General features: G+C 73.1%; 50 protein-coding genes and 1 pseudogene (2 of these 51 running past the window's edge). 19 read left to right on the top strand and 32 right to left on the bottom strand.

Annotated features, from left to right (window positions below):
- Positions 1-605 carry the final stretch of a GH39 family glycosyl hydrolase gene (locus ACZ53K_RS14945; RefSeq protein WP_468835945.1) on the top strand. 697 nt of this gene lie to the left of the window's left edge, so the window shows 605 of its 1,302 coding nt (coding positions 698-1,302); its start codon lies beyond the left edge, outside the window; its stop codon occupies positions 603-605.
- A gap of 56 nt (positions 606-661) precedes the next feature.
- Here ACZ53K_RS14945 and ACZ53K_RS14940 read toward each other — a convergent pair whose 3' ends face one another.
- The 6 genes from ACZ53K_RS14940 to ACZ53K_RS14915 all read right to left on the bottom strand — a co-directional run bounded on the left by ACZ53K_RS14940 (position 662) and on the right by ACZ53K_RS14915 (position 9,355).
- Complete coding sequence (locus ACZ53K_RS14940) at positions 662-4,609, bottom strand: lipopolysaccharide biosynthesis protein (protein WP_468835755.1); 3,948 nt, start codon at positions 4,607-4,609, stop codon at positions 662-664.
- The gene (locus ACZ53K_RS14935; protein ID WP_468835753.1) at positions 4,602-5,414 is read right to left on the bottom strand and encodes a polysaccharide deacetylase family protein; all 813 of its coding nucleotides are present in this window, start codon (positions 5,412-5,414) and stop codon (positions 4,602-4,604) included. Before ACZ53K_RS14935 ends, ACZ53K_RS14940 begins: the two co-directional genes overlap by 8 nt.
- Positions 5,411-6,550 carry a glycosyltransferase family 2 protein gene (locus ACZ53K_RS14930; protein WP_468835750.1) on the bottom strand — a complete coding sequence of 380 codons (1,140 nt, stop codon included), beginning with the start codon at positions 6,548-6,550 and terminating at the stop codon, positions 5,411-5,413. The genes ACZ53K_RS14935 and ACZ53K_RS14930 overlap by 4 nt, the downstream gene beginning before the upstream one ends.
- Entirely contained in the window at positions 6,547-7,362 is an 816-nt protein-coding gene (locus ACZ53K_RS14925) for a glycosyltransferase family 2 protein (protein WP_468835748.1), read from the bottom strand. The genes ACZ53K_RS14930 and ACZ53K_RS14925 overlap by 4 nt, the downstream gene beginning before the upstream one ends.
- A 387-nt stretch (positions 7,363-7,749) precedes the next feature.
- On the bottom strand, positions 7,750-8,847 hold the full coding sequence (locus tag ACZ53K_RS14920) for a GNAT family N-acetyltransferase (RefSeq protein WP_468835745.1): 1,098 nt from the start codon (positions 8,845-8,847) through the stop codon (positions 7,750-7,752).
- A gap of 1 nt (position 8,848) precedes the next feature.
- Positions 8,849-9,355, bottom strand: coding sequence for a hypothetical protein (locus ACZ53K_RS14915; RefSeq protein ID WP_468835742.1), 507 nt, complete (start codon positions 9,353-9,355; stop codon positions 8,849-8,851).
- 316 nt (positions 9,356-9,671) lie between these two features.
- On the opposite strand from ACZ53K_RS14915, the gene ACZ53K_RS14910 reads away from it, so the two are divergent.
- Positions 9,672-10,478, top strand: coding sequence for an SGNH/GDSL hydrolase family protein (locus tag ACZ53K_RS14910; protein ID WP_468835740.1), 807 nt, complete (start codon positions 9,672-9,674; stop codon positions 10,476-10,478).
- 48 nt (positions 10,479-10,526) lie between these two features.
- On the opposite strand, the gene ACZ53K_RS14905 is transcribed toward ACZ53K_RS14910, so the two are convergent.
- The 4 genes from ACZ53K_RS14905 to ACZ53K_RS14890 are packed head-to-tail and all read right to left on the bottom strand — an operon-like array spanning position 10,527 to position 16,577.
- A complete protein-coding gene (locus ACZ53K_RS14905; protein ID WP_468835737.1) occupies positions 10,527-12,086 on the bottom strand; it encodes a serine/threonine-protein kinase in 1,560 nt (519 codons plus the stop codon).
- A gap of 44 nt (positions 12,087-12,130) precedes the next feature.
- Entirely contained in the window at positions 12,131-13,633 is a 1,503-nt protein-coding gene (locus ACZ53K_RS14900) for a nickel transporter (RefSeq protein ID WP_468835734.1), read from the bottom strand.
- Positions 13,630-14,985, bottom strand: coding sequence for a tetratricopeptide repeat protein (locus tag ACZ53K_RS14895; RefSeq protein ID WP_468835732.1), 1,356 nt, complete (start codon positions 14,983-14,985; stop codon positions 13,630-13,632). Before ACZ53K_RS14895 ends, ACZ53K_RS14900 begins: the two co-directional genes overlap by 4 nt.
- Positions 14,982-16,577, bottom strand: a complete 1,596-nt coding sequence (locus ACZ53K_RS14890) for a DUF4331 domain-containing protein (RefSeq protein WP_468835730.1) — start codon at positions 16,575-16,577, stop codon at positions 14,982-14,984. Before ACZ53K_RS14890 ends, ACZ53K_RS14895 begins: the two co-directional genes overlap by 4 nt.
- A gap of 230 nt (positions 16,578-16,807) precedes the next feature.
- Between ACZ53K_RS14890 and sigK the strand changes: the two genes are divergently transcribed.
- The 3 genes from sigK (at position 16,808) to ACZ53K_RS14875 (ending at position 18,622) form a co-directional block, all read left to right on the top strand.
- Complete coding sequence (sigK, locus tag ACZ53K_RS14885; RefSeq protein ID WP_468835727.1) at positions 16,808-17,383, top strand: ECF RNA polymerase sigma factor SigK; 576 nt, start codon at positions 16,808-16,810, stop codon at positions 17,381-17,383.
- On the top strand, positions 17,380-18,225 hold the full coding sequence (locus ACZ53K_RS14880; protein WP_468835724.1) for an anti-sigma factor: 846 nt from the start codon (positions 17,380-17,382) through the stop codon (positions 18,223-18,225). Before sigK ends, ACZ53K_RS14880 begins: the two co-directional genes overlap by 4 nt.
- A gap of 133 nt (positions 18,226-18,358) precedes the next feature.
- Complete coding sequence (locus ACZ53K_RS14875; protein ID WP_468835722.1) at positions 18,359-18,622, top strand: hypothetical protein; 264 nt, start codon at positions 18,359-18,361, stop codon at positions 18,620-18,622.
- A gap of 33 nt (positions 18,623-18,655) precedes the next feature.
- Here the strand turns inward: ACZ53K_RS14875 and ACZ53K_RS14870 are convergent, their stop codons facing one another.
- The gene (locus tag ACZ53K_RS14870; protein ID WP_468835719.1) at positions 18,656-19,861 is read right to left on the bottom strand and encodes a CaiB/BaiF CoA transferase family protein; all 1,206 of its coding nucleotides are present in this window, start codon (positions 19,859-19,861) and stop codon (positions 18,656-18,658) included.
- 266 nt (positions 19,862-20,127) lie between these two features.
- Positions 20,128-21,333: a type ISP restriction/modification enzyme gene (locus tag ACZ53K_RS14865; protein ID WP_468835943.1), complete on the bottom strand. Its 1,206-nt coding sequence runs from the start codon at positions 21,331-21,333 to the stop codon at positions 20,128-20,130.
- 217 nt (positions 21,334-21,550) lie between these two features.
- On the opposite strand from ACZ53K_RS14865, the gene ACZ53K_RS14860 reads away from it, so the two are divergent.
- A complete protein-coding gene (locus ACZ53K_RS14860) occupies positions 21,551-22,912 on the top strand; it encodes an MFS transporter (protein WP_468835716.1) in 1,362 nt (453 codons plus the stop codon).
- Positions 22,913-22,989: 77 nt separating this feature from the next.
- Here the strand turns inward: ACZ53K_RS14860 and ACZ53K_RS14855 are convergent, their stop codons facing one another.
- Together ACZ53K_RS14855 and hmgA are read right to left on the bottom strand one after the other, a co-directional pair.
- On the bottom strand, positions 22,990-23,739 hold the full coding sequence (locus ACZ53K_RS14855) for a GntR family transcriptional regulator (RefSeq protein ID WP_468835714.1): 750 nt from the start codon (positions 23,737-23,739) through the stop codon (positions 22,990-22,992).
- A 49-nt stretch (positions 23,740-23,788) separates the two neighbouring features.
- Positions 23,789-25,114 carry a homogentisate 1,2-dioxygenase gene (hmgA, locus tag ACZ53K_RS14850; protein WP_468835711.1) on the bottom strand — a complete coding sequence of 442 codons (1,326 nt, stop codon included), beginning with the start codon at positions 25,112-25,114 and terminating at the stop codon, positions 23,789-23,791.
- Between the two features lie 294 nt (positions 25,115-25,408).
- Between hmgA and ACZ53K_RS14845 the strand changes: the two genes are divergently transcribed.
- The 6 genes from ACZ53K_RS14845 (at position 25,409) to ACZ53K_RS14820 (ending at position 32,416) form a co-directional block, all read left to right on the top strand.
- Complete coding sequence (locus ACZ53K_RS14845; protein WP_468835708.1) at positions 25,409-26,917, top strand: CitMHS family transporter; 1,509 nt, start codon at positions 25,409-25,411, stop codon at positions 26,915-26,917.
- 3 nt (positions 26,918-26,920) lie between these two features.
- A complete protein-coding gene (locus tag ACZ53K_RS14840; RefSeq protein WP_468835706.1) occupies positions 26,921-28,252 on the top strand; it encodes an MFS transporter in 1,332 nt (443 codons plus the stop codon).
- Positions 28,253-28,283: 31 nt separating this feature from the next.
- The gene (locus tag ACZ53K_RS14835; RefSeq protein ID WP_468835703.1) at positions 28,284-29,054 is read left to right on the top strand and encodes a class I SAM-dependent methyltransferase; all 771 of its coding nucleotides are present in this window, start codon (positions 28,284-28,286) and stop codon (positions 29,052-29,054) included.
- Between the two features lie 159 nt (positions 29,055-29,213).
- A complete protein-coding gene (locus tag ACZ53K_RS14830) occupies positions 29,214-30,632 on the top strand; it encodes an aldehyde dehydrogenase family protein (RefSeq protein WP_468835701.1) in 1,419 nt (472 codons plus the stop codon).
- A gap of 59 nt (positions 30,633-30,691) precedes the next feature.
- Positions 30,692-31,774, top strand: coding sequence for a Zn-dependent alcohol dehydrogenase (locus ACZ53K_RS14825; protein WP_468835699.1), 1,083 nt, complete (start codon positions 30,692-30,694; stop codon positions 31,772-31,774).
- 192 nt (positions 31,775-31,966) lie between these two features.
- Positions 31,967-32,416, top strand: a complete 450-nt coding sequence (locus tag ACZ53K_RS14820) for a hypothetical protein (RefSeq protein WP_468835696.1) — start codon at positions 31,967-31,969, stop codon at positions 32,414-32,416.
- A 189-nt stretch (positions 32,417-32,605) separates the two neighbouring features.
- Here ACZ53K_RS14820 and ACZ53K_RS14815 read toward each other — a convergent pair whose 3' ends face one another.
- Complete coding sequence (locus tag ACZ53K_RS14815) at positions 32,606-33,622, bottom strand: urea transporter (protein ID WP_468835694.1); 1,017 nt, start codon at positions 33,620-33,622, stop codon at positions 32,606-32,608.
- A gap of 63 nt (positions 33,623-33,685) precedes the next feature.
- Positions 33,686-34,336: a TetR/AcrR family transcriptional regulator gene (locus ACZ53K_RS14810; protein ID WP_468835691.1), complete on the bottom strand. Its 651-nt coding sequence runs from the start codon at positions 34,334-34,336 to the stop codon at positions 33,686-33,688.
- A gap of 119 nt (positions 34,337-34,455) precedes the next feature.
- Here ACZ53K_RS14810 and ACZ53K_RS14805 point away from each other — a divergent pair, with 119 nt between their 5' ends.
- From ACZ53K_RS14805 to soxR, 4 genes are all read left to right on the top strand, one after another.
- Entirely contained in the window at positions 34,456-35,607 is a 1,152-nt protein-coding gene (locus tag ACZ53K_RS14805) for an acyl-CoA dehydrogenase family protein (RefSeq protein WP_468835688.1), read from the top strand.
- A 148-nt stretch (positions 35,608-35,755) separates the two neighbouring features.
- Positions 35,756-36,382: a TetR/AcrR family transcriptional regulator gene (locus ACZ53K_RS14800; protein ID WP_468835685.1), complete on the top strand. Its 627-nt coding sequence runs from the start codon at positions 35,756-35,758 to the stop codon at positions 36,380-36,382.
- A gap of 159 nt (positions 36,383-36,541) precedes the next feature.
- The gene (locus ACZ53K_RS14795) at positions 36,542-37,003 is read left to right on the top strand and encodes a MaoC family dehydratase (RefSeq protein ID WP_468835682.1); all 462 of its coding nucleotides are present in this window, start codon (positions 36,542-36,544) and stop codon (positions 37,001-37,003) included.
- 122 nt (positions 37,004-37,125) lie between these two features.
- On the top strand, positions 37,126-37,764 hold the full coding sequence (soxR, locus tag ACZ53K_RS14790; protein ID WP_468835680.1) for a redox-sensitive transcriptional activator SoxR: 639 nt from the start codon (positions 37,126-37,128) through the stop codon (positions 37,762-37,764).
- 3 nt (positions 37,765-37,767) lie between these two features.
- On the opposite strand, the gene ACZ53K_RS14785 is transcribed toward soxR, so the two are convergent.
- From ACZ53K_RS14785 to ACZ53K_RS14740, 10 genes are all read right to left on the bottom strand, one after another.
- Positions 37,768-39,210: an amidase gene (locus ACZ53K_RS14785; RefSeq protein ID WP_468835677.1), complete on the bottom strand. Its 1,443-nt coding sequence runs from the start codon at positions 39,208-39,210 to the stop codon at positions 37,768-37,770.
- Positions 39,211-39,279: 69 nt separating this feature from the next.
- A complete protein-coding gene (locus ACZ53K_RS14780) occupies positions 39,280-39,393 on the bottom strand; it encodes an MFS transporter small subunit (RefSeq protein WP_425274966.1) in 114 nt (37 codons plus the stop codon).
- Positions 39,390-40,769 (bottom strand): OFA family MFS transporter, encoded by a 1,380-nt coding sequence (locus ACZ53K_RS14775; RefSeq protein WP_468835674.1) that lies wholly within the window; start codon positions 40,767-40,769, stop codon positions 39,390-39,392. The genes ACZ53K_RS14780 and ACZ53K_RS14775 overlap by 4 nt, the downstream gene beginning before the upstream one ends.
- Positions 40,770-40,788: 19 nt before the next feature.
- Positions 40,789-41,634, bottom strand: coding sequence for a 3-keto-5-aminohexanoate cleavage protein (locus ACZ53K_RS14770; RefSeq protein ID WP_468835671.1), 846 nt, complete (start codon positions 41,632-41,634; stop codon positions 40,789-40,791).
- 65 nt (positions 41,635-41,699) lie between these two features.
- A complete protein-coding gene (locus ACZ53K_RS14765; RefSeq protein ID WP_468835668.1) occupies positions 41,700-42,317 on the bottom strand; it encodes a hypothetical protein in 618 nt (205 codons plus the stop codon).
- A 387-nt stretch (positions 42,318-42,704) separates the two neighbouring features.
- On the bottom strand, positions 42,705-44,021 hold the full coding sequence (locus ACZ53K_RS14760; protein ID WP_468835666.1) for a serine-threonine protein kinase: 1,317 nt from the start codon (positions 44,019-44,021) through the stop codon (positions 42,705-42,707).
- Positions 44,022-44,278: 257 nt separating this feature from the next.
- Positions 44,279-45,523, bottom strand: a complete 1,245-nt coding sequence (locus ACZ53K_RS14755) for an MFS transporter (RefSeq protein ID WP_468835940.1) — start codon at positions 45,521-45,523, stop codon at positions 44,279-44,281.
- A gap of 525 nt (positions 45,524-46,048) precedes the next feature.
- The gene (locus ACZ53K_RS14750) at positions 46,049-46,519 is read right to left on the bottom strand and encodes a hypothetical protein (RefSeq protein WP_468835663.1); all 471 of its coding nucleotides are present in this window, start codon (positions 46,517-46,519) and stop codon (positions 46,049-46,051) included.
- A 6-nt stretch (positions 46,520-46,525) separates the two neighbouring features.
- On the bottom strand, positions 46,526-46,864 hold the full coding sequence (locus tag ACZ53K_RS14745; RefSeq protein ID WP_468835938.1) for an SPASM domain-containing protein: 339 nt from the start codon (positions 46,862-46,864) through the stop codon (positions 46,526-46,528).
- A gap of 457 nt (positions 46,865-47,321) precedes the next feature.
- Complete coding sequence (locus ACZ53K_RS14740) at positions 47,322-48,644, bottom strand: exo-beta-N-acetylmuramidase NamZ family protein (protein WP_468835661.1); 1,323 nt, start codon at positions 48,642-48,644, stop codon at positions 47,322-47,324.
- Between the two features lie 228 nt (positions 48,645-48,872).
- Here ACZ53K_RS14740 and ACZ53K_RS14735 point away from each other — a divergent pair, with 228 nt between their 5' ends.
- From ACZ53K_RS14735 to ACZ53K_RS14725, 3 genes are all read left to right on the top strand, one after another.
- A complete protein-coding gene (locus ACZ53K_RS14735) occupies positions 48,873-49,667 on the top strand; it encodes an SDR family oxidoreductase (protein WP_468835658.1) in 795 nt (264 codons plus the stop codon).
- A gap of 23 nt (positions 49,668-49,690) precedes the next feature.
- Complete coding sequence (locus ACZ53K_RS14730; RefSeq protein WP_468835935.1) at positions 49,691-51,346, top strand: class I adenylate-forming enzyme family protein; 1,656 nt, start codon at positions 49,691-49,693, stop codon at positions 51,344-51,346.
- Between the two features lie 65 nt (positions 51,347-51,411).
- On the top strand, positions 51,412-52,008 hold the full coding sequence (locus ACZ53K_RS14725; RefSeq protein WP_468835655.1) for a TetR/AcrR family transcriptional regulator: 597 nt from the start codon (positions 51,412-51,414) through the stop codon (positions 52,006-52,008).
- Between the two features lie 24 nt (positions 52,009-52,032).
- Here the strand turns inward: ACZ53K_RS14725 and ACZ53K_RS14720 are convergent.
- The 6 genes and pseudogenes from ACZ53K_RS14720 to ACZ53K_RS14695 all read right to left on the bottom strand — a co-directional run.
- A pseudogene (locus ACZ53K_RS14720) lies at positions 52,033-52,753 on the bottom strand (bifunctional helix-turn-helix transcriptional regulator/GNAT family N-acetyltransferase).
- Positions 52,754-52,809: 56 nt separating this feature from the next.
- Complete coding sequence (locus ACZ53K_RS14715) at positions 52,810-54,024, bottom strand: acyl-CoA dehydrogenase family protein (protein ID WP_468835652.1); 1,215 nt, start codon at positions 54,022-54,024, stop codon at positions 52,810-52,812.
- Positions 54,025-54,033: 9 nt separating this feature from the next.
- Positions 54,034-55,092 (bottom strand): phosphotransferase family protein, encoded by a 1,059-nt coding sequence (locus tag ACZ53K_RS14710; RefSeq protein ID WP_468835649.1) that lies wholly within the window; start codon positions 55,090-55,092, stop codon positions 54,034-54,036.
- A 131-nt stretch (positions 55,093-55,223) separates the two neighbouring features.
- On the bottom strand, positions 55,224-55,574 hold the full coding sequence (locus ACZ53K_RS14705; protein WP_468835647.1) for a DUF202 domain-containing protein: 351 nt from the start codon (positions 55,572-55,574) through the stop codon (positions 55,224-55,226).
- Between the two features lie 3 nt (positions 55,575-55,577).
- On the bottom strand, positions 55,578-55,988 hold the full coding sequence (locus tag ACZ53K_RS14700) for a YidH family protein (protein ID WP_468835644.1): 411 nt from the start codon (positions 55,986-55,988) through the stop codon (positions 55,578-55,580).
- A gap of 85 nt (positions 55,989-56,073) precedes the next feature.
- Positions 56,074-56,386 carry the 3' portion of an NUDIX hydrolase gene (locus ACZ53K_RS14695; RefSeq protein ID WP_468835642.1) on the bottom strand. 224 nt of this gene lie beyond the right edge of the window, so only the last 313 of its 537 coding nucleotides appear in the window; its start codon lies off the right edge, out of view — the gene reads right to left on this strand; its stop codon occupies positions 56,074-56,076.

Genomic DNA, 56,386 nt, shown 5'->3' with positions numbered 1-56,386 from the left:
TCGACGCCGTCGAGTACTGGAACGAGCACAAGGCGGGCGCGGACTTCGTCGTGGTGGACGGCTCCAGCTACACCAGGGACGACAGATACGTGCCGGACGCGTTCGCCGCCACCCGCAAGTTCGCCGACGTCGGGCGCTGGCTGCGCGAGACCACCGGGCTGCCGCTGTGGTGGGCGGAGTGGTACGTCGAGGTCGCGGACGCGAACGACGACCGCAAGGGCTGGAGCGAGCCGCGCCGCACCGCCGTCCAGGCGAGCGCGCTGATCTCCATGGCCGAGGGCGGCGCCACCAGCGGCTTCTACTGGAACCCGCAGAACGAGAGCGCCGACTGCCCCGGCTGCCTGTGGCGCAGCACCGAACTGCGCGGCGGCGGCAGCCGGCTGCCCATGATGGACCTGCTGTCCCGCTTCTCCCGCGCGTTCCCGCCCGGTACGGCGTATGAGCGCGTCGACGTGGCGGCGTCCGGCCGGGCGGACGTCCGCGTCCTCGCCGACGACGAAGACATCCTCGTCGTCAACACTCGCGGCCGTCCCGTGCGGACGACGGTGGACGGACAGCGCGTCACTCTGGACGCGTACGGCATTCAGTGGCTGAAGCGCTCCTGAGAGCCCCGGGGCGGCCGGCGGCGGGCGGCTCCCCGCACCGCCGGCCGCCCGGCGGCTTACGACAGCGTCACCATCCGCTGGACCAGAGCCACCAGGAAGACCAGCAGCAGGGGCAGGGTGAACCAGAAGGAGCTCTGCATCCACCGGAGTTTGCGCACGCTCGGCGGCAGCGCCACTCGCACCACCTCCCGGGCCGCGAGCAGCAGCAACAGGGCGCCGGCCGCCAGCGCGCCGATGACCGACCACGACGTCCAGGTGATGCGCGGACCGACCGGGCCGGGGGCCGGTTCGGCCACCGGGCCCGCCGGCTGCTGGGCGAGTTCGTACAGTGCGGCGTGCTCGTTGCTCATGACGCGGCGCAGTTCGGGGCGCTGGTCCAGGGCGGTGCGCAGCCTCTTCTCCCAGGTGGCGGCGTAGCCCGCGCCGAGGCGCAGTGACTCCGCCTGGGCCCGGTTGACCACGAAGTAGGAGCGCGGCCCGGCGTCGCGCAGCGCGTCGACGACCGAGTCGGTCAGGACCGGGTCACGCGGTGCGAGCACGGGCACGTACTGCACCCGTTCCATGTCCTTCGCGCCCCACGGCAAGGCCGGGGTGACGTCGTTGACCGTGTCGTTGGTCGGCCAGAGCACCCGTGCCGTGGGCCGGTCGTGCGCGTAGACGTAGTCCATCGCGGCCACTTCGCCCGGCCGGACGCGTTCGAACGGCTCGTTGCCCCAGCGGACCACCAGGAAGCCGGTCACCAGCACCACGCCCGTGAGCAGGGCGGCCAGTGGGCCCAGGCCGCGGCGGGCGCCGGCGGCGCGCGGGAACAGCGCGAGCGCGCCGAGGATGCAGGCGCCGGGCAGCGCGAACATGAACACCCGCAGCGCCATCTCGCCGCCGTAGGACTGCATGCCGAAGGCGAGGAACGGGACGAAGGTCAGCACCAGCAGGGACCGTTCGGAGAACCCGGCGGCCCGCCGCTGCAGCACGCCCCAGCAGGCCAGCGCCATGACCCCGCCGGCCAGCGCCACCCGCGCGTACAGCACCAGCTTGTGGGTGCTGTCGCCGGTGCCGATCCGGCCGGTGACGGACGAGGAGACGTTTCCGCCGATGCCGCCCACCCCGCCGAACAGCTCGTCGAAGTGCCCGGACCAGTACGGCTCGGCGAGGAAGACCACCCAGACCACGACCACCACGCCGAACAGCAGCGGCAGCCCGTACAGGGACGTACGGCGCACCAGCACCAGGAAGGTGAGCACGCCCAGCATCACGAACGGCGTGAGCTGGTGGCCCGCCACGGACGCCGTGAACAGCAGCGCCAGCACGGCCAGCAGTGCCACCCGCTGCCCCCGCCCGGCCGGCGCGACCTCGGCCTCGCCGGGCCAGCGCTTGCCGCGCAGCACCCGCGGATCGCGGAACCACACCAGCAGGATCGCCGCGAAGACCAGATAGAGCAGGTACGTGAAGCCCTGCGGCGAGAAGTAGTCCTGGCCCACCCAGCCGCACAGCGCGAACAGCCACGCCGCGCTCCACTTCGCCCGCCAGCTCGCCCGTACGGACTTCAGCAGCAGGAACACCGGGGCCAGGTACAGCAGCTGGATGGTCAGCGGCCACCAGCGCAGCACCTCGGTGAAGTCCGTGACGCCGCACGCCTCGGCGATGAACTGGGCCGCCGCGAAGAACCCCGGCCAGCTCCAGCGCGCGTCCAGGTCCGGCACCGCGGAGCCGGTCCGGTCGATGTAGTCCAGGAAGCCCAGGTGCTGCCAGGCCGTCGCGAAGCGCGGTTCGGCCTCCAGCGCGGCGGGCAGCGCGTGCAGGGCCACCACGGTCAGGATCAGTACGGCTGCCAGCAGGACGCGCCGCGGCCGGGACAGCCACAGGGCCGACGCGAAGGCCAGGACGAGCAGGGCGGCGCCCAGCAGCGTCGCCGCGGGCAGCACGCTGATGAGGCCGAGCCCGCCCATCCGGTCCAGGTCGGCGTCGCCCATCCCGCGCAGGGGCAGCCAGAACAGCGCGAGGGCGGCGCCGAGCAGCGCCCAGATGCCGATGTCGGGGCGCCCGCTCAGCCGGTCCGTGAGCCGGGTGCCGAACGGGACGGACGCGGCGAGCCGGGATCCGAGCCGGGATCCGGGCCGGGGCCCGAGCGGGGTACCGGTCCGGGTCTTTGAGGGGGCGACGGGCGAAGTGGTGGGCGTGGCGGCAGTGGACGAGGCGGCCGGCGCCTCCGCCGCCGGGACGGAGCGGACCGGCGGCGCGCCGTCCGCCTCCGGTGCCGCGGCGGGCTCCGCCCGGAACATCTTCGTGGGCGCCGCGGGAACCGGGGGCTCCGCGGACACCGGGGGCTCGGGCCGGTCCGTACGGCCGTTCCCGTCGCCCTGCGCCCAGGACGGCGCCGGTGGCCGGACGTCCGGCCTGCGTTCCATGTGCTCGAAGTCGACGTGCAGCCCGAGCGGCACGGTGTCGACGTCCTTCAGCGCCCGCTGCGCCCAACCGGGCCGGTGCGGCGCCTCCCCGGGCGCGGCACCCGCCGCCTCCCGCGCGCGGTCCGTCTCCGGCGGTGCGGTGGTGTCCGCGCCGGGTGCCCGCGCGTCGCCCAGGTCACCGTTGACGGCCAGGTCCGCCAGGTCCCCGTCCGGCGCCAGGCCTTCCGCGGGCGCCCGTGTCAGCGGGGCGGACGGCCGGCCCTTGAGGATGCGGTACAGCTTCACGGACGCGATCGAGACGATCACCGACAGGCTGGAGATCTCCGCGACACCCGCGCCGGTGAGCCCCATCCGCGGCAGCAGCACCATCGTCAGTCCCAGGACCAGGACGCACAGCAGGCCCTGCATGTACGCCAGTCCCGAGGTGCGGCTCTGCGCGCGCAGCACCGCGAAGTAGACCTCCATCACGACGCGCAGCGCGGCGCCCACCGCGAACCAGCGCAGCAGCGGCGTGGCGGCGTCCGCGTACCCCTTGCCGAAGACGGCGAGGATGTACGGCGCGCAGACGAAGAGGAAGAGACAGACCGGGATCATGATCCGGGCCATCCGGCGCAGCGCCGCCCGGGTGTTCTCGGCCAGCCGCGCCGGGTCGTGCGAGCCCTCGACGGTCAGGGACGCGCCCATGTTGATGGCGAGCAGGTTGACCGTGCCGCCGATGGTGGTGGTGATGTAGAAGTACGCGTTGTCGGCGGAGCTGACCTGGGAGGCGACCAGCACCGGCACCAGGTAGACGACGGCCAGCGAGAACAGCGAGCCCGTGTAGTCCCCGGCCAGGAAGCGGCCCATCTCGCGCAGTGACGGCGGCCGGGCGGTCCGCTCGGTGGCCTTCACGTGCCGGGGCACCAGCCGCCGGAAGACCAGCCAGCCCAGCGGCAGTACGGACACCCCGATGGCGGCGACCCACGAGACGAAGACCCCCGCCAGCGGGATGGCGGCGGCGAACGCGATCAGCAGCGCCAGTTTGACCGCCGAGAAAACCAGATTGCCGACCGGTACCCACAGCGCGCTGCGCAGCCCGGTCAGCACCCCGTCCTGGAGGGTCAGCAGCGACCAGGCGACCACGGCGACGATGAACCCCAGCCCGTGGACCGGGCCGTGCAGGAACCGGTACGACGGCCCCCACGAGTCCAGGGTGAGCAGGAAGACCGTCGCGGCCAGCGCGACAGTCAGCGAACTGCCCAGGTAGGTACGGAGTACGAGCCGGCCGGTGGTGCGGCCCGCCACCGGGATGTAGCGCGCCAGCGCGCCGGTCAGCGTCAGCGAGGTCAGCCCCGCCAGCAGCTTCATCGCGGCGATGGCCGCCGAGCCCTGGCCGACCGCGGACTCGGTGTAGTACCGGGCCGCGACCAGCCAGTACCCCAGGCCGAGCAGCCCGGAGATGCCGGTGTTCAGCATCAGCGCATAGGCGTTGCGGAACAGCGGACTGCCGCCGCCACCGTCCTTCGCGCCGGGGAGCCGGCCGCCGAACAGGCGCTTGCGCACGCCCCCGGCCGGTTCCCGTTCCGTACGCTGCTCGGACCGGGTGGTCGTGTCAGACACGGCTTCCGTGCACCTTCCCCACTGCCTTGACCGCCTGACGGGTCCGGCGGACCACGGCGTATCCCTTGGTGAGCGTCCGCTCCCGGGCGAAGTACCGTCCGACGGCCCGGCCCTCCACCAGCCGCGCGAACTCCTCGGTACCGGTGCTGCGCCCCACGGTCAGCCGGGTCAGCGCGTACGGGCCCTGGCAGCGCCCCGCCAGGGCGTTGTTCACCGCCAGCGACTGCCGGAAGCCCGCACCGCGCACCGCCCGCCGCACCCGCCGGCTGGAATGGCCGTACGGATACGCGAAGGACACCGGAGGCGCGCCCAGTTCGTCGGCGACGATCTGCTTGCAGCGCGAGACCTCGAACCACAGGCGGTCGTCGGAGATCTGGTCCAGCTGCGGATGGGTGTGGCTGTGGCCGCCGATCTCCACGCCGGCGGCGGCCAGTTCGCGTGTCTGGTCCCAGTCCAGCATGGTGTCCAGAGCGCCCTCGGTGTCGTACGGGCCGCGCAGCCAGCCCGTGGAGACGAAGAGGGTGGCCGCGAAGCCGTGCTTGGACAGCGCGGGCAGGGCGTGCCGGTGCACGCCCTCGTACCCGTCGTCGAAGGTGATCAGCACCGGCCGCGCGGGCAGCGGCCGGCCGCCGCGCCACGCCGCCCCCAGCTGCGCCGTGGTCAGCGGGGTGAAACCGCGGTCGTCCAGCACTGCCATCTGCTCGGCGAACGCCTGCGGTGTCACGGACAGGTCCAACGCGGCCGGCGCGGGCGCGTGGGCGACCGCGTGATACATCAGGATCGGCACCGTGCACGGTGTGGTCATGCCACCGCCCCCTCACTCCCCGGGGACGAAGACCCGTCGCACGGGCGGGCAGTTGCGGGGACCGCCACCTTGGCCGGTTCGTGCGGGCCCGCGGGTTCCCGGGCCGTACCTCCCGTCCCGTCCGGCACGGGCACCACCACGAAGCCGCTGCTGCCCACCGTCCGCCGGTCGCGCCGCGCCCGCAGGCTCCCGAGCGCGTAGCCGAACGCGGTGACGGACATCCCGGCGACGATCGCGCCCGCCCGGCCGGCGCCGCCCGGCCGCCGCAGCAGCGCGTCGCGCACGCCGCGCGCGACGCCCGCCGGAAGCACGCGGGTCGCGTAGCGCCGCTCCGTGGACAGGCCCTCCCGTGTGCCCACGCTGCGCGTCACCAGTGCCTTGGACAGGCCCTCCGCGTAGGTACGGGAACGGAAGTACGCGAAGCGCTCCCGGCCCGCGGGCACCCGGTGGTGGATCACCGACCGGTCGTCGACCAGCAGTACCGCGTCCGGCACGGCGCGGGCCAGCCGGATGCACAGCTCGGTCTCCTCGCAGCCCAGCGGCCGCTTCCCGGCGTCCCGGCCGATGCCGGTGGCGAATCCGCCGACGGCCTCGAACGCCTCCCGCCGGAAGGAGGCGTTGCCGCCCAGGACGTTGCGTACGCGGACCGTGTGCGGGGCGGGGCCGGTGCCGCCGGGGAACAGTCCCCGGTACGCGCAGCCCACCACCCAGTCGAACTCCTCGGGGAACCAGGCGGGCCGGCACCCCGAGGCCCACACCGGCTCGGTCCGGCCGCCGACGGCCAGGACACGCGGGTCGGCGTAGCCCTCGGCGAAGTACAGCAGCCAGTCGCGTTCGGCCACCGCGTCGTCGTCCAGGAAGGCGATCACCTCGCCGGTGGACTCCGCGATGCCGGTGTTGCGCCCGGCGGACAGGCCGCGCGGTCCGGCGTTGGCCAGTACGCGTACCGGGCCGCCGTACGCGGGTGACGGGAAACGTTCCCTCAGCCGGTCCAGCAGGGCCGGATTGTGGTCGACCACGAGCAGCGTCTCGTGGGCCGGATGGGACTGGCCGCCCACCGAGGCCACCGCGGCGAGGATGTCGTCCCAGCGGTCCTCGGTGTACGCGCAGATCACCACGGAGACGCGGACGCTCAAGACGCCTCTCCCGTGATCATGGTGGGGTGGGCCGGACGCTTGTGGCGCGTGCTGCGCTCGCGCAGTATCACCTTCAGCACCCGGAACCCGTCCCGGACGGCACGCAGGTTGCTCACCCCGTGGATGCGGTTGTACTCGTGGCTGGGAATCTCCTGCACCTTCAGCCCGGCCTTGACCACGCGGATGTTCATCAGCGTCTCGACCTCGAACCCGGCGCAGTCCAGGGCGATCTCGTCCAGGCAGTGCCGCCAGAAGGCGTTGTAGCCGTAGCACAGATCCGTGTAGCGGGCGCCGAACTTGGCGTTGACCACGGTGGTCAGCACCCGGTTGCCCAGCTTGCGCACCGGCGTCATGTCGTCGGTGCCGCCGCCGTTGGCGAACCGCGACCCCTTGGCGAAGTCCGCGCCCCCCACCAGCGCGGAGACATAGCTGACGATCTCGGAGCCGTCCGCCGAGCCGTCCGCGTCGACCATCACGATGATGTCGCCCGAGCACGCCGCGAACCCGCTGATCAGGGCGTCTCCCTTGCCCTTGCCGCGCTGTTCGACGACCGTGACGTCCGGCCGCAGTTCGCGCGCGACCGCCACCGTGTCGTCGGTGGAATTCCCGTCCACCAGGACGACTTCGTGTATCCACTCCGGAAGTGTCTTGAAGACGTACGGAAGGTTCTCCGCCTCGTTCATCGCGGGTATCACGACACTGACCGGCGGAGCTATGGCCAGATGCGAGGAAACGGGACGGTATTGTCCCTCGGCACTCACCGGCGGCAACGGCTTCTGATCCGTTGCCGCGGAGTGGAGGAATGAACTCATGAGTCTGTTTCCCTCTCGTCCGGTGGGCCGCCCACCCCCGGGCGGCCCGGCTGGTTATCCGGTTCGAAAGGGGGGTTCACACCCCGTTCAGGGCGGCGTGGATCTCTTCGCCGGGCGAACAGGGTGAGCTGGCATGCGTGTTTCCGGCCGCGCGGCTCGTGTCCCGATGATCGACGCGGTTCTCGTCATGTGAAGATCGGTCACGGCACCCCCCTACCGCGCCCCGCCCCGGACCCCGTCGCGGCGCTTGAGCCCTCCCCTAGAGCCGCCTTGCATGACGTGCCGGTGCGGGTGGTGTACGACGGTATTGATGACTGGGACTCTATGGCAATACCTCGACCTCGTATCCCGTTCTGGGTCATTGGCGGATATGGAACGGTGCGCTGATCAATCACGCGACCGGATTCGGCCCATCCGTTTGAGGAGGCGATCGGCCGGGCCGAACAATTCCGGCCGGGACACCACCGTGTTGCGCAATGCCCGCACCGGGACCCGGTGTGCGCGATGGTACAGCGCGACCGGATGACGGTGCCGTGACACCCATCCTTCGTAAACCGTCAGTTCCCGCGTCTTGAGACAGTCCTTGTATTGCTTTTCACCGCGCCCCAGATCGATATAGGACATGCCGTGGGCAGCGGCCCCCTCGGCCATGTGCAGGTGCAGCACCAGGCCGGGGGAGAACTTGGCGTACGCCGGGTCGTAAGCGGGGAACCAGCAGGACAGCACCCGCTCGGACCGGATGCCGAAGTGCGCCGCGACCGGCACCTCACCCGCGTAGAGCACCGACAGCAGTCCGGAGAAGGACGCGGTACGGGTGTGGAAGAGCTGGTCGACGAGCTGCACGATCCAGGGGTGGGCGAAGCGGTCGCTGCGGCCCGTTCTGCGGTACTGCGCCGACTTCCAGTCGAGCAGCCGGCGCAGCACCGCCGGGTCCCGCTCGTCGTGCACGTACCGCACCGGGCCGATCTCCCGTCCCAGCTTGCGTGCCTTGGACCGGGTCCGGCGGGTGAACTTCGGGGAGTTCTCCAGCAGCCACGTCAGGTACGCCTCGTACCCCTGGTCCACGTCGATGACGGGGGAGGGGTGGCCGTGCACGGGCGCCGTCTCGAAGGGCTTCTGGCCCTCCACCAGGTGGTCGAACTCCAGCACCGACAGCCCGCAGGCCTGCAGCAGTTCGCGGGAGTCCCACTGGAAGCCGGGCCGGTGCACCAGTCCCTGGGCGTCGGAGACGCCCAGCCCGATCGCCCGCCCGACACCCAGCGACGAGCGCTGGAAGGGCAGGAAGGCAGCCGGTTCGCCGTCCTCACGGATCACCGCGATCCGCACCCCGCGCCGGCAGCGGCCGACGGCGAGTGCGAACTCGGGTGCGAGGAAAGGATTGGCCAGCTGGGGCGTGCCCAGCAGATGGGCCTGGGACTGCACGGTGCTCCACGCCGCCCGGTCGGCGCCTTTGACCTCACCCGGGCGGTACACGCTGATGTCCACGTCAGTTCGTCCGACTTCCCCGTCCACGGGCGCCGGAACGCCGGCGCCGCACACTGACCCCTAGGAATACGATGCCGCTGAGCACGGCGACGGCCACCACCCCGCCGCGCGCCGACCAGATGTGCAGCGCGAGCATGACCTGTGCGACGAGCAGGTCCACGGCGACGGCCGCGGCCCCCGCGACGACGGTCCTGCTGAGCGGGTCGAGCCGCCCCAGCGCACTCGCGACGGCCGCGGCGGGCGCCAGCACCAGGAAGAAGAGGGTGCAGGGCGCACGCAGCGGCGAGGCGATGTCGGTGAGCGCCAGGAAGGCACCCACCCCGCCCACGGCCACGGCCGCCCCGGCCAGTACGGGCGCCGAGTCCGCGCGCAGCCGCCCGCCGTCCCGGCCGTCCGTGCCGGCCCGGGCGCCGCCGGGCCCGTCGTCTCCCGGACCGCCGTGCGCGGACCCGTCGCCGGTGGCTCTGCCGCAGTCCGGCGCGTTGCCGTTGATGCTCGTGGTGTGCATTGGCAGCTTTGCCCCCCATAAGCGCCTGATGCCGGGCTTCAATGTCGCGCAGCGGGCGCGCGCCCGTCAAGACGCGAAGAAGGCGTGAACGGGCCATGTCCGGCGAGTGGTTGGGGTGTCGGGGACGGCCTGGGCCGATCGCCGTGGCGGAACGTCCGGACGGGCCGGACTCCCGCTGTGTCATTCACACGTCACCCAGACACCGGTTCGGGTCAACGGAGATCACTCGTGACCGTGAGAATCGGCGCCGACGCTTCCCGTAACGGACCGGTGCTGCTACATCAGGAGTGGCAGAGATCCTGCTCAGGGAGGTTCCATGAGACTGTCCCGATGCGCGGCGACGGCGTCCGCGTTCCTCGTCACCTCTGCGCTCGCGCTCTCCGGCGCGAGCGCCGCCATGTCCGCCCCCCGGATCGAGGCCACCGACTATGTGGCCCTAGGCGACTCCTACTCCTCGGGTGTGGGGGCGGGCAGCTACGACAGCGGCAGCGGCTCCTGCAAGCGCAGCACCAAGTCCTACCCGGCCCTGTGGGCCGCCGCCCACACCCCCTCCTCCTTCGGGTTCACCGCCTGCTCGGGCGCCCGTACGGGCGACGTGCTGGCCAAGCAGCTCACTCCGCTGAACTCCGGCACGGACCTGGTGAGCATCACCATCGGCGGCAACGACGCGGGCTTCGCCGACACCATGACCACCTGTGCCCTCCAGGGCGAGACCGCCTGCCTGAACCGGATCGCCCAGGCGCGCGCGTACGTCCGGCAAACGCTGCCCGCCAAACTCGACCAGGTCTACGACGCCATCGACGGCAGGGCGCCCGCCGCCCAGGTCGTCGTCCTGGGCTACCCCCGCTTCTACAAGCTCGGCGGCAGCTGCGCCGTCGGCCTCTCGGAGAAGTCCCGTGCGGCCATAAACGCCGCCGCCGACGACCTCAACGCCGTCACCGCCAAGCGCGCCGCCGACCACGGCTTCACCTTCGCGGACGTCAACACCACCTTCGCCGGACACGAGATCTGCTCCTCGGCCCCCTGGCTGCACAGCGTGACCCTCCCCGTGGAGAACTCCTACCACCCCACCGCCAACGGGCAGTCCAGGGGCTATCTGCCCGTCTTCGGCTCCGCCGCCTGACCCCGCCCCGCTCCGGCCCCCGGAAGAATCCCGCCTGCGGGCGGGACTTCATTGACCGGCGCGCGCGCCACCGTCGTCCCGCGTGCCGGTCGCCCCGCCGTACGGACCGCCGTCCGTCGCTCCTCCCGTGGCCCCTCCGGCCCCGCCCGTGGCCGTGCCCGGGCCGGTCGTGGGGGCGGGCGTGGTCGGCCCGGCGGTCGTGGGGCGCCCGGTCGTCGGTGCCCAGGTGGTCGTACGGGGAGGGGTGGTGGGGTAGGTGTTGCCGGGCGCGGTGGTGCCCGGATACGTATGGCCGGGAGTCGTGGCGCCCGGGGCGGTGGTGGCGGACGCCGTGCCGCCGGGAGATGTCCGCCCCGGGGTGCTGCCGCCGCCCCCGCCCGTAGCGCCTCCTCCGCCACCGTCGCCGGTGCTTCCTCCGGAGCCGCCGCCCGTCGTACTGCCCGGCGTACGGGCCGGTGTGCCGCCGTCGTCCAGCAGCGCGTACGCCACCCCGCCCGCCGCCAGCAGCGCGAGCAGCGCACCGGCCAGCACCAGCCGGACCGAGCGCCGCCTCCGCCGCTCGGCCTCCTGGTCGGCCGCGGTCGTCACCGTCGTGTCTCCGGCCGGTATCCCGGTCGGCGTGCCCGGCGCCGGCATCGGTGCCGCGGGGCCGTACCCGTACCCGTAACCGGTGTGGGTGCGGTCGGTGGTGGCCGTCGGCGGCTGTCCGGGCGGCACCACCACCGTGGGCGTCGCGCCGCTGCCCGCGATCGCCTCCAGCATCCCCTGCGCCTCCGCCGCGTCCAGACGCTCCCGCGGCTCCTTGCGCAGCAGTCCTTCCAGTACGGGCGCCAGCGGACCCGCGCGCCGGGGCGGCGGCAGCGGCTCGTCGACCACCGCGCGCAGTGTGGTCAGCGGAGTGTCCTGGCGGAACGGCGAATTCCCCTCCACTGCTGCGTACAACAGCACGCCCAGCGACCACAGGTCCGACTGCGGGCCCGCCTGCTGCCCCAGGGCCCGCTCCGGCGCCAGGAACTCCGGCGACCCCACCAGTTCACCCGTCAGCGTCAGCGCGGCGGAGCCCGTCACCCGTGCGATGCCGAAGTCGGTCAGCACCACCCGGCCGTCGTTGGAGAGCAGCACGTTGCCCGGCTTCACGTCCCGGTGCAGCACACCCGCCGTGTGCGCGACCCGCAGCGCGGCCAGCACCTGCGCCCCGATGCCCGCGGCCCGGGCCGGTGCCATCGGGCCGTCCGCCGCCAGGACCTCGGCCAGCGACAGTCCGCGCACCAGCTCCATGACGATCCACGGCCGCCCGCCCTCGGACACCACGTCGAAGACCGTCACCACGTTGCGGTGCGAGATACGGGCCGCTGCCCGGCCCTCCCGCTCCAGCCGCGCGTACAGCATCTGCTCCTCGCGGTCCGTCAGGTCGCGCGGCGCCCGTACCTCCTTGACGGCGACCTCGCGGGCCAGCAGCTCGTCCCGGGCCCGCCACACCACACCCATCCCGCCCCGGCCCAGCTCGTCCGCCAGCCGGTAGCGCCCCGCCAGCAGCCGTCCGCCGTCCTCGTCGTCCCCGCCGCCCCGCAGGCCGCCGGTACCCGCACCGCCAGGACCCTCGCTCATGGACGAGCCCCCCTCGCATGAGAGCGATTCGGTGGAAACGTACCTCAACCCAGCGTTGTTGCCGCCCCCTTGAGCAACAATCCGCAGCCGAGCAGGAGGACGACGGCAGCGGTGCCGACGGGCGCCAGCCGGTGCGCGGCGGACAGCAGCCGCGCGCCGGCCCCGCGCCCCGCGGCCAGCCGGCCGCCGAGCCGCAGCGTCAGCCGGACGGCCAGCAGACCGGCCGCGGCCAGGGTCCCGGCCAGCCCCGCCCCGTACGCGACGACCAGCAGGTACCCGAACCACGCCTGGCCGAGCGCCGCGGCACCGACCAGGACCAGCACGGCGGAGGGACTCGGCACCAGCCCGCCGGCGAAACCGAGCAGGATGGTGCCGCGGAGGCCGGGGCGGGTGGGGTGGTGGTGGTCGTGGTTGTGGTCGCGGTCGTGGGAGTGCTGGTGATCGTGTGAGTGATCATGGCTGTGCCCGTGCCCGTGCCCGTGCCGCCGTAGCCGCAAGGCGCGCCGCAGCAGTACGGCCCCCGCTCCCGCCACCAGTGCCCCGCTGGCCACCCCGAGCCACGCCACCACGGAGGGCGCGGCGGCCGACCCGCCCGCGATCAGTGCTCCCAGGGCGAAGACGCCCAGGGTGTGCGTCACGGTCACCGACAGGACCAGCGTCAGCACGTCCCGCCGCGAACTCCGTCCGCCCGCCGCCGCTGCCGCGGCCATCATGCTCTTGCCGTGCCCCGGCGCGAGTGCGTGCAGCGCGCCGAGCAGCAGTGCCGTGCCGAGGGCGAGCGCCGCGAAGGCGGGGGTCAGTTCGTGCCGGGCGACGAGCCCGGTCAGCGCCTGCGTCCAGCGGTCGGCGCCCCGGGGCAGGACGGACGCGGTGGGCGGGGGAGCGGCGGACGGGGAGTCTCCCGCCTCCGGCAGTGCCGGTCCGCCCGGTACGGCCCGTACGGCCGCCGAGCGCCGGTCGGGCGGTGACGCCAGCACCTCCTGCGGGTAGGTGGCCAGCCGCCGGGACACCGATTCCGCGGGCACGTCGGACGCGGTGAGCCGGGTGCGGTCGCCGCGGGCGGTGACCTCCCGCCAGCCGGGTGCGCCGTCGCCCTCCGCGGCGCGGAACCGCAGCGCGGCCCGCCCGTCCGAAGGCAGCCGCGCCGCCAGCCGGCACTCCAGGCGCAGCGTCGGCAGCCCCGCCTGGCCGGGCCGGGCGGTCGCCGCGGCGCCGGTGGCCCGCAGCTGTTCCCGGCGCCCGTCCACGGTCAGCCCGCTGCCGCGCGCCGCGGTGGCGCACCGTTCCCGGGCCCATCCCGCCAGCTCCGTACGGCTCGTGTTCCCGTCCCCGTCCCGGTCGATACGGTCCTTCTGCTGGGCGGCCGGGATTTCGGCGAGGTCCTCGACGTGATCCACGCGCAGTTCGCCGGGCCGGACGGCCAGGCCGTCGTACTGGCTGACGGTGAAGTTGCCGAGCGGATGCGCGCTGGCGGAGCCGGCCGGTACGAGCGCCAGCAGGACGGCCGCGAGCGCCGCGACCAGCAGGGCAACGGCCCGCCGGGTCACCGTCCGGCCTCCGGGGAGGCGAGGGCCGACCGGGCCGCGGGCGCACCCGTCGGTGAGAAGCCGGGGTCCAGGCGCAGGGCGGCGGTCAGGTCGCGGCGCGCGTCGGCGGTCCGGCCCAGTGCGCGCTCGATCATGCCGCGGTGGTAGAGGAACGCCGCGTCCCGGAAGCCGGGGGCGGCGGCGCGCTCGGCGTAGGGGAGGGCTTCGCGGTCCCGGCCGGTCCGGTGCAGGGCCCAGGCCAGGGCGTCGGCGCTGTGCACGGTGTGGCGGCGGGCCCACTCGGCGCGGGCGGCGCGCAGGGCGGTCTGCCGGTCACCGTGGTCGGCTTCGATCAGTGCGGTGTCCAGGTCCACGGCCACACCGTTGGCGCGCGCGAGGTCGGACCATGTCCGGGCCAGGGCGTACTGGCGCTGGGCCGCGGCGCGTTCGCCGCGCGCTTCTTGGACTTCGCCGAGCGCGGCCAAGGGGCCCGGCAGTGGGTAGCGGCCTGCCACCTTGCCCAGTTCGCGGGCCGCCGTGTCCAGTTGGCCGCGCGCCGCGTAGGTGCGGGCCCGGCCTTCCAGGGCGGGCAGATGGTCGGGTACGGCGCGCAGCGCATCCGCGTAGTGCCGAAAGGCCTCCGCGTACTGGCCCTGGCTGCGTGCCAGTTGGCCGAGCGCTGTGGCGACGTACGCGATGTCGTCGGGCCGTACGGCGGACCGCCGGGCCAGGTCCAGCACCTTCCGGGCGCCGTCGGCGTCACCGTGCAGTTCCCACACGTACGCGAGCCGGGTGAAGGCCGGAAGCCCGGGGTGCACCGCGTCGGCGTGCCGCGCTGCCGCGAGGGCGTCGTCGTAGCGGCCCAGTTCGACCAGTGCGTCGACGCGGACCGCCAGGGCCCGTTCGCTGTACGGGTTGACCGCGAGCGCGGCGTCCGCGTCCCGCAGGGCGGCGCGGAAGTCGTGCCGGGCGGCGGCGAGCGCGCCCCGCCCGGCCAGTCCGGCGTCGTTCCCGCGCGGGCGGAGCGCCAGCGAACGGCCGAGGGCGCGTTCGGCCTGCGGGTAGCGGGTCGGGTCGCCGGTCGTACGGGCCTGCTCGACGTAGGCGGCGCCGAGCCGGGCCCAGCCGAGCCAGTCCCCGGGCCGCTCGCGCAGCCCCGCCTGGAGGGCGGTCACGGTGCCGGCCAGGCCGGCCGCCGCGCCACGGCCCACGGGGACGTCGGACGACGGCGGCGCGGGCACGAGGGCGGGTACCCGGCCGCCGTCATCGCCCAGGGCGAGCCCGCCGACGGTGATCCCGCACGCGAGGAGCACGGTCCCGACGGCGGCGGCCAGCCGGCCGCGCACGCTCCTGGGCGCCTTGGGGTGCTTCAACGCCCGGACCTCGCCCGCCGGTTGGCGCGCAGCCACAGCAGCCCGGCTCCGACGAGCACCAGTCCGGCGGCGCCCGCCGACGCGGAAGCGATCAGTACGGTGTCGTCGCTGTCACCGGTGCCGCCGTCCTGCGGACGCAGACCGGTGCGCAGCCCGGCCGACTGGTTCACCGCGCCCTGGCCGTCGCCGTCCGTGCTGTCGCCGCCGCTCTTCTTGGCCAGCGGCCCTTCGGAGCCGGAGGTGGGCAGCGCCAGGTAGGGGAACGTCTTCCCGAAGGCCCGGTCGTTGGCGTCGACCGCGTCCCCCAGGTCGTTCTTCTGCCCGACCAGCTCGCCCTCGACCACCTGGAGCGAGATGTCCACGACGTCGTCGGTGAGCCGCCTGCCGTTCGGGTAGCCCGCGTTGTCCCCGCCGAGGACGCCGAGGCGTTTGGGCTGGTCGGTGGGCGGAATGGCGGTGTTCAGCCGCAGCGCCTCGGCGGGGCGGACGTTCGGCGGCTGGTTGAGCTTGGGGATGCCGGTCAGGAAGGCCTGGATCAGGTCCTTGCGGGGCAGCGCCGGCGCCTTGATCCCGTAGATTTTCTCGATCAGCCGGGCCAGCTCGGGGTCGGTGACGTACTTGAGGAACTGCGCGTCGTTCCACGGCGCGGACGCGTTGAAGCGGTCCTTGTCCTTGACCGGTACGACCAGTTCGTTGACGAGCGGGCTGCCCAGCCGCGACACCTGGGACCAGCCGCCGGAGGCGTTCTTGCGCTGGGTGGTGGACCAGACGCCGATCACCGGCTGCTTCGCCGACTGCCGCAGCTCGCTCGTCGGCACCTGGAGGGCCACCGACTGCACGTTGTAGCCCTTGAGGGTGTCCCGGCCGATCTCGGAGAGGTCGCCGCCGTACAGCAGGTCGAAGGCGCGCAGATCCAGGAAGAACGGGTCGTCCGCCTGGCCCGCGAAGGACTGCGCGCCGCCCGCGACCGGACGCACCGCCTGGTCGCGCAGCTTCTGGTAGTCGGGCATCGAGGCCTTGCCGACGTTGGAGGGCGCGGCGGTCAGGTCGTTGGCGACCTTCGTGCTGGAGACCACCTTCTGGTCCTTGAGGCGCAGCAGATCGATGTCGTACGTCTGGTAGAAGTTCAGGTCCTTGTCGTCGAGGGACGTGACCTGGCCGGTGTTGTAGAGGAACGTGTCACCGCTGCGGTAGTTGTCCTTGAACGTCCACCGGTAGATCAGGTCGCCCTGCCCGTCCCCGTCGCTGTCGACGTGCACGTCGTACTGGGCGTCGGTGGCGAACTTGTAGAAGTTGGGGCCGCCCGCGGGCTCCGAGAAGGGCCACCAGTTCACCGTCAGCGTCGTGGTGTCCGGCTTGTCGGGGCTCTGGTAGGCGTACACGTCCGTGGTGTCGTACTCCGGCTGCCCGGAGATCTGCGGCGCCTCCCGGTGGCTGGAGGCCTGCGCGGAGCGGACCGAGAGCGGCCCGGCGGCCGCGCCGGCGATGCCCGCGGTGGCCAGCGAACCGCACGCCAGCGCGGCGACGGTCCGCCGGCTCATCCTGCCCTTCCCGGGCTTCGGTTTCTTCTCGTCCTTCGTGACGGTGGTCATCGCGTCGGTCCTCCCCCTCGGATGGGCCGGACGGTCCGGCCGGGTCACCCCGGTACGGCGGCCGCTGCAGCCGTACCGGGGCTGTGGCGGCTATTCGGGGCCGGGTGCCGTGCGGATGGGTGCCGGTTTTCCGCGCCGCGGGAAAGCGGGGGCCGCCCGGACCGGTCCGCCGCGCGTCTCGCCCCGAACCCACCACGGCGGGACAATGACCGGTCGGCACGGGAGCGGGGGTGAGCCGCGTGGACTCCGAGACGGCCGCCGGGCGCGGCGGCGAGGTGCTGCTGCCCCTGATCGCGCGCGGTGACCACGGTGCTTTCGAGGAGCTGTACGACCTGGTGTCGGCGCCCGTCTTCGGGATGGCCCGGCGGGTGCTGCGGGACAGTGCCCAGGCCGAGGAGGTGACGCAGGAAGTGCTGCTGGAGATCTGGCGCAGGGCCGGCCGCTACGACCCGGGGCGCGGCAGTGCGCTGTCGTGGATCCTCACCCTCGCCCACCGGCGGGCGGTGGACCGGGTGCGTTCGGCGCGTGCCGCGAGCGCGCGGGAGGAACGTGTCGCACGGCGCAGCGCGGTGACCGTTTTCGACGAGGTGGCCGAGGAGGTCGAGGGCTCCTTCGAGCGCGAGTGGGTGCGGCGTTGCCTGGAGCGGCTCACCGCGTTGCAGCGGCAGTCGGTCACCCTCGTGTACTACGACGGTTACACCCACCGGGAGGCGGCCCGTCGGCTGGCCGTACCGCTCGGCACGGTCAAGTCCCGGCTGCGTGACGGGCTGGCGCGGCTGCGCGACTGCCTGGCGGGTGCCGGATGAACCGCCGCCCGCCGTACGCGGCCCTCCGTGACGCGCTGCGCGCCGGGTGGCGGGGGCCGCACGCCCTGGCCGCCCCGTACGCTCTCGACGCCCTCGGCCCGCGTGAACGCCGCCGCTTCGAACGGCACTTGCGGCGCTGCCCGGACTGCGCGGCCGAACTGCGCGTCCTGACCGAGGACGCCACCTGGCTGGCGCGCGCGGCGGCCCGCCCCGCCCCCGACGCTCTGCGCACCCGCGTGCTCGCCGCCGCCCTCGCCACCCCACAGGAGGCCACGGTTCCGGAATCCGACGCTCCGTCTTCCGCGCGTGCGGCGGAGACCGGCACCGGCGCGCAGCGCACCCGCCGCCCGCCCGTCCGGTTCGGCCCCCGCGTCGCCGTCGCGGTCACCGCGCTGAGCCTCGTCGTGAGCGCCCTGCTCGCCCTCCAGCTCGCCCGTACGGACACCGAACTGGACCGGCAGCGCGCCGTGACCCAGGCCGTGAACGCGGTCCTGGCCGCACCGGACGCGCTGGCCGTCGCCGGCCGCCCGATCGGCGGACGCTCACTGAGTGCGGTCGAATCGGTCACCATGAACCGGGCCGTGGTGAACGCCGCCGGACTGCCCCCGCCGCCCGACGGGTACGCGTACCAGCTGTGGCGGATGCGCGACGGGCCGGCCACCGCCCGCCCGGCCGCGATGCTGCCGTACGACCGCGGGTCCCGCACCGCGGGCCCGGCCGTCGTACGTGATCTTCGGCACGGCGGCAGCGGGCGGGCGGACCGCCTGGCGGTCACCCTGGAGCCGGCCGGCGGCTCCGCCAGGCCCACGACCTCGGTACTCATCCAACTCGCCCTCGGCTGACGATGATCCGTAAGGTGGCGTCAACGTCGGTGCGCTGGAGGTGAATACCGGTGCCCGGGCCGCGCGCGTGTCGCGGGAGAGAGATAGGGTTACCCTGCCCGGGCCGGGTGCCCTCGTACGGGTGGGGAGTGTCATGGAACAGATAACAATGCGCAGCAGGCCACGAGTGCCTGCCATCAGTTGCGGAAGCGGCGCGTCCAGCGCGCGGCTCGACCGCCATCTCGCGGTGCTGGGCGGACCCGCCGTCCCGCAGCGGGAGACGGAGGGCGCGACATCGTTGATGCAGGAGCTCACCGCTCGTGATCACCGACGCAGCAGGATGAGCCGCGGCGCCAGGGTGTCGCTGTTCGCACCGCTGCGCAGGCTGCGCCGGTCGCTCTTCGGCGGCCACGGCTGAGGCACAGCTGGACAACGTGCCGTTCCCGGTCCCTCAGGCGACCACACCGTCCCGGCGCAGCGCTGCAATCCGCTCGCTCGTCAGACCCAGAGCGCTCAGCAGCGCGTCGGTGTGTTCGCCGAGGGCCGGGATGTTCCCCATCACCGGCCCACTGCTCCCGGGCAGCGTGACCGGCGGCAGCAGCGCTCGCAACGGCCCTGCCGGTGACCCCACCTCCCGCCAGCGGTCGCGGGCCGCGAACTGCGGATGCCCGGCCAGCTCCGCCACCCCGTTCAGCCGCGCACAGGCGATCCCCGCCGCCTCCAGCCGCCGTACGGCCTCTTCGACACCCATCCCGGCCAGCGCCTCACCCACCACCCGGTCCGTCTTGTCCCGGTTGCGGGTCCGCGCCACATTCGTCGCGAACGCCGGATCATCCGCCAGTCCGGGCCGCTCCAGCACCTGCCGCGCCAGCCGCTGCCACTCCCGGTCGTTCTGCACGGACAGCAGCACCGGCCGCCCGTCCGCCGTCGGATAGGCGTTGTACGGCGCGATGACGGCGTGCGCGACCCCCGTGCGCGCGGGTGGTGTGCCCCCGTACATCCCGAAGTAGAGCGGGTGCCCCAGCCACTCGGCCAGCGCGTCCAGCATCGCCACCTCCACCGGTCCGCCGCGGCCGGTCGCGCCGCGGCGCAGCAGCGCGGCCAGCACGCCGGAGAACGCGTACATCGCCGCCGCGATGTCCGCCGCCGGTATCCCGGCCTTCGCCGGCTCCGCGGGCGTCCCGGTCAGCGAGACCAGCCCGGCCTCGCACTGCACGAGCATGTCGTAGGCCCGCTTGTGCGCGTACGGGCCGTCGGGGCCGTAACCGGAGATGTCGACGGCGACCAGGCGCGGGTACCGGGCGCACAGCGCCGCAGCGTCGAGCCCGAGCCGCGCGGCCGCGCCCTGCGCCAGGTTCTGCACGAACACGTCCGCTTCGGCGATCAGTTGCTCCAGCAGCTCGCGCCCCCGCGGGTCCTTCAGGTCGAGCGCCAGGGATTCCTTGCCGCGGTTGGCCCACACGAAGTGCGAGGCCAGGCCGCGTACGGAGGTGTCGTAGCCGCGGGCGAAGTCACCGCCGTCCGGCCGCTCGACCTTGATCACCCGGGCGCCGAGGTCGGCGAGCTGCCGGGTGGCGAACGGCGCGGCCACCGCCTGCTCGACGGAGACGACGGTGACGCCCGCCAGGGGCGGCGGCTGTGGCGGAGTGTGGTCCATGGTCGGAGCACCTACCCGCCGTCGCGCGCCGGGCAACGCGCGCGGCTGCCCGGCCACGGCAGAGCCTGTCTTTGAACCCCCGCCTGCGCCCCGACGCCCGGCACGCCCTCCCCCAAGCTCTTCGAGCAGGGGGGACCCCCACGCCGCACGGCGCCCCAGGACAGGTGGCTCCGCCACATGACCTGGAACGCCGCACACCGATCGCACGCACCGAACGCCGCGGCGCCCGCGCTTCGCGCGAACGACGGGGGTTCAAAGACAGGCTCTCACAGCAGCGCGAACTGCCCGTCCGGGCCTTCCTCGTGATGATCCAGTACGGAGGCCGGGCGGCGGGCCGCCGCGGGCGGCGGCAGCACCCCCGCCGCGCGCAGCTCGGGCGCCTCGACGCGCGGTCCGTCCGCCGTCCGCCGGTGCACGTCCTCCAGCGCTGGCCGCAGTTCGGCCGCCAGCGCCAGCACCGTGATCAGCTCCAGCAGCTCGGTGGTCCACTCCTGGGGCCAGGCGGCGGGCCGCACCGCCTCCAGGCTGCCGGGCTCGGCCACCGCGGCCGTACGGCGCTCGAACCACGCCTCCAGTACGCGCACCCCGCCCGCCTCGGCCTCCCAGGCCGCCCGCGGCACGGGGGAGACCCGGCCGGGGCCGAGGAGCAGCGCCTCCTCGTCCGGCAGGTAGGAAAGGGCGTCGGGCAGCCCACGTGCGGGGAGCGGGGCTCGTACGTAGGGCCGCCGGCCACCGGGCATCCGAGGACGGTCACCGGCGCGCGCCCCGTACGCCGTCCCAGTGCCCCGCGCGCCCCTCGTCTGGAGCCACAGCAGCCGCTCGCCCAGCCCGACACCGTCCGCCCACACACCCGCGTCGGCGGTCAGCGGCACCACCGCGCCGGACGGCGTGGGCCGGGCACTCGCCGCCGTCCAGGCGAGCACCTCCCCGGCATCCACCGGCCGGTCCAGACGCCGGGCGAGCAGCTCCACCAGGCCAGGCGCAAGGTTCGGTTCGCAGCCACCGGGCCGCCGGTAGAGCGGGCGGATCCGGCCGGGCCGCCCGGCCGGAGACCGGCCGTCCGGCAGCAGCGCGGAGGCCACCAGCGCCGGCCCCTCCGACTGCGGTACGTGCCCCAGCTCCACCACGAAGACCTGCCGCCCGTCCGCGACCCGCCACAGCTCCGGCCGGGCACCGTCGATCAGCCGGTGGTCGGGCAGCAGCCACTGCTGGTCGTACGGGCCGTGCAGGACGCGCACCGGATCGGGGCACGGCCCGCCGGCGTGCGCCAGCCGGCCGGTGGGGGTGGTCTGACCGGGCAATTGGGGCACGGCCGTACGCAGCGTACGGGCGCGGCTGGGCCGGAACAGCCGCTCGCGCGCCGCTTCGTCCCCGGCCTCGTGCAGCGCCGCCCAGCGGGCCCGCAGCGAGGCGGCGTCCGGAGCCATGACCCAGCCGCGGCCGAGCCGCAGCGGCGCGGCCGACCAGGGCATCAGGTCATCGAGCCGGGGTGCCGCCGCGAGCCTGCCGCCGCCGCTGCCCGTGGCCTGTGTCACCGTCACGCGGTCGCCCTCCCTGGACCTTCGGTGCGCCCGTTCCGCTCAGGGCATCGTAACGGCGGCGGCCGGAGGCGGTCTTTTGCGAGTGATCAACGCCGGGTACGGTCCTGGCCGTAGGCCCGGGCCGCCGCACCACGACGGGAGGAGCCGCATGACCGCCACGCAGCTCACCGGGGCGCGGGCGGGAGCCCGGCTGGACCGGCTGCCGCCGTCCCGCTGGCACCGCCGCCTGACCTTCACCGTCGGCATCGGTGCCTTCTTCGACCTTTACGAGATCTTCCTCGGCGGGGTGCTGGCCGCGGTGCTCGCCGAGCGCTGGCACCTGGACCACACGGCCAAGTCCTGGGTGATCGCCGCCGGGTTCCTCGGCATGTTCGTGGGCGCCAACGTACTGTCGGTGCTCGCGGACCGGTTCGGACGGCGCCGGATGTTCCTGGTCAATCTGGGCGCGTACTCCCTGTGTTCGCTGCTGTGCGCCTTCGCGCCGAACGCCGAGTGGCTGATCGCGCTGCGCTTCCTGGCCGGCCTCGGCCTCGGCGCGGAACTCGTCCTGGTGGACACCTACCTCGCCGAGTTCCTGCCGCGCGCGGTACGCGGCCGCTACATCGCCTGGGCCTACACCTTCGGCTTCCTCGGCGTGCCGGTGGCCGCCTTCGTCGGCGCGCGCCTGGTCGCCACCCGCGAACTGCTCGGCGTCGAAGGCTGGCGCTGGCTGCTGGTGGCGGGCGCGCTGGGAGCGGCGTTCATCCAGCTCATGCGCGCCCGGCTGCCCGAGTCGCCGCGCTGGCTCGCCGTACACGGCCGCGAGGAGGAAGCGGCACGGATCGTCACGGACATCGAGGAGCGCGTCGCACGGGAGACCGGCGAGACGCTGCCGTCGGTCGCGGTGGAGGCGGAGACGCCGCAGCGCCGCGTCCCGCTGGGCGAGATGTTCCGCGGCGACCACCGGCGGCGCACCCTCATGTGGTGGATCTTCCAGGTTCTCCAGACGGTCGGCTACTACGGCTTCGGCTCACTGGCCCCGGTCGTGCTGACCGCCAAGGGCCACACCGTCACGGCGTCACTGAGCTACGCCGCCCTCAGCTTCTGCGGCTATCCGCTCGGCTCGGCCCTGTCCGTACCCCTCATCGACCGGATCGAGCGCAAAACGCTGATCATCGCCGCCGCGCTCGGCATGGCTGTCTGCGGCCTGGCCTTCGGGTTCGCCGACGCGGGCTGGCTGATCGTGAGCGCCGGATTCGCGCTGACCGTGTGCAGCAACGTCTTCTCCAACGCGTTCCACGTCTACCAGACCGAAATCTTCCCGACCGGCCTGCGCAGCAGTGCCATCGGCATCGCCTACTCGCTGTCCCGGCTCACCTCGGTGATACTGCCGTTCATCGCCCTGACCGTGCTGGCGGACCTCGGACCCGGCGCCGTCTTCACCGGCTCGGCCGTACTGATGCTGCTGCTGTGCCTGGACGTGGCCCTGCTGGGGCCGCGCAGTACGGGGCGCAGCCTGGAGCGGATCTGACAACCGGCCGGGGCACGCTCGGTGCCCTTCGCTCACCCGGCACAGCCCCGGTCCGCGCGGAGGCCGGAGGACGCCGCTCAGTGCGCGTCCAGCGTCACCGTGAAGGAGAAACGATCACCCCGGTAGTGGATCCGGGCGACGTCCACCACCCGGCCGTCCTGGTCGTACGTGATGCCCGTGTAGTGCAGGATCGGGCTGAGCAGCGGCACCTGGAGCAGCCGGGCGGTGTCCGGGTCGGCCAGCCGTGCCTCGACCGTGTCCGTGATGCGGCTGATGGCCACGCCCACCGCGTCCCGCAGCACCTTCGTCATCGGCCAGCGCTCCAGGTCCGCGAGGTCGACGCGGGCGGCGACCTCGGGGTGCAGGAAGTTCTGCGCGTGGTTCGTCGGCTCGCCGGTCTTCGCGTCGCTGCGCAGCCTGCGGTACGTGGCCACCTCCGCCAGGCCGGGGAAGTACTCCGCCAGCTCGGACGGCACGGCGGCCGGGCCGTGGTCCAGCAGTTCGGTGCGCATGCCGGACTGCTGGGCCACGATCGCGTCCACCGAACCGAGCAGCCGCACGGGCGCCCCGCGCCGCGCGCTCGGCTCGATGAACGTGCCGCGCCTGCGGTGCCGGCTGATCAGCCCCTCCGTCTCCAGCTCCTTGAGCGCCTGGCGCATGGTCAGCACGCTCACGCCGTAGTGCGCGGCGAGCGCGTCCTCGGTCGGCAGGCGCAGCGGGGCGCCGGGGGAGCGGCCGAGTATGGACGCGCGCAGCGACTGCGAGACCTGGTACCACAGCGGCAGCTTGCGGTTCAGGTCCAGCGAGTCGGGGGCGAAGGTGGTCACGGACGACTCCGTATCAGGGGCCGGACGGTTCCCGGTCAAGCCGGTGCTCTCAGGGACGGAAGTGGCGCTCAAGACCTTCCCACACCCGGTCGTAGCCGCTCTGCAGGTGGTCGGCCTCCGCCGCCTGCCCGGTGAGGGTGACCGGCCAGCGCGTCTCGAACATGAACGCCAGCCCGTCGTCGATCTTCTGCGGCTTCAGCTCCGCGGCGCCGGCCCGGTCGAAGGTCTCCCGGTCGGGGCCGTGCGCGGACATCATGTTGTGCAGCGAGCCGCCGCCCGGGACGAAGCCCTCCGCCTTGGCGTCGTACGCGCCCTCGACGAGCCCCATGTACTCGCTCATCACGTTCCGGTGGAAGTAGGGCGGCCGGAAGGTGTCCTCGCCGACCAGCCAGCGCGGCGCGAACACCACGAAGTCCACGCCCGCCAGGCCCGGAGTGTCGGACGGCGAGGTCAGCACGGTGAAGATCGAGGGGTCCGGGTGGTCGTAGCTGATCGAGCCGATGACGTTGAAACGGCGCAGGTCGTAGACGTACGGGACGTGGTTGCCGTGCCAGGCGACGACGTCCAGCGGCGAGTGCTCGTACGTCGCCTTCCAGAGGTTGCCGCAGAACTTGGTGACGACCTCGAAGGGCCCCTCCTCGTCCTCGTACGCGGCGGCAGGCGCGAGGAAGTCCCGGGCGTTGGCCAGGCCGTTGGCGCCGATCGGGCCGAGGTCGGGGAGCTGGAAGGGCTGCCCGTAGTTCTCGCAGACGTAGCCGCGGGCGGCGGCGTCGAGCAGCTCGACGCGGAAGCGGACACCGCGCGGAATCAGCGCGACATGCCCCGGTTCGGCGCGCAGCAGGCCCAGTTCGGTGCGGATCAGCAGGCCGCCGTGCTCGGGCACGATCAGCAGTTCACCGTCCGCGTCGCTGAACACCCGGCGTTCCATGGAGGCGTTGGCGTGGTACAGGTGGATCGCCATGCCGGCGCGCTGGGTGGCGTCGCCGTTGCCGCCCAGGGTCCACAGCCCGGCCAGGAAGTCGGTGGGGGCCTCGGGCGCGGGCAGCGGGTTCCAGCGCAGGCGGTTGGGGTCGGGGGCGGTCTCGGTGAAGGGGGCGCCGCGGAGCGCGCCGTTGTCCACCCGGGTGAACGCGGGGTGCGCGGCGGACGGACGGATCCGGTAGAGCCACGTACGGCGGTTGTGGGCGCGCGGTTCGGTGAAGGCGCTGCCGCTCAGCTGCTCCGCGTACAGGCCCAGGGGGGCGCGCTGGGGGGAGTTGCGGCCGGCCGGCAGCGCGCCGGTGACCGCTTCCGAGCTGTGCTCGTTGCCGAATCCCGAGGAGTACGCGAGCCCCTCGGCCGTCTTTCTCGCCCGCTCGTTGCCCGTGCCTGTCATCGCGCGCTCCCGCCGCTCAAGGGGATCCAGCAATCCTATGGAGGACCTTAGGATTGCTGGCCCGCCCCGTCAACGGAGACTCTCGGCCACGTCCGGCACGCCGTGCGCGGTGCCGGTCCGTACGCGCGCGGGCCGCCGGACCGGCCGGACCGCGGCGCCCACACCGCCCGCACCGCCTGTTGTTTTGCTCGTATTGCTCGCGCGTCAAGACCTTGTTAACGAAAGTTTCGGCCACCTACCGTCGCCTCGACCGCCGTCCCGGGCGGTGTTCAAAGGTGAACGTGAGGTACCCCCATGCTGACAATCCTCGGATTCGTCATGATCGCCACCTTCCTGGTGCTGATCATGACGAAGAAGATGTCGCCGATGGCAGCGCTCATCCTGATCCCCGCGCTGTTCTGCGTCCTGGTGGGCAAGGGCGCGCACCTCGGCGAGTACGTCCTCAAGGGCGTGGGCGACCTGGCGCCGACCGCCGCGATGCTGATGTTCGCCATCATCTACTTCGGCGTGATGATCGACGTCGGCCTGTTCGACCCGATCGTCCGGGGCATCCTGCGATTCTGCAAGGCGGACCCGGTCCGGGTCGTGGTCGGCACCGCGCTGCTCGCCGCGATCGTCTCGCTCGACGGCGACGGCTCCACCACTTTCATGATCACGGTCTCCGCGCTCTACCCGCTCTACCGCCGCCTGAAGATGAGCCTGGTGGTCATGACCGGCGTCGCCGCCACCGCCAACGGCGTGATGAACACCGTCCCCTGGGGCGGCCCGACCGCCCGCGCCGCCACCGCCCTCAAACTGGACGCCGGCGACATCTTCGTCCCCATGGTCCCGGCGCTGGCCACCGGCCTGGTCGCGGTCTTCCTCCTCGCGTACGTCCTCGGCCGCCGCGAGCGCAAGCGGCTCGGCCTGCTCACGCTCGACGACGCGGACACCGCGACCGGGCGGACGGTGCCCGGCCAGGCGGCGGGCGAGCCGGTGCTCGCCGCGGTGACCGGCGGCTTCGGGGCCCGGGTCCGTACGACCGTCCTCCGCACGGCAGCACTGCGCACGGCCAAGGCCCGCCCCGCGATGGCGACGGCCACGGCCGGTGCGGCGGGCGGTAGCGGCACGGTCCGTCCGCAGACCGCGGCCGGCGACACGGCCCCCGGCACCGACGACGACCTCCAGGGTCTGGACCCGCACCGCGCCACCCTGCGCCCCAAGCTCTACTGGTTCAACGCCGCGCTCACCGTCGCGCTGCTGGTCCTCCTCGTCCTGCAGACGCTGCCCATCCCGGTGCTCTTCCTCCTCGGCGCCGCCACCGCGCTCACCGTCAACTTCCCCCACATGCCGGACCAGAAGGCCCGGATCGCCGCCCACGCCGAAAACGTCCTGAACGTCTCCGGCATGGTCTTCGCCGCCGCCGTCTTCACCGGCGTCCTCACCGGCACCGGCATGGTCGAGCACATGGCCCGCTGGCTCGTCGACAGCATCCCGGACGGGCTCGGCCCGCACATGGGCATCGTCACCGGCGTCCTGAGCATCCCGCTCACGTACTTCATGTCCAACGACGGCTTCTACTTCGGCATCGTCCCCATCCTCGCCGAGGCGGGCGCCGCACACGGCGTCGGCGCCCTGGAGATCGCCCGCGCCTCCCTCGTCGGCCAGGCCCTGCACATGTCCAGCCCACTCGTCCCCGCCGTCTACGTCCTCGTCGGCATGGCCAAGGTCGAATTCGGCGACCACACCCGCTTCACCGTGAAATGGGCGGTGCTGACCTCCCTGGTCGTCCTCGCCGCCGGCCTGCTCTACGGGATCATCTGACCCGTGGACGCCGCGACGCCCGGCCGGGGCTGGCTGCTGCGCCTGGTCCTCACCTTCTCCTTCGCCCAGGCCGCGGTGAGCATGGCCCGGCCCGCCGTCTCCTACCGGGCGCTCGCCCTGGGCGCCGACGAGCGGGCGGTCGGCGTGATCACGGCGGTGTACGCGCTGCTGCCGCTGCTGGTGGCCGTACCGCTCGGCCGCCGCACCGACCACGGCCGCTGCGCGCCGCTGCTCGTCGCCGGCGTCGCCCTGATCACCGGCGGCTGCGCGCTCAGCGGCGTGGCGGGCTCGCTGCCCGCGATGGCCGCCTGGAGCGGGGTGATGGGCCTGGGCCACCTGTGCTTCGTCATCGGCGCCCAGTCCATCGTCGCCCGCCGCAGCGCCCCCGACGAACGCGACCGCAACTTCGGCCACTTCACCATCGGCGCCTCCCTCGGCCAGCTCATCGGCCCGGCCGCCGCCGGGCTGGTCGTCTCCGGGCACGACGGCGCGATGGCCTCCACCAGCGCCACCGCCCTGCTGGCCGCGGGCACCCTCGCCGCCTTCTCCTACGTGTCCCTGTGGCGCCTGGAACAACGGCCGACCCAGGGCGCGGACACCGCCGCCGGGGCCGCCCAGGACCGTACAACTCCGGCGGAACGCACCTCCGTACGCGGCATCCTGCGCACCCGGGGCGTCGCGGCCGGCATCTTCATGAGCCTCGCGGTGCTCTCCGCCACCGACATCCTCACCGCCTACCTCCCCGTCATCGGCGAGGACCGCGGCATCGCGCCCGCCACCGTCGGACTGCTGCTCAGCCTGCGCGCTGCGGCCACGGTCGCCTGCCGCCTCGTCATGACGCCCATGATCCGCCTGCTCGGGCGCACCGCCCTGATGGTGACCAGCTGCGCGCTCGCGGGCCTGCTCTGCGCCGGGCTGGCCCTGCCCGCACCGGTCTGGGCCCTGGCCGTGATGCTGGCCGTCCTCGGCTTCTGCCTCGGCGTCGGCCAGCCACTGTCCATGACCACGGTCGTCCAGGCCGCGCCGGCGGCGGCCCGCAGCACGGCGCTCGCCCTCCGCCTGACCGGCAACCGCCTCGGTCAGGTCGCGGCCCCCGCGACGGCGGGCCTGCTGGCCGGACTGGCCGGCACCGCCGCGCCCTTCGCGATGCTCGGCGTCCTCCTCCTGGCCTCGGCAGGCGTGGCCGCCCGCCCGGCGCGCAGGAAACCCGGGCCACCGCTGCCGGACAACACCGACAGCACTTCCGGGACCGCCGACGGCACCCGGACACCGGCCCCCGACGACGGAACCCGCGCCACCCCGTCTCCCGACGACGGAACCCGCGCCCCCCGGTGAAGACCGCTCCCCGCCGCACTATCGTGACCCCATGCCGGACCCGCCCTTGGAACGGTTCTTCAGCCAACTGGCCCCCACCTACGACCTGCTGTACCCGGACTGGCCCGCCGCCGTCGCCCAGCAGGGCCGCGCCCTCGACACGTACGTACGCGAAGCGCTCGGCGACCGGACGCACCGCATCCTGGACTGCGCCTGCGGCATCGGTACCCAGGCGATCGGACTGGCGGCGGCCGGCCACACCGTCACCGGCACGGACCTGAGCCCGGTCGCGGCGGCCCGCGCCACGGCCGAAGCCGCCGCCCGCGGCCTGCACCTCCCGACGGCCACCGCCGACATGCGGCACCTCCCGTTCCCCGACGCCCTCTTCGACGCGGTGGTGTGCGCGGACAACTCCCTGGCGCACCTCACCACCCCCGGGTCGGTACGCGCGGCCCTCGACTCCATGCGACGGGTGCTGCGCCCCGGCGGCCGGCTCCTGCTCGGTATGCGCGCGTACGAGGAAGCCCGCCGCGAACGCCGCGAAGTGCTGCCGGCCCGCGTCACCCGCACCCCCGACGGCGGCCGGGCCGTCACGCTCCAGCTGTGGCAGTGGCACGACGACGGCGAGCACTACGACTTCGACCTCATCCAGTTGCTGCCGCGCGGTGACACCTGGGAGGTACGCAGTCAGCGGGCCACGTCCTGGGCGCTGACCCGGGAGCAGGTCACTGCCTTCGTCACGGCGGCGGGCTTCGAAGCCCTCGCGTGGCACGAGCCGGAGGAGGGGGGATACTTCCAGCCGCTGCTGACGGCTCGGGGCTGAGGGGCGGGGCCGGGGCACGGACCCGGGGCACCGGCCCGGCTGCGGTGCGGGCACCGATGGCCGGTAAGAGGGCCTGGCGCCAGAAAACTACCACCGCTAGTTTGGGTCGGCGGGTACCTTCGGGGCTCACGGGACAGCAACCGGCGTGGAGGCGACGACGTGAAGCAGCACGACGCTATGTACATCGACGGAAGCTGGCGGCCCGCCGCCGGCCCGGACACCATCGACGTCGTCAACCCGGCCGACGAACGGGTCGTCGGCACTGTCCCCGCCGGGACGGCACAGGACGTGGACGCCGCGGTACGCGCCGCCCGCGCCGCCTTCCCGGCCTGGGCCCGCACCGCGCCCGCCGAGCGCGCCGCCCGGCTGACCGCGCTGCGTGACCAGCTCGCCGGGCGCGCCGGGGAGATCGCCGAGACGATCACCGCCGAGCTGGGCGCGCCGCTGGCGTTCAGCAAGGCGGTACAGGCCGCCGTACCGGTCGCGGTGGCCGGCTCGTACGCCGAACTGGCCGCCACCCACCCCTTCGAGGAGAAGATCGGCACCTCCACCGTCCTGCACGAACCGGTCGGTGTGGTCGGCGCCATCACCCCCTGGAACTACCCGCTGCACCAGATCGTCGCCAAGGTGGCCCCGGCGCTCGCCGCCGGCTGCACGATCGTCCTCAAGCCCGCCGAATACACCCCGCTGACCGCCCAGCTGTTCGCCGAATGCGTGGACGCGGCGGGCGTGCCGGCCGGTGTCTTCAACCTCGTCACCGGCCTGGGCCCGGTCGCCGGCCAGGCGCTGGCCGAGCACCCGGACGTGGACCTGGTCTCCTTCACCGGCTCCACCGCCGTCGGCAAGAAGATCGGCGCCATCGCCGGCGCCGCCGTCAAACGCTGCGCCCTCGAACTCGGCGGCAAGTCCGCCAACGTGGTGCTGCCCAGCGCCGACCTGGGCAAGGCCGTCGGCGTCGGCATCGCCAACGTGATGGCCAACTCCGGGCAGACATGCAGCGCCTGGACCCGGCTGCTGGTCCCCGCCGACCGGTACGACGAAGCCCTGGAACTGGCCGCCGCGGCGATCGCCAAGTACGTGCCGGGCGACCCGCTGGACGGCGCCAGCCGCCTCGGCCCGGTCGTCAACGCCACCCAGCGCGACCGGGTACGCGGCTACATCGAGCGCGGCATCGAAGAGGGCGCCCGGGTCGTCGCGGGCGGCCCGGCCGCCCCCGAAGGGCGCGAGCGGGGCTACTACGTCCGCCCGACGCTCTTCGCCGACGTCACGCCCGACATGACCATCGCCCAGGAGGAGATCTTCGGCCCGGTCGTCGCGGTCCTGCCGTACGCGGACGAGGAGGAGGCCGTACGGATCGCCAACGGCACGGTCTACGGCCTGGCCGGCGCGGTCTGGGCCGGCGACGAGGACGAGGCGGTCGCCTTCGCGCGGCGCCTGGACGCCGGCCAGGTCGACATCAACGGCGGGCGCTTCAACCCGCTCGCGCCGTTCGGCGGCTACAAGCAGTCCGGCATCGGCCGGGAACTGGGCCCGCACGGCCTGACCGAGTACCTCCAGACCAAGTCCCTCCAGCTCTGACCGCCGCGTCGGCCGCCGCACCCCCCGCCGCCCCCCGGAGAACAAGGAGCCACCTCCGCATGACCCGTGCCGCCGTACTGACCGCCGTGGGCGCCCCGCTGGAGGTCGCCGAAATCGAACTGCCCGGACCCGGGCCGGGCCAGGTACGGATCCGCCTGGCGGCGGCCGGCGTCTGCCACTCCGACCTGTCACTGTCCGACGGCACACTCCGGCAGCCCGCGCCCGCCGTCCTCGGACACGAGGGCGCGGGCACCGTCACCGCCGTCGGCGCGGGCGTCGGCCACCTCGCCCCGGGCGACCAGGTCGTCCTGAACTGGGCCCCTTCCTGCGGAGACTGCCACTTCTGCGGGCTCGACGAGCCCTGGCTGTGCGCCGACTCCGCCGCTGCGGCGAACACCCCGTACGCCCGGCTCGCCGCCGACGGCAGCGACCTCTACCCCGGCCTCGGCACGGCGGTCTTCGCCGAGGAGACGGTCGTCCCGGCCAACGCGGCGCTGCCCCTGCCGTCCGGCGTGCCGCTCACCGACGCAGCACTGCTGGGCTGCGCTGTACTGACCGGCTGGGGCGCCGTACACCACAGCGCGCGGGTCCGGGCGGGGGAGTCGGTGGCGGTGTTCGGCGTGGGCGGCGTGGGCCTGTCCACCCTCCAGGCCGCGCGTATCGCGGGCGCGGGCACGATCGTTGCCGTGGACGTCTCCCCGGCCAAGGAGGAACTGGCCCGCGCCGCGGGCGCCACCGAGTTCCTCATCGCCTCGGACGACACCGCCAAACGCATCCGCAAACTCACCGGCGGACACGGCGCGGACGTCGCGATCGAGTGCGTGGGACGGGCGGAGACCATCCGTACGGCCTGGTCGTCCACCCGGCGCGGCGGGCGCACCACCGTCGTCGGCATCGGCGGCCAGGACCAGCAGGTCACCTTCACCGCCCTGGAACTCTTCTACTTCGGCCGCACGCTGTCCGGCTGCGTCTACGGCAACAGCGACCCGGCCGCCGACCTGCCACGTATCGCCGAACACGTCCGCAGCGGGGCGCTCGACCTGTCCGGCATGGTCACCGAACACATCGCCCTGGCGGACATCCCCGCCGCCTTCCAGGCGATGCGGGAGGGCAGGGGAGGCCGCGCCCTGATCGTCTTCTGAGGCAGGCGGCACGCCGCGCCGGACCGGCCCACGTTGCACCGGCCCGACCGGCCCGACCGGCACGCCGCGCCGGACCGGAGGTCAGCGGCTCCATGACCTGGGAGGTCATTGAGGCGCCGCCCCGATGACGGCATCGTCTTCCCTGACCGGGCCGCCACCGGCCGGACCCGCCCGCGCCAGGAGGAGACGCGTATGAGCACCGCCACGCCCACGACCACGACCGGCACCATGGCCCGCTCCGCTCCGGCGGCGGGCGCGGGCCTGCTGCGCACGGTCCTGCGGATCGACAGCTGGAGCACCGCCGCGTTCGGCGTCTTCATGCTGGCCGGCGGCAAACCCCTCAGCGAACCGCTCGGCATACCGACGACCTGGTCCGTACCGATCGGCATCGCCATGCTCGGCGGCGCCGCCGCCCTCACCCTGATCGCCGGCTACCCACGCATCCCGACCGGCCCGGCCACGGCCGTCGTCGTGGGCAACGCCCTCTCCTGCGTCGCGATGCTCTTCCTCACCTTCTCCGGCCTGCTCCCGCTCACCGGCCTGGGCACCGTGTTCCTGGTGACCGGCGCGGTGACGGTGGCGGTGTACGCGGAGCTGGAGTACGTGGGGCTGCGGCGGTACTTGAGGGCGGAGGAGGGCTGAGGGGGGCTCTCGGTTCAGTCCGGGGGAGGCGGGAAGGCGCCGCCTGCCGCCCGCGGCCCTGATACGCGGCCCGGTGGACGAGCCAGACCCACCACGGGAATCCCCACCCGGCATCTGCACGATGCATGATTCGCCTCACTCGAAAAGTTCTGTCGGCAGGGCGCTTCGCGCCGCTGCCGACGAGGTACGTCAGGCCGACGTCGGCGCGGTCGGCGCAGCCGGGGTGGCTGCCGGCGTCGGCTCTTCAGCCTTCCGCAGGCGTGGGAACGCCGGGGCCGCCGCCAGGAAGACGAGGGTGGTCAGGACGAATGGCCAGGTGAAGGCGTGGCCGCCGGACGGGGCGGTGAGGGCGGTCAGGGCCGGGGTCAGGGCGGTCGCGGCCGCCGCGCCGGTCACCGCGTACGCCGCGGTCCGGCGGCCGGCCGGCAGGGAGACTCCGCACAGTGCCATGGCGACCAGCACCGCGTTGCAGCCCGCCGCGCCGGACGCGAGCTGCGTCGCCGGCGCGCCCAGCAGCCACGCGGTGCCGGTACCGGTGAGGCTGCCCAGGCACGCCATCGCCCCGGCCGTCCGGCTCGCGGCGAAGATGCCGGCGAGGAACAGCGCGCCGACGTACCACTGCGGCATGAAGAAGATCTGCGCGACGTTGGCGAACAGCCCGTGCCACAGGTCGGCGAACGACAGCGCGGACGGCGGTCCGGCCGGCTGAGGCAGCGCCGCCGGGGCAGCGCCCTGGTGCCAGAGCCGCGCGAAGCCCGGCGCCGCGATCGTCAGGGCGCTCGCCACCAGGCAGAACGGGAGGGTGAGCGTGGGGAGTTGCCGGCTTCCCAGTACGCGGGCGACGGCGGCGGTGACGACCGTGACCACCACACTGCCGCCCATCGCGAGGAGCGCGGTGGACAGGTGTCCGGGGCCCAGGAAGACCGCCGAACCGACGGCCACCAGGCAGGCGTTGAAGCCTTCGAGACCGGCGGAGATCCGGTCGCGGTCCACTCCGAGGAGGTGTGCCGTGGCCGTGCCCGTCGCGGTGCCGAGGAGCCCGTACAGGCCGTACGTCCAGTCCGCCGCGCACAGCGCCAGTGTGAAGACCGCGCCGGTGACCGCGCTCGGCAGGAAGTCGACCTGGGCCTGGCCGCGCAGGATGTGGACGACGTGCCGGGTCCAGGGGGCGCTCCGGTCCCGTACCGCGGCGATCGGGTCACGCATGTCGTCTCCCCTCGGACACAGCTCTCCGGCAGGCGGGCCTTAGCGGGCGGATGTACCTTACATCTACAAGGGGGGCGACGGGGCGGAATCCGGATGCCGCAGCGCCAGCCCGTCGACCAGTGCCAGCAGGCCCGTCTCGAACGCCCCTTCGTCGACGCGCTGCTGGTGCTCCGCGAGCAGATGGGCCTGGCCCAGGTGCGGGTAGTCCGCCGGGTCGTAGGCGCCCGGGTCGTCCACGAAGCCGCGCGCGAAGGAGCCCAGCGCGGAGCCCGCGACGAAGTACCGGACCATGGCGCAGATCCGGGTCGCCTGGGCCGGCGGCCAGCCCGCCGCCACCATGCCGCCGAAGGCCGCGTCGGCCATTTTGAGGCCGGCCGGGCGGCGGCCCGGGCCCTGGGCGAGGAACGGCACGATGTTCGGGTGCGCGGCGAGCGCCGCGCGATAGGAGCGGGCCCAGGCCAGCAGGCCGGTACGCCAGTCCGCGCCGCCCGCGCCGAGGGCCGAGACGTCCACCTCGGCGATCACCGTGTCGGCGACCGCGTCGAGGATCTCGTCCTTGGTCGTGAAGTGGTTGTACAGGGACGGCCCGCTGACGCCCAGCTCGGCGGCGAGCCGCCGGGTGGACAGGGCGGCCAGGCCCTCCGCGTCGATGAGCGCGAGGGCGGTGGTGACGATGCGCTCCCGGCTCAGGAGGGGCTTGCGGGGTCGGGCCATGCCGCACATAGTAGAGGCTGCCGCCCAAAAACTAGCAGTGGTAGTTAACGGGCCTTCCGGCTGTCCCGTCCCATCCCGGACGGCCGGGCCGCCGTCACCCTCTCCCCCAAGGGGCCTTGATGAACCTGGAGCTCAGCGAGGAGCAGGCTGCCGCCCGGCAGCTCGCCAAGGACTTCGTCGACCGCGAGATCGCGCCGCACGCCGCCGCCTGGGACCGCGCCGAACGTGTCGACCGGGGCATCGTGAAGAAACTCGGCGAGGTCGGCTTCCTCGGCCTGACGATTCCCGAGGAGTACGGCGGCTCCGGAGGCGGCCACCTCGCCTACGCGCTGGTGACCGAGGAGCTGGGCCGCGGCGACTCCGCGGTGCGCGGCATCGTCTCCGTGTCACTGGGCCTGGTCGCCAAGACCATCGCGTCCTGGGGCGACGAGGAACAGAAACGGCGCTGGCTGCCCCCGCTGACCTCCGGCGAGGCCGTCGGCTGCTTCGGCCTCACCGAGCCCGGCACCGGCTCCGACGCGGGCAACCTGACGACCCGCGCCGTGCGCGACGGCGACTCCTACGTCGTCAACGGCAGCAAGATGTTCATCACCAACGGCAGCTGGGCCGATGTGGTGCTGCTCTTCGCGCGTACGAACGACGCCCCCGGCCACAAGGGCGTCAGCGCCTTCCTCGTTCCCACGGACACGCCCGGCCTGGAGCGCCGGGAGATCCACGGCAAGCTGGGGCTGCGCGGCCAGGCCACCGCCGAACTGGTGCTGGACGACGTCCGGATACCCGCCGACGCCATGCTCGCACCGGAGGGGAAAGGTTTCTCCGTGGCCATGTCGGCCCTCGCCAAGGGGCGCATGTCGGTCGCCGCCGGCTGCGTGGGTATCGCCCAGGCCGCCCTCGACGCCGCCGTCGGCTACGCCACGCAACGCGAACAGTTCGGCCGGACCATCGCCCACCACCAACTGGTGCAGGAACTGATCACCGACATCGCCGTCGACGTGGACGCCGCCCGCCTGCTGACCTGGCGGGCCGCCGACCTGATCGACCGCGGCGAGCCGTTTGTCACCGAGGCGTCCAAGGCGAAGCTGTTCGCCTCCGAAGCTGCTGTTCGCGCCGCCAACAACGCCCTCCAGGTCTTCGGCGGTTACGGCTACATCGACGAGTACCCGGTCGGCAAACTGCTCCGCGACGCCCGCGTGATGACGCTGTACGAGGGCACCAGCCAGATACAGAAGCTGGTCATCGGGCGCGCGCTCACGGGGGTTTCGGCGTTTTGAGGGGTCTGGCACGGCCCGCGCCCGTTTGATCCGCACTCCAGCGTCCGTACGCTACGGGCTCGTCGACTCTAAGCGCTTGCTCACCGGCGGGGTAAGGTGTTCGGTCCGTCGTGGAGGGACCGCGGCGGACCGAGGATCGGGGTGCGCGATGGTCACGGAGGCGGAGCAGGCGGACGGCTCGGCGGAGGACTGGGCCGATGTGTCGCCGGAGGCGGCGCGTCGCCTGGTCTGTGCCGCCGTGCAGGCGTTCGCCGAGCGCGGGTACCACGCCACCACCACCCGGGACATCGCGGGCCGGGCCGGAATGAGCCCGGCCGCGCTGTACATCCACTACAAGACCAAGGAAGAGCTGCTCTTCCGGATCAGCGGCATCGGCCACGAGAAGGCCCTGCGGATCATGGAGGAGGCGGCCGGCGCCGAGGGCGGCCCCACCGAGCGGCTCGCCGCTGCCGTCCGTACCTTCGCGCGCTGGCACGCCCGGCACCACACCACCGCCCGGGTCATCCAGTACGAGCTGCAGGCGCTGAGCGAGGAGCACTACGCACACGTCGCCGACCTGCGGCGGCGCACCGACCGCTCGCTGCGCGGCATCCTGCAGGATGGTGCCGACGCGGGGGAGTTCACGGTCGGTGACGTGCCGGGCACCACCCTCGCGGTGCTGTCGCTGTGCGTGGATGTGGCCCGCTGGTTCTCCGCGGAGGGCGCCCGTACGCCCGAGGAGGTGGGCGATCTGTACGCCGGCCTCGTGCTGCGCATGGTCGGTGCGCGGGGGTAGAGCGACCCGGGCGGGTGTGGGTGTGGGCCGGGCCCCGGCCGGGTGCGGGTCGGGTTCGTGGGGCCATTGACACGGAAGAGTCCGCCGCAGATGCTGAGCAAGCGCTTAGTCGGCGGACGGTACGGTCCGCGCCTGCGGAGCCTGAGGAGGCATACGGACATGGCAGAGCCCCGGGTGTTCGGCTCGCTCGACGAACTGCGGAACGCGGTCGGCGAGGACCTCGGCACCAGCGACTGGCTGGAGATCGACCAGCAGCGGATCGACCGGTTCGCGGAGGCCACCGGCGATCACCAGTGGATCCACGTCGACCCGGAGCGGGCCGCGTCCGGGCCGTTCGGCACCACCATCGCGCACGGCTACCTGACGCTGGCGCTGCTGCCCGCCCTCGTACCGCAGCTGCTGCGGGTCGACAACGTCAAGATGGGCATCAACTACGGGGTCGACAAGGTCCGCTTCCCCGCCCCCGTCCCGGTCGGCTCGCGGCTGCGGGCGACGGCCCGGATCGCGGGCGTGACGGAGGTGTCCGGCGGGGTGCAGCTCGCGACGACGGTGACCGTGGAGCGCGAGGGCGGCGAGAAGCCGGTCTGCGTCGCGGAGACGCTCAGCCGTTTTCATCTGTAAGCAGTGGCGGGTGGGGGCGGGTACGGCTTCGCTCCGTGGCCGGGGGCGCCGCCCGCGCGCGGCGGCCCCGGCCGGGCGCATCCCCGCAGTCCACCGGCCGTGCCCACGGATAGGGTTGTCCCGTGCCTCAGCTTCCTTTCAAGGTCCACGAGCTCACGGTCGGCCAGCTCTCCGCGCGTAGCGGCGCGGCGGTGTCCGCCCTGCACTTCTACGAGTCCAAGGGGCTGATCAGCAGTACCCGGACGGCGGGCAACCAGCGCCGCTACACCCGCGACGCGCTGCGCCGGGTCGCTTTCGTGCGCGCTGCCCAGCGGGTCGGCATCCCGCTCGCCGTCATCCGCGATGCGCTCGCCGAACTGCCGGACGAGCGGACTCCCAACCGGGACGACTGGGCGCGGCTCTCCGAGGTCTGGCGCGAGGAACTGGAAGAGCGCATCACGCAGCTCGTCGAGCTGCGTGACCGGCTGACCGACTGCATCGGCTGCGGCTGTCTGTCCCTGCAGAAGTGCGCGCTGTCGAACCCGTACGACCAGCTCGGCGAGCAGGGCCCGGGCGCGCGGCGGCTGCGGGTGGACCGGGTCGGCGGACCGTCCCGGGGACGCGGCAGCGCGTCCGGGGACGGTGCGGATGGAGGCGGCGCGTCCGGGGACGGTGTGTCCGGTACGGACGGACGCTGTGCGACCGCCGCGCAGGACGACGACCGCCGCACTGCCGCCCGGGACGACGACCGCCGTCCCGTCCGGCGGGGCGCGGACCGCTGACGCTTACCACACGTCGGGCTTGCGGCCGGCCCACGGCCGGGCCTCCTCCAGCTGCGCGGAGAGCGCGACGAGCGTCGCGTCCTCGCCGTACCGTCCGCCGAGCATGACCCCGATCGGCAGGCCCGCCGCGTTCCAGTGCAGCGGGACGCTCACCGCGGGCTGTCCGGTGGCGTTGTACAGCGGCGTGTACGGGGTGAAGGCGCCGACGACGGCGAACTCGGCCTGTGCGTCCGCGTCGTTGCGCAGTCCGCCCACGAGCGGCGGCGGCTGGGCGACCGTCGGGGTCAGCACCACGTCGAATCCGCCGTCCCGTGGCATCACCTGGTCGGCGATGACCTGCCCCAGCATCCGGAACGCGTACAGCGCTCGCGCGTACTCGACCGCCGGGATCTCGGCGCCGCGTGCCCGCAGGTAGCGGGTCAGCGGCATCAGGTCCGCCTCGTCCCGCGGCGGCACCGGGCGGGTGGCGGCGATCACCGACCAGACGCGGGTGAAGGCGTGGCGGGCGCTGTCGTCGGCGGGCAGCGTCAGCTCGTCCACCTGGTGGCCCAGGTCGGTGAGGAGCGCGGCCGTCTCCGTGGCGGCCGCCCGGCAGTCCGGGTGCAGCTCGATGCCGGGGAACGGCACGTCGGCCAGCCAGCCGATGCGCAGCCGCCCCGGGTCGCGCCCGGCGTACGCGGTGTACGTCTCGCCGGGCGGCAGCCCGGGCCCCGCGTACGGGGCGCCGGGCATCGGACCGGCCATCGCGTCCAGCAGCGCGGCGGCGTCCGCGACCGTACGGGCGAGCGGGCCCGAGGTGCTCAGACCCGACACGTCGTGGAGCAGCGGTCCCGAACTGATCAGGCCGCGGCTCGGCTTGATGCCGTACAGCCCGCAGAGCGAGGCCGGGATGCGGATGGATCCGCCGCCGTCGCTGCCGTGCGCCACGGGGGCCAGCCCGCCGGCCACCGCGGCGGCGGCCCCGCCGCTCGAACCGCCCGCCGAACGCCCCAGGTCCCACGGTGTGCGGGCGGGCGGCGCGAGGAGGTTCTCCGTGTAGCAGGGGAGGCCGAATTCGGGGGTGTTGGTCTTGCCGAGCAGGATCGTGCCTGCCGCGCGCAGTCTGGTGACGACATGGTCGTCCATCTGCGCCACGTTGCCGGCCAGCGTCCGGGACCCCATCGTGCAGCGCACACCGGCGACCTGGCTGAGGTCCTTGACCGGTACGGGCACGCCGTGCAGCGGCGGCAGCGTACGGCCCGTCCGGCGCGCTGCGGTGGCCTCCTCCTCTGCGGCGGCCGCCTGTTTGCGGGCGATGTCGGGGGTGCGGGTGAGGAACGCGCCGAGCGTGGCGTCCAGTTCCTCGGCGCGGGCGAGGTAGTGCTCGGTGATCTCGACGGGGGACAGCTTGCCGGTCCGCACCCCCTCGGCCTGTTCCAGCGCGGTCAGGTCGTGGAGCTCTGCCATGGACGTCCGCCTTCGCGTGTGCTGGTGGTGAGGGGCGTTGATGAATTGGTGCATGCGGCCTGTGGTCGCTCACCCCGTGAAGAGTTGTCTCAGTTTGAGGGCCAGTTCGTAAAGGCCGTATCCGAACGGCAGGCCCACCCACAGCCAGGCCAGGACGAGCAGGGCGGTGCGGCGGGCGGTCACGGGGCGGCTCCCTCCGGAGTGGCGGACGCCGGGCTCGCGGGCCCGGCCCCGGTGGACGGCGGTTCATGGTGCCGGGGATGTACGGGCCGTACCAGCTCGTTGGCGGCGAATCCGACGACGAGCAGGCCGATCATGACGAAGAAGGATGTCGTGTACAGCTCGGAGCCGGTGTGCCCGGAGGCGCGGCGCGCGTCGGCGACGGCGTTGACGATCAGCGGCCCCAGGACGCCCGCGATGGACCAGGCCGTGAGCAGCCGGCCATGGATCGCGCCCACCTGATACGTGCCGAACAGGTCCTCCAAGTAGGCCGGTACGGTGGCGAACCCGCCGCCGTAGAAGGAGAGGATGACTGCCGCGCAGCCGATGAACAGCGGCTTCGAGGCATCTCCGGCCAGCGCGATCAGCAGGTACATCAGCGCGCCGGCGCCCAGGTAGAGACGGTAGACGTTCTTCCGGCCTGCCAGGTCGGAGGTGGCCGACCAGACGATACGGCCGAGCATGTTGGCGAGCGAGAGCAGGCCGACGAAGCCCGCGGCGGCCGACGCGCTCACCGGCGCGGAGCTGCGGGCGAAGAAGTCGGAGATCATCGGCGCGGCCTTCTCCAGGATGCCGATGCCCGCCGTGACGTTGGTGCACAGAACCACCCACAGACACCAGAACTGCGGGGTGCGCAGGGCGTTACGGGCCGAGACCTGTGCACTGGTGACCAGCGGGCGGGGCGCGGCTGCCGCCCGGCGCGCACCGGGCGCCGCCGCCCCGGCGGACGGCACCCGTACCAGCAGCACGCCGAGCGTCATGAACACGGCGTACGCCAGCCCCATGACCAGGAACGTACGGGCGATGCCGGAGGAGTCCTCGCCGAAGGCGGCCAGCAGCCCGGCGGACCACGGCGAGGCGATCAGGGCGCCGCCGCCGAAGCCCATGATGGCGATGCCGGTGGCCGTGCCGGGACGGTCGGGGAACCACTTCAGGAGCGTCGAGACGGGGGAGATGTAGCCGATGCCCAGGCCGATGCCGCCGATGAAGCCGTAACCGAGGACGACGAGCCAGTACTGGCGGGTGGCCGCGCCGAGCGCCGCCACCAGGAAGCCGGAGGAGAAGCAGACGGCCGAGACGGACATCGCCCAGCGTGGGCCGTTGCGCTCGACGAGGGTGCCGCCGAAGGCCGCGGACAGCCCCAGCATCACGATGGCGAGCTGGAAGGGCAGCGCGGAGGCCGTGCCGGACAGTCCGAGCGAGGATTCCAAGGACGGCTTGAACACGCTCCAGGCATACGCCTGTCCGATGGCGAGGTGGATGGACAGCGCCGCGGGCGGCACGAGCCAGCGGCTCCACCCCGGCGGCGCGACGGTACGGGAACGGGCGGGCGCACACATGACGCGGAACGTACATCGTTCATCTACCTCCGGGAAGTACGCCGCCACCAGGGGGGAGCGCGTCACTGCCCCAAGGAAGCGCGTCACTACCCCCGGGGAGTGCGTCTCTGCCCCCGGGGAGTACGCCGCCGCCTCCCGGCCGGGGTCCCGGCGCCAGCTCCCGCAGCGCCGCCCGCACCAGCTCCGCATTGGAGGCGACGGGTGAACCGTCCGGCAGCAGCAGTGTGTCCTCGACGCCCATACGGGTGGCCAGGCCCAGCTCCCCGGCGAGCCGCAGCACCGGCCAGGCCCCGCCGTCCTCGCCGTGCAGCAGCACCGGGCGGCCGTGTGCGCCGTACGCGTCCAGCGCGCGCAGCAGGCCGCGCGCCGTCTCCCGCGCCGAACCGGTACACGGGTCCATGACCTCGGCCAGCACCCGCAGCACCCGGGGCCCCAGCGGCGAAGCCGCGAAGCGCTCCGCGCCGTCCGTGCCCGACCAGATGCCCGCCTCGACGCCGACCCCGCGCTCCAGCAGGGCGGCGGCGACCGCCTCGGCGCCCGGCTCGTGCCAGTTCACCGAGGCGTGGTCGGGCAGCACCGGCCACGCCCGTACGCAGGCCACCCTGCGCTCCGGGTCCGGTCCGGCCCAGACGCCGGTGGTGACACCCACCGGCACGTCCACCACGGCCCGTATCGCCTCCAGCGCCGGCGTCAGCACACCGGGCGCGAGGGACTCCCGCCCGCACGGTGACCTGGGGTGGACGTGGATGTCCCGGGCGCCGGCCGCGACCGCCTTCCCCGCGGCATCGGCCAGCTCCGCCGGGACCCTCGGCACCACCCCGGAACCGGCGGCGTTCCGTGAGCCGTTGAGGCATACCTGAACCATGCCCCCGAGCATGACACCAGGGTCTGACAACGCACCCCGGCGCCGGAACCGCTGCCCGCGCTCCCTCAGGCCGCCACGTACAGCCGCCGCTCGCGGGAGGACTCCCGCGCCTCCGCCAGCGTCTCGCGGGTCAGTACCGAGAGCGGCGCGACGATCCCGCACTCCTGGCACACCGGCCCGGCCACCGGAAAGCGTTCGAGATCCGTGCGCCAGACGAACCGCTGCGTGCCGCAGACCGGGCAGCCGGTGCGCGGCGTGCCCGACTCCATCGCGCGGATCATGCTGCGCAGCACCGCGGCCAGCGGCGCCGCCGGATGCCGGTGGGGCGCTTCGCACGGCACGATGTCACAGCCGCCCCAGGTACGCCGGTGCCAGTCGTCGAGCGCGCTGGGCTGCCGGATGCCGTCGTGCTTCTCGCGGCGCCGACGGGCCGCGAACTCCTTCTCGTACCCGAGCCAGACGGCGCGGGCCTCTTCCAGTTCCTCCAGTGCGGCCATCAGCCGCGCCGGGTCGGGTTCGCGGTCCTCGGTCGCGATGCCCGCCCTGGTGCACAGATGGTGCCAGGTCGCGCGGTGCCCGTACGGGGCGAAGCGTTCAAGGCACTTGCGCAAGGCCGTGCGCCGCTGCGTGGCGACGAGACGGGGGTTGCGCACCTGTTCTGCGAGAGCTCTGAAACCGGCCAATTCATCCCACCTCCGTGGGGAGGACCCGACTGGACAGGGAATGGACGTAGCGGACCGCCCGCCGGATCCATCGAACTGTCTTGCGGATACGTGGTGGCGGCACTCGCGCCGCACCGGGCGCACCTCTCGCTCCCGATGCCCCCCGCGGCGCCCGGCGCGCCTCGTGTGCATCATCCACCGTACATCTGTGGGGATTTGAGAAAGTTAAGGTCGTCCGCCTTCCCGCTGCGGCGCGCTGCCGGCAGCCCGTCGAGAGATGCGCCGGTGGTTCCTGGTACCCACGCAGCGACCGTCGATCCGCGCCGTGACCGACTTGGCGCCAACCGGCCCGATACGGGCCCGGTAGGGGAACGGAACCGGACAGCGGCTCCGCGTCTACGTCACGGCCTACTTCATGACCACCCGCCCGGCGCCGAGGATCACCCGCGCCAGTTCCCCGTGGCAGACGTCACTGTGCGCGCCGGCGGGCGGCGGCCCGTTGCGGACCACCGCGGACGCGTCGACACTCACACAGCCCTTACCGGGCACCGCGGCGCCCAGCTCCAGACGCTGGGCGCCGTCCACGGCCTGGACGCCGTCGTGGCCGATCGCGCCCCACCGGTCGAACAGGCCGAGGAAGCTCGCCGAGTCGCCGGAGAGCTTCGAGGCCAGCGGGTACAGCTTGCTCAGCGCCGAGTCGTGCCGCGAGTAGCAGGACACCATCGGGCCGTCCACCCGCTGCTGCACCCCCTTCAGCGCCCCGCCGCGATCGGGGTCGTGCGGCAGCCGGGCGGCGAACGCGTAGTGCGAGAAGGCCCCTTGCAACAAGGTCACGGACTTCACCTCGGTCACGCCCGGAGGCATCCCGCGCAGCCCGTACGCCACCAGGCGCGCGCCGAAACTGTGCCCGATCAGATGGATACGCGTACCCGGCGCGCTCTTGACCAGCTTGCCGAGCACCGGCCCCAGCCCGAGCTGGCCCACCACGCCCGCGCGCCGCTTCATCGCGTAGTAGCCCGACTGCCGCAGCAGCTCCTTGGCCCCGTTCCACATGCGCTTCAGCCCGTCACCGAACAGCTCCTGCTGCCCGCACTTCTCCAGTGCCGCCGTGAAGATCTCACACACCCCGAGCGGGTCGTCGGTGAGCATCGCGGGCGTACCGGCCCCCACGTCCTCGGCCAGCCGCCGCGCCGGACTGTTCTCGCGCACCGCCACCAGCTCACGTACGAGGCGCGCGAACTCGTCGAAAGCGGAACGGGCCGCGGGCCGCTCCGCGAGCAGCTCCTGGAGGCGTCGCAGCGTCAGCTCCCGACCGGGGAAGACCCGCGCCAGCGCGTGCAGCGACACCTCGTCCAGCAGGGGCGGCCCGGCCGGTACCGCGGCCGGGGACGGCCCCGCCTTCGGGAAGTCCGGAATCGGCTCGTCCGAGAAGCGCATCGCGGGCCAGATCACGCCGGAGTAGCCGAGCCGCACCCCCGCCCCCGCCATGGCCGGGAACGGGGCGAAGAACCGCCCGTACAGGCGGGTGGCCATCGACCGGTCGTTGTTCCAGCCGTGCGCGAACACCAGCAGATCGGTGACGCGCTGCTGCGCCACCCCGGCCACCAGCCGGTCCCGCTGCCCGGCGTCCGGATCGCCGTCGGTGTCGAACGTCAGCTCCCAGTACGGCTGTACGCCGATGTCCCCGGCCGCCGCTGCGCCGGAACTACCCGCTGTCTCCGTCATGACGACCCCCTGAGCGGCGCGCCGGGCCATGCTGCCGACCCGGAGGACCGAGCCGCGCCGCGGTGTGCAGCGCATCGTCCTGCCGACGGGCGGATCCGGCCATACGCCACGCATGGCCCGTTCGCGGCAGACGGCGGCCGGGGACGGGCGGTCGATGCCCGGCGGTCGACGCCCGGCCAAAACCGGTCGACGCCGACCGCGAACGGACAGCCGACGGCCGACTCCGGACCAGGAGGGGCGGCCCCCGTCCGGCCCCCTCAGCCCAGCTCCCGCTCCCGCGTCTCCGGCAGCGCCAGCACGCACACCAGCGACACCACCGCCATCGCCGTCACGTACCACCCCACCGACCCGGACCCGAAGGCCGCCTGCAACCGCGTCGCCACCAGCGGCGACACCGCGCCGCCCAGCACCCCGCCCAGGTTGTACGCCAGTGAGGCGCCCGAATACCGCACCGTCGTACCGAACAGCTCCGGCAGGTACGCGCCCATCGGGCCGTACACCACGCCCATGCAGAACAGCGCGCCGCCGATCGCCACCGCGATCAGCACCGGCTGCCCGGTGTCCAGCAGCGGAAAGAGGATCATCCCCCACACCACCGACAGCACCGTCCCGGCCAGCACCAGCCGGCGCCGCCCCGCGCCGTCCGACCGGGTGGCGGCCAGCCACGTACCGGCCGCGAGGAAGAGGCAGGCCACGAGCGAGAGGCCGAGCATGGTGTTGCGGGAGACACCGAGCGTGCCGGTGGCGTACGACAGGCAGTACGTCGTCGCGGTGTAGAACAGCCCGTACGCGACGATCATGCCGCCCGCGCCGAGCAGCAGCTCACGCGGATGCCGGCGCAGCACGTCCAGCGCGGGCACCTTGCTCGCCTCCCGCGCGTCCATCGCCTTCGCGAACACCGGCGTCTCACTGATCTTCAGCCGTACGAACAGCCCCACCGCCACCAGCAGGAACGACAGCAGAAACGGCACCCGCCAGCCCCACGACCGGAACGCGCTGTCGTCCAGCACGGCGGACAACAGCCAGAACACGCCCGTAGCCGCGAAGAACCCCACCGAGGGCCCGAGTTGCGGAAACGCCGCATACAGCCCACGCCGCTTCTTCGGCGCATGCTCCACCGCCAGCAGCGCGGCCCCGCCCCACTCGCCGCCCAGCCCGATCCCCTGGAGGAACCGCAGCAGGATCAGCAGCAGCGGCGCCCAGACCCCCAGCGTCCCGTACCCCGGCAACAGCCCCACCAGCGCCGTCGACAACCCCATCAACAACAACGAGGCCACCAGCACGGACTTCCGCCCCACCCGGTCCCCGAAGTGCCCGAACACCACCGACCCGATCGGCCGCGCCGCGAACGCCACCGCATAGGTCGAGAACGACGCGAGGGTGGCGTTGACCGGATCGAGCGTCGGAAAGAACGCCTGGTTGAGAACGAGGGCGGCGGCCGTCCCATAGATATAGAAATCATAAAACTCGATGGCCGTCCCGATGAACGAGGCCACGGCCACCCGGCGAAGGCTCTCCGGGGAGGCGGGCGGAGCGGCGGCCTCCTGACCGTGACCTGGAACCTCCGCGGCCGGGGGCCGCTCCGCCGGGGCGGCTGCTGATGTCGCGTCACTGTGCACGAGCGGCACTGTCACGCGGGACGCCGGGCCAGTCAATAGGTGGGATGGGGTGTCTTGGCGAGTGAGACAGTCCGTCTCTCAAACGCTCACTCCCCGATGGCCGGCCCACTCCTCGGCGGCCGCGAGCATGGCTTTGAGCCAGGCGGTGTCGGGCAGCCGATCGCAATGTGCACGGTTCATGCGCACTGTGGCCTTGGCGAACGCGTTGACCGCTCGCGAGTCCACATGTGCCCATGCCGCACAGCGCCCCGCCCAGGACTCCGCAGTCCCGGCTCTGTGTCCCGCAGCAATGAGCTGCACAACAAGGCAAGCCGGAGCGATGAATCCCGCGCCACGGGTAGGCCAGGACCAGTCCACCATCCATGTGGCCGCGTCACCGATCATGACGTTGCTCGGGTTGATGTCGGTTTACAGCAGCGAGTCGCCCCGCAGCAGCTCTGCCTCTGCCGCGTCGGTGCAGAACCGGTCCCATCGGTTTTCCGTCCAGCCTTGCGCGATGTCCGGCAGGCTCAGATCGCCAATTCGGTCGAGCAGCTCGACAATCACAGGGAGGTTTGGCGAGTTCGGCGTGAGGTCTGCCCGTCGGCCTGTGATGACCTCGAAACCCAAGGCGAACCAACCCGAGTCCTCGGTCTGCCATCGCAACGCCGGAGAGATCGGCTGTACGTACGGGTTGATCAGACGTTCCCGGTTGATTGAGTCACGACGGCCTCCAGGCCGGTTGCGCATGGCCTTGACGAAGAACGGTCCCTTCTCGCATTCGACCAAGGCGGTCAGGTCGGATCCGAACCCGCGTTCACTGGGGCGCGACTCGATGAGATCACCTGTATACGGCCGGATCAGCTCCCAGAACTCCGGGCCGAGGAGTTCGTGTGTCATGAGGCTTCAGCTCCTCGGTTGGCACTCGCTGGGCGGAACCCCCGGTGTGCACTCCGCGTTGGGGTCACAACCAGGGTCGCAGGCTCCGACCGTACGGGGCGAACTGCGAACCTCCCCTGCGCCCTTGGCCATTGCGGAGCTGCTGAGGATAGCGGCGAGGGGACTACGTCGCACATTGCCGACGTTCAGCCACCCTGCGGAGAATACGCAAGGAGCGACATCGCCGTCCGGGCCAATAGCCGCAACACCAACGCCGCACCGGCCGCAAAGTCCGGAAGTGCTCGGCGCCCGTCCTTCCGCTCCTCGCCCGAACGGGCGAACATGATCGGCGCTGATGCGCGTCATTCCGAGAGCGCTGAGCTCCCGCCGCTCCTGATCGACGTTCCGCGTCCCTGTGGCCGAGACAATGCCCACACGCAGCGGAATACCCAACTGCACGGCCCTCTCGATGTTCGCGCGTGTGCGCTGATGACTTCGGCGGCCGGTGACCGCGTTGTGCTGCTCGGCCGTAGCCGAATAGTACGACGTGGCGAGCGAGGCACCGGGTCGCCGGAAGAGATCCCAGCACCTGGGACGAGATGCGCACCAAATTGCTGTAAGTCTCGACGTCCAGACCGATATTCAGCGCGTGATCGAGCAGGGGTAGGCGAGGACCTGTTCGGTGAGGTGGATGGCGGGGGAGTGCGGCGGCGTGGTGGCCATGGGGTGTGCTTCTTCTGAGAGCGGAAGCCGCGGGTTCCACCATGGCTGGGCGAAGCGGGCGCCGCCAGGGGAGATTGCGTCGCCCGCGTCTCGTGGGGAGTCATCGGTACCGCAGATACTCCCGTCGCGTCCGGCGGAAGCGTGTCAGGTCGTCCTGCCAGGCCGCGGTCACCTCGTCCACGCCGGCGCCCGCGTCGATCATCGTGCGTACGCGCGGGGTGCCGGTGAGTTTGTCGATCCAGTGGTCCGGGCGCCAGGCGAAGCCGGGCCAGGTCTGTTTGGCGGTGATGAGGAGGGCGATGCCGGTGCGGACCGGGTCGAAGGCCGCGCGGTCGTGGACGTGGAGCTGGACGCCGCCGATGGTCTTGCCCTGGAACTTGGAGAAGGTGGGGGCGAAGTACGCCTCCCGGAAGTGGACGCCGGGGAGGCCGATGTCGGTGGCCAGTCGGGTGACGGCGGCGGACCAGTGGCGGTCGATGCCGTCCGCGCCGAGGAGTTCGAAGGGGCGGGTGGTGCCGCGGCCCTCGGAGAGGTTGGTGCCTTCGAAGAGGCAGGTGCCCGGGTAGGCGAGGGCGGTGTCGGGGGTGGGCATGTTGGGGCTGGGCGGGACCCAGGGCAGGCCCGTGGCGTCGAAGAAGTCCGGCCGCCGCCAGCCTGTCATGAGGACGGTTTCCAGGTCGGCCGGGCGGCCCGCGGCGCGGGGCAGGAACTGGGTGTTGAAGAGGAGGGCGAGTTCGGCCACGGTCATGCCGTGGGCGAGGGCGATCGGTTCGCGGCCGACTCCGGAGGCCAGGGCGGGGTCCAGCACGGGGCCTGTCGCGGCGCGGCCGGTCACCGGGTTGGGGCGGTCGAGGACGACGCAGCGTTTGTCCGCGAGGACGGCGGCGACCATGCAGTCGTACAGCGTCCAGATGTACGTGTAGAAGCGCGCGCCGACGTCCTGGATGTCGAAGACGACCGTGTCCACGCCGGACCGGGTGAAGATGTCGGCCAGCGCGCGGCCGCTCTTGCCGTACGTGTCGTGGACGGGCAGCCCGGTGGCCGGGTCTTTGTAGCTGCCTTCCGAGCCGCCGGCCTGGGCCGTGCCGCGGAAGCCGTGTTCGGGGCCGAAGACGGCGGTCAGGTCCACCCGTTCGTCGGCGTGCATGACGTCCACGATGTGGCGTACGTCGGGGGTGACGCCGGTGGGGTTGGTGACGATGCCGATCCGCTGGCCGGAGAGGAGCGCGTAGCCGTTGGCGGCCAGGAGGTCGAAGCCGGTACGGACGCGGGGGCGGGGGCCGTGCGCTGCGGTACCGGCTGTCCCTGGGGTTTCGGGGCCGTATGCCGTGCCTGCCGCTGTCGCCTCGCCTGTCATCGCCGTCGCACCCGTCACGCTCGTGGCCGCCGTCGCGGCCAGCAGATTCCGTCTGGACAGGGACATGGGTCCACCTCCGCCGTCAGAGCCCGTGTCGTGCGCACGCTAACGCCCGGCGGCCTCCGGGGGAACGTGAGGGACGGCGTGCCGCGCGTCGGCGCCGCGTCCGGCCCATGGGCGGTCCACGGGCGGCCCACGGGTGGGTACCGCGCCCTTCCGCTCTGGCATACCGACTGGTTAGTCTGCCTGGCAGTCGAGTCAGGGCGAGCCAGGGGCGACCGAGGGAGACCGCAGGTGGAAGCCGTACGGGACAAGACAGTCGTGGTGACCGGGGCGGGCGGGGGCATCGGGGCCGCGCTGGCCCGCCGCTTCGCCGCCGAAGGCGCGCGGGTGGTGGTCAACGACCTGGACGCGGCGAAGGCGGAGCGGACCGCGCGGGAGATCGGCGCGGTCGCGGTGGCCGGGGACGCCTCCACCGTCGTACCGGCGGCCCGTGAGGTGCTCGGCGGGGCCGTCGACGTCTTCTGCGCCAACGCCGGGGTCGGCACCGGCGGCGGGCCCGAGGCGCCGGACGCCGACTGGGAGCTGGCCTGGGACGTCAACGTCATGGCGCACGTACGGGCGGCCCGCGCGCTGCTGCCCGAATGGCTGGAGCGCGGCGCGGGCCGGTTCGTGTCCACGGTGTCCGCGGCGGGCCTGCTCACGATGGTCGGCGCGGCCCCGTACAGCGTCACCAAGCACGGTGCGTACGCCTTCGCGGAGTGGCTGTCGCTGACGTACCGGCACCGGGGGATAGCGGTACACGCCATCTGTCCGCAGGGCGTGCGGACCGACATGCTCGCGGGCACCGGCGCGGCCGGGGACCTGGTGCTGACGCCGACGGCGATCGAGCCGGCCGCCGTCGCCGACGCGCTCTTCGCGGCGATGGAAGAGGAACGGTTCCTGGTGCTGCCGCATCCGGAGGTCGGCGAGTACTACACCGCGCGGGCGGCCGACACCGAGCGGTGGCTGGGCGGGATGAACCACCTCCAGCGGAAGCTGGAGCAGGCCGGGAGCCGCACGCTGGAAGCCGAGGGGACGCCCCGATGACCACCCACGAGGACCGGCCCCTGATGACCACGTACGCGGACCAGCCCTGGCTGGCGCAGCTCACCGACGCCCAGCGCGCCCCCGTCGACCCGCCCCCCTCCGCCCTGCACGCCTTCCAGGACGCCGCCCGCCGCGCCCCGGACCGCACCGCCCTCGCCTACTTCGACGGGCGGCTGTCGTACGCCGAGGCCGACGCGCTGAGCGACGGTGTGGCCGGGCACCTGGCGGCCCGCGGATTCCGGCCCGGCGACCGTGCCGCGATCATGCTGCAGAACACCCCGCACTTCGCGCTCGCGCTGCTCGGCGTCTGGAAGGCGGGCGGCATCGTCGTTCCCGTCAATCCCATGTACAAGTCGGCCGAGATGACGCACATCCTGACCGACGCCGAGGTCACCGCGCTCATCTGCGCGGACCGCACCTGGGACGCCTTCCTGCGGGCGACCGCCGCCGCGGCCCCTTCCGTACGCATCGCCCTGACCGCCTGCGAGCTGGACCTCCAGACGCGGGACGACGCGCGGGTGCTGCGCGGCGAGCGGCTCGGGCCGCGCGAGGGTGCCGACGACCTGCTGGCCGCGGCCCGCGCGTACGAGGGCAAGCCGCCCGGTGTGACGCCGCCGGCCGCCGCGGACCCCGCCCTCATCAGCTACACCTCCGGCACCAGCGGCACCCCCAAGGGCGCCGCCAACACCCACGGCAACATCGCGTACAACGCCGAGCGGCAGCGCACCGGCCTGGCGCTGCCCGACGGCGCGACGTACTTCGCGCTGGCGCCGCTGTTCCACATCACCGGCATGGTCTGCGAACTGGCCGCCTGCTTCACCAACGCCGGCACCCTCGTGCTCGCCTACCGCTTCGAGCCGGGCGTGGTCCTCGATGCCTTCCTGGAGCACCGGCCCGCCTACACGGTCGGCCCGTCCACCGCCTACATGGCGCTGGCGGCGCAGCCCGGGGTCACCCGCGAGCACTTCGCGTCGTTCGCCTCGCTGTCCTCGGGCGGCGCGCCGCTGCCGCCCGCGCTGGTGGAGAAGTTCCGGGCGGCCTTCGGTCCGTACCTGCACAACGGTTACGGGCTGACCGAGTGCACCGCGCCGTGCGCCAGCGTCCCGCCCGGCCGTGAGGCGCCGGTGGACCCCGCCTCCGGGACGCTCGCCGTCGGCGTGCCGGGCCCGGACACGGTCGTACGGATCATGGACGACCAGGGGCGGGACGTGCCGTTCGGCGAGCACGGCGAGATCGCCGTGCGCGGCCCCCAGGTGGTGCCCGGCTACTGGCGCCGCCCGGACGCCACCGCCGAGGCCCTGCCGGACGGGGAACTGCGCACCGGTGACATCGGCTTCATGGACCGGGACGGCTGGCTGTACGTCGTCGACCGCAAGAAGGACATGATCAACGCGTCCGGCTTCAAGGTGTGGCCGCGGGAGGTCGAGGACGTCCTGTACGGCCACCCCGCGGTGCGCGAGGCGGCGGTGGTCGGCGTCCCGGACGCCTACCGGGGCGAGTCGGTCAAGGCGTACGTCAGCCTGCGGCCCGGACAGCACGCCGAGCCGGCCGAGCTGGCCGGTTACTGCAAGGAGCGGCTGGCCGCGTACAAATATCCGCGGCACGTGGAGATCCTGCCCGAGCTGCCGAAGACCACCAGTGGCAAGATCCTCAGGCGGGAACTGCGCGGGCGCGGCTGACCGCGCCCGCGGGGCAGACCACGCAACGACACGACGCACGACGCACGAGGGACAGGTGAGGGCGGATGGCCGGCACGAAGGACGGCGGGAGCACCAAGCCCGTGGCGCAGCGGCTGCTGGCCACCGCCACCCGGCTCTTCGCCGAACGGGGCTACGACCGCACCTCCGTCCAGGAGATCGTCGAGGCCGCCGGCGTCACCAAGGGCGCCCTGTACCACTACTTCGGCTCCAAGGACGACCTGCTGCACGAGGTGTACGGGCGGGTGCTGCGGCTCCAGCAGGAGCGGCTGGACCACTTCGCCTGCGCCGACGCGCCCGTGGAGCGGCGGCTGCGGGACGCCGCGGCGGACGTCGTGGTCACCACCATCGAAAAACTTGACGACACGAAGATCTTCTTCCGCTCGATGCACCATCTCGCCCCCGAGAAGGACAAGCAGGTACGGGCCGAGCGGCGGCGCTACCACGAGCGGTTCCGCGCGCTCGTCGAAGAGGGCCAGCGCGCCGGGGTGTTCAGCAGCGCCACCCCGGCCGACCTGGTCGTGGACTACCACTTCGGGTCGGTGCACCACCTCGGCACCTGGTACCGCGAGGACGGCCCGCTCACCCCGCAGCAGGTCGCCGATCACCTCGCCGACCTGCTGCTGCGGGCACTGCGGCCATGAGGGGCACCTGGCCCGGGCGGACGCTCAGGCACCGCCGATCCGCTTCTCGAACCAGTGATGGGCGTACGGCTCGTCGTTGAAGGCCGGGACCTCTTCGAAGCCGTACGAGCGGTACAGGCCGATCGCGCCGCTGAGCACCTTGTTGGTGTCCAGGCGCAGTACGTCATGGCCGTGCCGGGCGGCCCGGGTCTCCAGCTCGGCCAGCAGCCGGCGGCCGAGGCCGAGCCGTCGTGCGTGCGGAGCCACCCACATGCGCTTGACCTTGGCCGGCGCGCCGGGCGGCAGCTTCAGGCCGGCGCAGCCGACGGGCTCGCCGTGCAGCCGGGCCACCAGGAACAGGCCCTGCGGCGCGCGGAGTTCGCCGGCGTCGGGCAGCAGGCTCCGGGCGGGGTCGAAGCCCGTCTCGAATCGTTCCTGCATCTCGGTGAAGTAGGAGCGCGGCGTGCTCCGCGCGGCCCGCCTCGGTGAGGCGGACCGCGCGTACCCGGCGGTCCCGGGGCTGCGGCTCGACCGTCACCAGGCCGTCGGCCTCCAGGGCGCGCAGCAGCCGGCTGACATAACCGGAGTCGAGTCCCAGGCGCTCGCGCAGCCGCCGTACGTCCTGGCCCCGCTCGCCGATCTCCCAGAGCAGCCGGGCCTCGCCGATGGGCCGGTCGCGGCCGAGGTAGCGGTCGTGGAGCACGCCCACCCGTGCGGTGACGGTGCGGTTGAAGCGACGTACCCGGCGGATCTGGGCGCTGTCCATTCTCTGACCTTGGTCAGGGAAATCGGGGCGGGGCAAGGGACCCGTACATCGGCGCGCTACATGTGGCGCTTCAGCTCCCGGCGCGCCAGCGACCGCTGGTGCACCTCGTCCGGGCCGTCCGCGAGGCGCAGCGTACGGGCCGCCGCCCACAGCTCCGCCAGCGGGAAGTCCTGGCTGACGCCGCCCGCGCCGTGCAGCTGAACCGCCTGGTCGAGGATGTCCACGACCGTGCGCGGAGTGGCGATCTTGATGGCCTGGATCTCCGTGTGGGCGCCCTTGTTGCCGACGGTGTCCATCAGCCACGCGGTCTTCAGCACCAGCAGCCGCAGCTGCTCGACGGCCACCCGCGCGTCCGCGATCCACCCCTGTACGACGCCCTGGTGCGCCAGCGGCTTGCCGAACGCCTCACGGGACACCGCGCGGCGGCACATCAGCTCGATGGCGCGCTCGGCCATGCCGATCAGCCGCATGCAGTGGTGGATGCGGCCGGGGCCGAGGCGCGCCTGGGCGATGGCGAAGCCGCCGCCCTCCTCGCCGATCAGGTTCGCGGCCGGTACGCGGACGTCGTGGAAGACGACCTCGGCGTGGCCACCGTGGTAGTGGTCCTCGTAGCCGTACACCTGCATGGCGCGGCGGACTTCGAGGCCGGGGGTGTCGCGCGGGACCAGCACCATCGACTGCTGGCGGCGCGGGTCGGCGCCGTCCGGGTCGGTCTTGCCCATCACGATGAAGATCTGGCACAGCGGGTTCATCGCGCCGGAGATGTACCACTTGCGGCCGTTGATGACGTAAGTGTCGCCCTCCCGCTCGATGCGGGTCTCGATGTTGGTGGCATCAGAGGAGGCCACGTCCGGCTCGGTCATCGCGAACGCCGACCGGATCTCGCCCGCCAGCAGCGGGTGCAGCCACTGCTTCCGCTGCTCCTCGGAGCCGAACTGCGCCAGTACCTCCATGTTGCCGGTGTCCGGCGCCGCGCAGTTCAGCGCGGTCGGCGCCAGTTGCGGGCTGCGGCCGGTGATCTCGGCCAGCGGCGCGTACTGGAGGTTCGTCAGCCCGGCGCCGTACTCCTCGTCCGGGAGGAACAGGTTCCACAGGCCCTGCTTGCGGGCTTCGGCCTTGAGTTCCTCCACCACCGCCGGGGTGTCCCACGGCGAGGCGAGGGCCGCTCGCTGCTCGTCGGCGACCGCTTCGGCCGGGTACACGTGTTCGTCCATGAAGGCCAGCAGCCTGCCGCGCAGCTCTTCGGTACGGGCGTCGAATGCGAAGTCCATCAGCGTGCCTCAGCCTTCCTTGGCGGTCGTCAGGGTGTCGAGGGTGGCCAGGCCGCGGTCGATGAAGACCGGCACCAGCTCGCCGATCCGGTCGAAGCCCGCGCCGACGGTCTGCCCGAGTGTGAAGCGGTAGTGGATGCCCTCCAGGATCACGGCGAGCTTGAAGTACGCGAACGCCGTGTACCAGGCGATCCCGGACACGTCCCGGCCGGACCCGGCCGCGTAGCGCTCGATCAGCTCGGCCGCCTCCGGATGGCCGGGCGCGCCGCGCGTCGTGGCGATCGGGGAGCCGGGCACGTCCTCCTGCTCGCTGTACATCACCAGCAGGCCGAGGTCGGTCAGCGGATCGCCGAGGGTGGACATCTCCCAGTCCAGTACGGCGGTGATCCGGTCACCGTCGCCCACCAGGACGTTGTCGAGCCGGTAATCGCCGTGCACGACGGCGGGCGCGGGGGAGGCCGGCAGTGCCGCGCCCAGCGCCTCGTGCAGCGCGTCGATGCCCGGCAGGTCACGGTTCCTCGACGCCGCCAGCTGCTTGCCCCAGCGGCGCAACTGCCGCTCCAGGAAGCCGTCCGGGCGGCCGAAGTCGTCCAGGCCGACCGCCGCCGGGTCCACGGCGTGCAGCGCCACCAGCGTGTCGACGAGGGACAGCACCACACCGCGGGTCCGCTCCGGGCCGAGCGCGGCGAGCTGCTCCGCCGTACGGTACGGCACGCCCTCGACCAGCTCCATCACGTAGAACGGCGCCCCGAGCACCGCCTCGTCCTCGCACAGCAGCAGTGCCTCGGGGACCGGCACCGCCGTCGTGTGCAGCGCGCTGATCACCCGGAACTCGCGCCGCATGTCGTGCGCGGTGGCCAGGACGTGGCCGAGCGGCGGGCGCCGGACCACCCACTGGCCGGTGCCGTCGGTGACCCGGTAGGTGAGGTTGGACCGGCCGCCCTCGATCAGCTCGGCATCCAGCGGTCCCCGCACCGCTCCGGGGAGTTCCCGGTCCAGATGGTCCCGCAGCCGTGCCAGGTCCAGGCCCGGGGGTGCGGAACGCGGGGGAGGGGTGCCGTTGCTCATCGTGCTCCTCCGTACGGAAGGGACGGCCGCGCCGGTCGGACGGCCGCTACGATCATGCCGACTAGTCGGTATGGCGTCCAGAGGGTGAGTATGGGGTGTGGGTCACCCGGCCGGAAAGGGCCGGCCGGCCCTCAGAGCAGGATCGCCGCACCGAGCACCGCCAACGCACAGGTGCAGCCCGCCAGGGCCAGCGCCGTACGGGCGGACAGGACAGGTGGACGAGCAGCGCACATCGCCCGCATACGCAGGTGTGCCGCCGCCACGAACGCGATCCACACCAGCATCACCAGCGCCGCCGCGACCACCGTCACCGGCCCCGGGACCCGGTGCTCGGCCAGCCGGCGCCCCGCGAGGATCGCGACCAGCGTGCAGGACAGGGTGGTGCGCCGCCAGGCGAGGCGGGTGCGCTCCGGCTGCAGGCCGGGGTCCCGGTCCGGGACCCCGGCCGGGCGCGGCTCCTCCCGCCGTGCGGAACCGGCCATCGGTCAGCGCGTCCAGCCGGCGACGACCAGGACGACCATCGCCGCCGCGAGCAGACCGACGGCGACCGCCAGTACGGCCGGGAAGCGGGAAGCGGGCAGATCCTCGCCGCGGCGCATCGCCCGCTCGCACCGCACCCAGTGGTTGACCGCCCGCACCGCGCACAGCGCACCGCCCACCAGCAGCACCACCGTGCACGTCACCCGCAGCACCTCGTGCAGCCGGGGCAGGAACTGGTCCACCGCGAACCCGCCGCCCACCAGCGCCAGCCCGGTCCGCAGCCAGGCCAGGAAGGTGCGTTCGTTGGCGAGGGAGAAGCGGTAGTCGGGCGTGCTGCCCTCCTCGCGGACGCGCGCCGGTGCGAACCACAGCCGGACGCCCGCGCCGATCGACCGCAGTCTGTCGGTGAGGATCATGGCCAGAACCCTACGCGGTGCGGCGCGGGCAGCAGCCCACCGGCGGACATCCCGCCTGCGCGACCCACCGAAGGCTCACTGCTCCCTACTGCTCCCGCCCGGCCCGCCACTCCCGCAGCCGCTCGTACGCGGCCATGCCGTCCGGCGTCCACTCCCACTGCGGGATGCGCCGCTCCAGCTCCGCCTCGGGCAGGAAGGCGTGCCAGGCCACCTCCGACTCCTGCGGCTGTACGGGCAGGGTGCAGCGCACCTCGTAGACCGCCGACCACCAGGCGTGCTCGGGTGTCTCGTACAGGAACTTGAACAGCGGGACCGGCCGCGGCAGGCCGGTCACGCCCAGTTCCTCCTCCGCCTCGCGCAGCGCGGTCTCGTCGTACGTCTCGCCCGCGCCGACCACG

The organism is Streptomyces sp. NPDC033221, from assembly GCF_055577005.1.
This window is presented reverse-complemented; position numbering and strand designations above follow the sequence as displayed.

Excerpts from the sequence above, each read along its gene's own strand:
- ACZ53K_RS14810 (WP_468835691.1), bottom strand. The coding sequence starts at position 34,336 with ATGGCCCGACCCCGCAAGCCCCTCCTGAGCCGGGAGCGCATCGTCACC.
- ACZ53K_RS14725 (WP_468835655.1), top strand. The coding sequence starts at position 51,412 with ATGGCCGGCACGAAGGACGGCGGGAGCACCAAGCCCGTGGCGCAGCGG.
- ACZ53K_RS14825 (WP_468835699.1), top strand. The coding sequence starts at position 30,692 with ATGACCCGTGCCGCCGTACTGACCGCCGTGGGCGCCCCGCTGGAGGTC.
- ACZ53K_RS14750 (WP_468835663.1), bottom strand. The coding sequence starts at position 46,519 with ATGACACACGAACTCCTCGGCCCGGAGTTCTGGGAGCTGATCCGGCCG.
- ACZ53K_RS14890 (WP_468835730.1), bottom strand. The coding sequence starts at position 16,577 with ATGACCACCGTCACGAAGGACGAGAAGAAACCGAAGCCCGGGAAGGGC.
- ACZ53K_RS14730 (WP_468835935.1), top strand. The coding sequence starts at position 49,691 with ATGACCACGTACGCGGACCAGCCCTGGCTGGCGCAGCTCACCGACGCC.
- ACZ53K_RS14745 (WP_468835938.1), bottom strand. The coding sequence starts at position 46,864 with ATGACGCGCATCAGCGCCGATCATGTTCGCCCGTTCGGGCGAGGAGCG.
- ACZ53K_RS14865 (WP_468835943.1), bottom strand. The coding sequence starts at position 21,333 with ATGCCCTGGTCGGCCGCGCCGCTGCGGCTCGGCCGCGGCTGGGTCATG.
- ACZ53K_RS14915 (WP_468835742.1), bottom strand. The coding sequence starts at position 9,355 with ATGCACACCACGAGCATCAACGGCAACGCGCCGGACTGCGGCAGAGCC.
- ACZ53K_RS14835 (WP_468835703.1), top strand. The coding sequence starts at position 28,284 with ATGCCGGACCCGCCCTTGGAACGGTTCTTCAGCCAACTGGCCCCCACC.
- ACZ53K_RS14805 (WP_468835688.1), top strand. The coding sequence starts at position 34,456 with ATGAACCTGGAGCTCAGCGAGGAGCAGGCTGCCGCCCGGCAGCTCGCC.
- ACZ53K_RS14910 (WP_468835740.1), top strand. The coding sequence starts at position 9,672 with ATGAGACTGTCCCGATGCGCGGCGACGGCGTCCGCGTTCCTCGTCACC.
- ACZ53K_RS14760 (WP_468835666.1), bottom strand. The coding sequence starts at position 44,021 with ATGACGGAGACAGCGGGTAGTTCCGGCGCAGCGGCGGCCGGGGACATC.
- ACZ53K_RS14785 (WP_468835677.1), bottom strand. The coding sequence starts at position 39,210 with ATGGCAGAGCTCCACGACCTGACCGCGCTGGAACAGGCCGAGGGGGTG.
- ACZ53K_RS14795 (WP_468835682.1), top strand. The coding sequence starts at position 36,542 with ATGGCAGAGCCCCGGGTGTTCGGCTCGCTCGACGAACTGCGGAACGCG.
- ACZ53K_RS14880 (WP_468835724.1), top strand. The coding sequence starts at position 17,380 with ATGAACCGCCGCCCGCCGTACGCGGCCCTCCGTGACGCGCTGCGCGCC.
- ACZ53K_RS14815 (WP_468835694.1), bottom strand. The coding sequence starts at position 33,622 with ATGCGTGACCCGATCGCCGCGGTACGGGACCGGAGCGCCCCCTGGACC.
- ACZ53K_RS14715 (WP_468835652.1), bottom strand. The coding sequence starts at position 54,024 with ATGGACTTCGCATTCGACGCCCGTACCGAAGAGCTGCGCGGCAGGCTG.
- ACZ53K_RS14820 (WP_468835696.1), top strand. The coding sequence starts at position 31,967 with ATGAGCACCGCCACGCCCACGACCACGACCGGCACCATGGCCCGCTCC.
- ACZ53K_RS14860 (WP_468835716.1), top strand. The coding sequence starts at position 21,551 with ATGACCGCCACGCAGCTCACCGGGGCGCGGGCGGGAGCCCGGCTGGAC.
- ACZ53K_RS14925 (WP_468835748.1), bottom strand. The coding sequence starts at position 7,362 with ATGAGTTCATTCCTCCACTCCGCGGCAACGGATCAGAAGCCGTTGCCG.
- ACZ53K_RS14845 (WP_468835708.1), top strand. The coding sequence starts at position 25,409 with ATGCTGACAATCCTCGGATTCGTCATGATCGCCACCTTCCTGGTGCTG.
- ACZ53K_RS14710 (WP_468835649.1), bottom strand. The coding sequence starts at position 55,092 with ATGAGCAACGGCACCCCTCCCCCGCGTTCCGCACCCCCGGGCCTGGAC.
- ACZ53K_RS14935 (WP_468835753.1), bottom strand. The coding sequence starts at position 5,414 with ATGACCACACCGTGCACGGTGCCGATCCTGATGTATCACGCGGTCGCC.
- ACZ53K_RS14800 (WP_468835685.1), top strand. The coding sequence starts at position 35,756 with ATGGTCACGGAGGCGGAGCAGGCGGACGGCTCGGCGGAGGACTGGGCC.
- ACZ53K_RS14870 (WP_468835719.1), bottom strand. The coding sequence starts at position 19,861 with ATGGACCACACTCCGCCACAGCCGCCGCCCCTGGCGGGCGTCACCGTC.
- ACZ53K_RS14705 (WP_468835647.1), bottom strand. The coding sequence starts at position 55,574 with ATGGCCGGTTCCGCACGGCGGGAGGAGCCGCGCCCGGCCGGGGTCCCG.
- ACZ53K_RS14700 (WP_468835644.1), bottom strand. The coding sequence starts at position 55,988 with ATGATCCTCACCGACAGACTGCGGTCGATCGGCGCGGGCGTCCGGCTG.
- ACZ53K_RS14740 (WP_468835661.1), bottom strand. The coding sequence starts at position 48,644 with ATGTCCCTGTCCAGACGGAATCTGCTGGCCGCGACGGCGGCCACGAGC.
- ACZ53K_RS14775 (WP_468835674.1), bottom strand. The coding sequence starts at position 40,769 with ATGTGTGCGCCCGCCCGTTCCCGTACCGTCGCGCCGCCGGGGTGGAGC.
- hmgA (WP_468835711.1), bottom strand. The coding sequence starts at position 25,114 with ATGACAGGCACGGGCAACGAGCGGGCGAGAAAGACGGCCGAGGGGCTC.
- ACZ53K_RS14875 (WP_468835722.1), top strand. The coding sequence starts at position 18,359 with ATGGAACAGATAACAATGCGCAGCAGGCCACGAGTGCCTGCCATCAGT.
- ACZ53K_RS14905 (WP_468835737.1), bottom strand. The coding sequence starts at position 12,086 with ATGAGCGAGGGTCCTGGCGGTGCGGGTACCGGCGGCCTGCGGGGCGGC.
- ACZ53K_RS14770 (WP_468835671.1), bottom strand. The coding sequence starts at position 41,634 with ATGGTTCAGGTATGCCTCAACGGCTCACGGAACGCCGCCGGTTCCGGG.